The sequence below is a fragment of the Bellilinea caldifistulae genome (assembly GCF_001306055.1).
Classification (GTDB): Bacteria; Chloroflexota; Anaerolineae; order Anaerolineales; family Anaerolineaceae; genus Bellilinea; species Bellilinea caldifistulae.
In genome coordinates, this window is the sequence record NZ_LGHJ01000029.1 from 1 (window position 1) to 57,671 (window position 57,671).

Annotated in this window: 54 protein-coding genes, 1 tRNA gene and 1 riboswitch (1 of these 56 running past the window's edge); of the genes, 24 read left to right on the forward strand and 31 right to left on the reverse strand. The window is 46.8% G+C overall.

The genetic code is table 11. From position 1 onward, the window contains the following. Window positions 1-148 precede the first annotated feature (148 nt). Both AC812_RS16645 and AC812_RS18485 read left to right on the forward strand, forming a co-directional pair. Window positions 149-649, forward strand: coding sequence for a MogA/MoaB family molybdenum cofactor biosynthesis protein (locus AC812_RS16645; protein WP_061916833.1), 501 nt, complete (start codon window positions 149-151; stop codon window positions 647-649). 14 nt (window positions 650-663) lie between these two features. After that, on the forward strand, window positions 664-861 hold the full coding sequence (locus tag AC812_RS18485) for a CDGSH iron-sulfur domain-containing protein (RefSeq protein WP_082149097.1): 198 nt from the start codon (window positions 664-666) through the stop codon (window positions 859-861). 9 nt (window positions 862-870) lie between these two features. Here AC812_RS18485 and AC812_RS18415 read toward each other — a convergent pair whose 3' ends face one another. From AC812_RS18415 to AC812_RS17920, 6 genes are all read right to left on the reverse strand, one after another. Then, window positions 871-2,148, reverse strand: coding sequence for a DUF58 domain-containing protein (locus tag AC812_RS18415; RefSeq protein WP_061916836.1), 1,278 nt, complete (start codon window positions 2,146-2,148; stop codon window positions 871-873). Next, a complete protein-coding gene (locus tag AC812_RS16655) occupies window positions 2,145-3,122 on the reverse strand; it encodes an AAA family ATPase (protein ID WP_201797711.1) in 978 nt (325 codons plus the stop codon). Before AC812_RS16655 ends, AC812_RS18415 begins: the two co-directional genes overlap by 4 nt. A 10-nt stretch (window positions 3,123-3,132) precedes the next feature. Beyond that, the gene (locus AC812_RS16660; protein ID WP_061916839.1) at window positions 3,133-5,460 is read right to left on the reverse strand and encodes a YfhO family protein; all 2,328 of its coding nucleotides are present in this window, start codon (window positions 5,458-5,460) and stop codon (window positions 3,133-3,135) included. Between the two features lie 13 nt (window positions 5,461-5,473). Next, window positions 5,474-7,063 (reverse strand): hypothetical protein, encoded by a 1,590-nt coding sequence (locus tag AC812_RS16665; protein ID WP_169787335.1) that lies wholly within the window; start codon window positions 7,061-7,063, stop codon window positions 5,474-5,476. Further along, window positions 7,050-8,588, reverse strand: a complete 1,539-nt coding sequence (locus tag AC812_RS16670; RefSeq protein ID WP_145962562.1) for a hypothetical protein — start codon at window positions 8,586-8,588, stop codon at window positions 7,050-7,052. Before AC812_RS16670 ends, AC812_RS16665 begins: the two co-directional genes overlap by 14 nt. Window positions 8,589-9,148: 560 nt before the next feature. Continuing rightward, window positions 9,149-10,678 carry a hypothetical protein gene (locus AC812_RS17920; RefSeq protein WP_145962563.1) on the reverse strand — a complete coding sequence of 510 codons (1,530 nt, stop codon included), beginning with the start codon at window positions 10,676-10,678 and terminating at the stop codon, window positions 9,149-9,151. A 92-nt stretch (window positions 10,679-10,770) separates the two neighbouring features. Between AC812_RS17920 and AC812_RS16680 the strand changes: the two genes are divergently transcribed. Together AC812_RS16680 and AC812_RS16685 are read left to right on the forward strand one after the other, a co-directional pair. Beyond that, window positions 10,771-11,472, forward strand: a complete 702-nt coding sequence (locus AC812_RS16680) for a zinc ribbon domain-containing protein (protein WP_061916851.1) — start codon at window positions 10,771-10,773, stop codon at window positions 11,470-11,472. A 6-nt stretch (window positions 11,473-11,478) separates the two neighbouring features. After that, entirely contained in the window at window positions 11,479-13,965 is a 2,487-nt protein-coding gene (locus tag AC812_RS16685; RefSeq protein WP_061916854.1) for a HEAT repeat domain-containing protein, read from the forward strand. Window positions 13,966-13,971: 6 nt separating this feature from the next. Here the strand turns inward: AC812_RS16685 and AC812_RS16690 are convergent, their stop codons facing one another. From AC812_RS16690 to AC812_RS16745, 12 genes are all read right to left on the reverse strand, one after another. Next, window positions 13,972-14,295, reverse strand: a complete 324-nt coding sequence (locus AC812_RS16690; protein ID WP_061916856.1) for an ACR/YggU family protein — start codon at window positions 14,293-14,295, stop codon at window positions 13,972-13,974. A 4-nt stretch (window positions 14,296-14,299) separates the two neighbouring features. Next, entirely contained in the window at window positions 14,300-14,563 is a 264-nt protein-coding gene (locus AC812_RS16695) for a YggT family protein (RefSeq protein WP_061916859.1), read from the reverse strand. 3 nt (window positions 14,564-14,566) lie between these two features. After that, window positions 14,567-15,301, reverse strand: a complete 735-nt coding sequence (locus tag AC812_RS16700; protein WP_061916862.1) for a YggS family pyridoxal phosphate-dependent enzyme — start codon at window positions 15,299-15,301, stop codon at window positions 14,567-14,569. Window positions 15,302-15,317: 16 nt separating this feature from the next. Then, window positions 15,318-16,103 (reverse strand): peptidoglycan editing factor PgeF, encoded by a 786-nt coding sequence (gene pgeF / locus AC812_RS16705; RefSeq protein WP_061916864.1) that lies wholly within the window; start codon window positions 16,101-16,103, stop codon window positions 15,318-15,320. 7 nt (window positions 16,104-16,110) lie between these two features. Further along, window positions 16,111-17,130 carry a DUF2085 domain-containing protein gene (locus AC812_RS16710; protein ID WP_061916867.1) on the reverse strand — a complete coding sequence of 340 codons (1,020 nt, stop codon included), beginning with the start codon at window positions 17,128-17,130 and terminating at the stop codon, window positions 16,111-16,113. Next, window positions 17,127-17,663 carry a TlpA family protein disulfide reductase gene (locus AC812_RS16715; RefSeq protein ID WP_169787336.1) on the reverse strand — a complete coding sequence of 179 codons (537 nt, stop codon included), beginning with the start codon at window positions 17,661-17,663 and terminating at the stop codon, window positions 17,127-17,129. The genes AC812_RS16710 and AC812_RS16715 overlap by 4 nt, the downstream gene beginning before the upstream one ends. 11 nt (window positions 17,664-17,674) lie before the next feature. After that, window positions 17,675-18,403: a cytochrome c biogenesis CcdA family protein gene (locus tag AC812_RS16720; RefSeq protein ID WP_061916873.1), complete on the reverse strand. Its 729-nt coding sequence runs from the start codon at window positions 18,401-18,403 to the stop codon at window positions 17,675-17,677. A gap of 13 nt (window positions 18,404-18,416) precedes the next feature. Next, window positions 18,417-19,529 carry a L,D-transpeptidase gene (locus AC812_RS16725; protein WP_082149099.1) on the reverse strand — a complete coding sequence of 371 codons (1,113 nt, stop codon included), beginning with the start codon at window positions 19,527-19,529 and terminating at the stop codon, window positions 18,417-18,419. A 65-nt stretch (window positions 19,530-19,594) separates the two neighbouring features. Beyond that, on the reverse strand, window positions 19,595-21,124 hold the full coding sequence (hutH, locus tag AC812_RS16730) for a histidine ammonia-lyase (RefSeq protein WP_061916880.1): 1,530 nt from the start codon (window positions 21,122-21,124) through the stop codon (window positions 19,595-19,597). A 16-nt stretch (window positions 21,125-21,140) separates the two neighbouring features. Beyond that, window positions 21,141-21,848 carry a diacylglycerol/polyprenol kinase family protein gene (locus tag AC812_RS16735; RefSeq protein ID WP_061916883.1) on the reverse strand — a complete coding sequence of 236 codons (708 nt, stop codon included), beginning with the start codon at window positions 21,846-21,848 and terminating at the stop codon, window positions 21,141-21,143. A gap of 35 nt (window positions 21,849-21,883) precedes the next feature. Beyond that, window positions 21,884-22,336 (reverse strand): SsrA-binding protein SmpB, encoded by a 453-nt coding sequence (smpB, locus tag AC812_RS16740; protein ID WP_061916887.1) that lies wholly within the window; start codon window positions 22,334-22,336, stop codon window positions 21,884-21,886. Between the two features lie 19 nt (window positions 22,337-22,355). Then, window positions 22,356-23,645: an MFS transporter gene (locus AC812_RS16745; protein WP_061916890.1), complete on the reverse strand. Its 1,290-nt coding sequence runs from the start codon at window positions 23,643-23,645 to the stop codon at window positions 22,356-22,358. A gap of 16 nt (window positions 23,646-23,661) precedes the next feature. On the opposite strand from AC812_RS16745, the gene AC812_RS16750 reads away from it, so the two are divergent. From AC812_RS16750 to AC812_RS16765, 4 genes are read left to right on the forward strand one after another with little or no spacing between them, the layout of a single operon-like run. Next, entirely contained in the window at window positions 23,662-24,840 is a 1,179-nt protein-coding gene (locus AC812_RS16750) for an aminotransferase class V-fold PLP-dependent enzyme (RefSeq protein WP_061916892.1), read from the forward strand. Window positions 24,841-24,867: 27 nt separating this feature from the next. Next, on the forward strand, window positions 24,868-25,791 hold the full coding sequence (locus tag AC812_RS16755; protein WP_061916894.1) for a patatin-like phospholipase family protein: 924 nt from the start codon (window positions 24,868-24,870) through the stop codon (window positions 25,789-25,791). A 5-nt stretch (window positions 25,792-25,796) separates the two neighbouring features. Beyond that, entirely contained in the window at window positions 25,797-26,030 is a 234-nt protein-coding gene (locus AC812_RS16760; protein ID WP_114676106.1) for a hypothetical protein, read from the forward strand. Further along, entirely contained in the window at window positions 26,014-26,679 is a 666-nt protein-coding gene (locus AC812_RS16765) for an alpha/beta hydrolase (RefSeq protein WP_061916899.1), read from the forward strand. Before AC812_RS16760 ends, AC812_RS16765 begins: the two co-directional genes overlap by 17 nt. On the opposite strand, the gene AC812_RS16770 is transcribed toward AC812_RS16765, so the two are convergent. Then, on the reverse strand, window positions 26,667-27,290 hold the full coding sequence (locus AC812_RS16770) for an SH3 domain-containing protein (protein WP_061916902.1): 624 nt from the start codon (window positions 27,288-27,290) through the stop codon (window positions 26,667-26,669). The genes AC812_RS16765 and AC812_RS16770 overlap by 13 nt on opposite strands. A gap of 30 nt (window positions 27,291-27,320) precedes the next feature. On the opposite strand from AC812_RS16770, the gene AC812_RS16775 reads away from it, so the two are divergent. Next, on the forward strand, window positions 27,321-27,938 hold the full coding sequence (locus AC812_RS16775) for a zinc ribbon domain-containing protein (RefSeq protein WP_061916905.1): 618 nt from the start codon (window positions 27,321-27,323) through the stop codon (window positions 27,936-27,938). 1 nt (window position 27,939) lies between these two features. On the opposite strand, the gene zwf is transcribed toward AC812_RS16775, so the two are convergent. Beyond that, window positions 27,940-29,442 (reverse strand): glucose-6-phosphate dehydrogenase, encoded by a 1,503-nt coding sequence (zwf, locus tag AC812_RS16780; protein WP_061916908.1) that lies wholly within the window; start codon window positions 29,440-29,442, stop codon window positions 27,940-27,942. A gap of 109 nt (window positions 29,443-29,551) precedes the next feature. Between zwf and AC812_RS16785 the strand changes: the two genes are divergently transcribed. Then, window positions 29,552-30,187 carry a nitroreductase family protein gene (locus tag AC812_RS16785; RefSeq protein ID WP_061916910.1) on the forward strand — a complete coding sequence of 212 codons (636 nt, stop codon included), beginning with the start codon at window positions 29,552-29,554 and terminating at the stop codon, window positions 30,185-30,187. An 86-nt stretch (window positions 30,188-30,273) separates the two neighbouring features. Beyond that, on the forward strand, window positions 30,274-31,119 hold the full coding sequence (locus AC812_RS16790) for a DegV family protein (RefSeq protein ID WP_061916913.1): 846 nt from the start codon (window positions 30,274-30,276) through the stop codon (window positions 31,117-31,119). Between the two features lie 10 nt (window positions 31,120-31,129). Here the strand turns inward: AC812_RS16790 and AC812_RS16795 are convergent, their stop codons facing one another. Further along, complete coding sequence (locus AC812_RS16795; protein WP_061916915.1) at window positions 31,130-32,299, reverse strand: iron-containing alcohol dehydrogenase; 1,170 nt, start codon at window positions 32,297-32,299, stop codon at window positions 31,130-31,132. After that, window positions 32,293-32,598, reverse strand: a complete 306-nt coding sequence (locus tag AC812_RS16800; protein ID WP_061916918.1) for a putative quinol monooxygenase — start codon at window positions 32,596-32,598, stop codon at window positions 32,293-32,295. The genes AC812_RS16795 and AC812_RS16800 overlap by 7 nt, the downstream gene beginning before the upstream one ends. 97 nt (window positions 32,599-32,695) lie before the next feature. Between AC812_RS16800 and AC812_RS16805 the strand changes: the two genes are divergently transcribed. Further along, the gene (locus tag AC812_RS16805; protein ID WP_061916921.1) at window positions 32,696-33,439 is read left to right on the forward strand and encodes an RluA family pseudouridine synthase; all 744 of its coding nucleotides are present in this window, start codon (window positions 32,696-32,698) and stop codon (window positions 33,437-33,439) included. A 32-nt stretch (window positions 33,440-33,471) separates the two neighbouring features. On the opposite strand, the gene AC812_RS16810 is transcribed toward AC812_RS16805, so the two are convergent. Then, complete coding sequence (locus AC812_RS16810) at window positions 33,472-35,775, reverse strand: sodium-translocating pyrophosphatase (RefSeq protein WP_061916923.1); 2,304 nt, start codon at window positions 35,773-35,775, stop codon at window positions 33,472-33,474. 523 nt (window positions 35,776-36,298) lie between these two features. On the opposite strand from AC812_RS16810, the gene AC812_RS16815 reads away from it, so the two are divergent. The 6 genes from AC812_RS16815 to AC812_RS16840 all read left to right on the forward strand — a co-directional run bounded on the left by AC812_RS16815 (window position 36,299) and on the right by AC812_RS16840 (window position 43,196). Further along, a complete protein-coding gene (locus AC812_RS16815) occupies window positions 36,299-37,519 on the forward strand; it encodes a sigma-70 family RNA polymerase sigma factor (RefSeq protein ID WP_061917008.1) in 1,221 nt (406 codons plus the stop codon). Window positions 37,520-37,647: 128 nt separating this feature from the next. After that, window positions 37,648-40,464: a tetratricopeptide repeat protein gene (locus AC812_RS16820; RefSeq protein WP_061916926.1), complete on the forward strand. Its 2,817-nt coding sequence runs from the start codon at window positions 37,648-37,650 to the stop codon at window positions 40,462-40,464. A 23-nt stretch (window positions 40,465-40,487) separates the two neighbouring features. Further along, on the forward strand, window positions 40,488-40,943 hold the full coding sequence (ndk, locus tag AC812_RS16825) for a nucleoside-diphosphate kinase (protein ID WP_061916929.1): 456 nt from the start codon (window positions 40,488-40,490) through the stop codon (window positions 40,941-40,943). Between the two features lie 358 nt (window positions 40,944-41,301). Continuing rightward, the gene (locus tag AC812_RS16830) at window positions 41,302-41,721 is read left to right on the forward strand and encodes a HEAT repeat domain-containing protein (RefSeq protein ID WP_061916931.1); all 420 of its coding nucleotides are present in this window, start codon (window positions 41,302-41,304) and stop codon (window positions 41,719-41,721) included. Between the two features lie 84 nt (window positions 41,722-41,805). Continuing rightward, window positions 41,806-41,881: transfer RNA gene (locus AC812_RS16835), tRNA-Asp, on the forward strand. Window positions 41,882-41,978: 97 nt separating this feature from the next. Then, entirely contained in the window at window positions 41,979-43,196 is a 1,218-nt protein-coding gene (locus AC812_RS16840) for an MFS transporter (RefSeq protein WP_061916934.1), read from the forward strand. Window positions 43,197-43,272: 76 nt separating this feature from the next. Here AC812_RS16840 and AC812_RS16845 read toward each other — a convergent pair whose 3' ends face one another. Continuing rightward, complete coding sequence (locus tag AC812_RS16845) at window positions 43,273-44,313, reverse strand: NAD-dependent epimerase/dehydratase family protein (RefSeq protein WP_061916937.1); 1,041 nt, start codon at window positions 44,311-44,313, stop codon at window positions 43,273-43,275. Window positions 44,314-44,570: 257 nt separating this feature from the next. On the opposite strand from AC812_RS16845, the gene AC812_RS16850 reads away from it, so the two are divergent. The 3 genes from AC812_RS16850 to AC812_RS16860 are packed head-to-tail and all read left to right on the forward strand — an operon-like array spanning window position 44,571 to window position 46,681. Continuing rightward, window positions 44,571-45,173, forward strand: a complete 603-nt coding sequence (locus tag AC812_RS16850; protein ID WP_169787337.1) for an FmdE family protein — start codon at window positions 44,571-44,573, stop codon at window positions 45,171-45,173. A 4-nt stretch (window positions 45,174-45,177) separates the two neighbouring features. Next, a complete protein-coding gene (locus AC812_RS16855) occupies window positions 45,178-45,930 on the forward strand; it encodes a sulfite exporter TauE/SafE family protein (RefSeq protein WP_061916943.1) in 753 nt (250 codons plus the stop codon). A gap of 10 nt (window positions 45,931-45,940) precedes the next feature. After that, the gene (locus AC812_RS16860; RefSeq protein WP_061916945.1) at window positions 45,941-46,681 is read left to right on the forward strand and encodes a sulfite exporter TauE/SafE family protein; all 741 of its coding nucleotides are present in this window, start codon (window positions 45,941-45,943) and stop codon (window positions 46,679-46,681) included. A gap of 11 nt (window positions 46,682-46,692) precedes the next feature. Here AC812_RS16860 and AC812_RS16865 read toward each other — a convergent pair whose 3' ends face one another. From AC812_RS16865 to AC812_RS16880, 4 genes are all read right to left on the reverse strand, one after another. Further along, window positions 46,693-46,938, reverse strand: coding sequence for a hypothetical protein (locus tag AC812_RS16865; RefSeq protein WP_061916948.1), 246 nt, complete (start codon window positions 46,936-46,938; stop codon window positions 46,693-46,695). A gap of 222 nt (window positions 46,939-47,160) precedes the next feature. Further along, the gene (locus AC812_RS16870; protein WP_061916951.1) at window positions 47,161-47,814 is read right to left on the reverse strand and encodes a CBS domain-containing protein; all 654 of its coding nucleotides are present in this window, start codon (window positions 47,812-47,814) and stop codon (window positions 47,161-47,163) included. Window positions 47,815-47,902: 88 nt separating this feature from the next. Continuing rightward, window positions 47,903-49,486, reverse strand: a complete 1,584-nt coding sequence (locus AC812_RS16875) for an APC family permease (protein ID WP_061916954.1) — start codon at window positions 49,484-49,486, stop codon at window positions 47,903-47,905. 92 nt (window positions 49,487-49,578) lie between these two features. Continuing rightward, the gene (locus AC812_RS16880) at window positions 49,579-50,400 is read right to left on the reverse strand and encodes an ion transporter (protein WP_061916958.1); all 822 of its coding nucleotides are present in this window, start codon (window positions 50,398-50,400) and stop codon (window positions 49,579-49,581) included. An 81-nt stretch (window positions 50,401-50,481) separates the two neighbouring features. On the opposite strand from AC812_RS16880, the gene AC812_RS18200 reads away from it, so the two are divergent. Continuing rightward, window positions 50,482-51,063 (forward strand): thermonuclease family protein, encoded by a 582-nt coding sequence (locus AC812_RS18200; protein WP_236839259.1) that lies wholly within the window; start codon window positions 50,482-50,484, stop codon window positions 51,061-51,063. Next, a complete protein-coding gene (locus tag AC812_RS16885; protein WP_061916961.1) occupies window positions 51,047-52,111 on the forward strand; it encodes an L-threonylcarbamoyladenylate synthase in 1,065 nt (354 codons plus the stop codon). Before AC812_RS18200 ends, AC812_RS16885 begins: the two co-directional genes overlap by 17 nt. A gap of 229 nt (window positions 52,112-52,340) precedes the next feature. On the opposite strand, the gene AC812_RS18330 is transcribed toward AC812_RS16885, so the two are convergent. Then, window positions 52,341-54,929: a S8 family serine peptidase gene (locus AC812_RS18330; RefSeq protein WP_082149103.1), complete on the reverse strand. Its 2,589-nt coding sequence runs from the start codon at window positions 54,927-54,929 to the stop codon at window positions 52,341-52,343. 122 nt (window positions 54,930-55,051) lie between these two features. Next, window positions 55,052-55,130: riboswitch (cyclic di-GMP riboswitch) on the reverse strand. Window positions 55,131-55,280: 150 nt separating this feature from the next. Next, window positions 55,281-56,681, reverse strand: a complete 1,401-nt coding sequence (locus tag AC812_RS16895) for a Gfo/Idh/MocA family protein (RefSeq protein ID WP_061916964.1) — start codon at window positions 56,679-56,681, stop codon at window positions 55,281-55,283. Window positions 56,682-56,816: 135 nt separating this feature from the next. Between AC812_RS16895 and AC812_RS16900 the strand changes: the two genes are divergently transcribed. After that, window positions 56,817-57,137, forward strand: a complete 321-nt coding sequence (locus AC812_RS16900; RefSeq protein WP_061916969.1) for a hypothetical protein — start codon at window positions 56,817-56,819, stop codon at window positions 57,135-57,137. Window positions 57,138-57,142: 5 nt separating this feature from the next. Here the strand turns inward: AC812_RS16900 and AC812_RS16905 are convergent, their stop codons facing one another. Further along, window positions 57,143-57,671, reverse strand: the 3' portion of a protein-coding gene (locus AC812_RS16905) for an aldehyde ferredoxin oxidoreductase family protein (protein ID WP_061916972.1). Its footprint extends 1,322 nt past the window's final position; only the last 529 of its 1,851 coding nucleotides appear in the window; its start codon lies beyond the right edge, outside the window; its stop codon occupies window positions 57,143-57,145.

Consider the following 57,671-nt stretch of genomic DNA (forward strand, 5'->3'; position numbering starts at 1 on the left):
ATGATCCTTTGCCGGTTTCTTCGAAACGCTGCTTTTCCATCCCGCTGATCTCCAAAGTGGTTTGGTTCGATTGTATTAAGGTTTTCCCCTTTTCGTCAATCCCAGTTGTTTGTTTTTCAACAATCTCCGGTATTGATGATGGTGAAAGATGATTCGCGTTGGTATTATTACCATTTCTGACAGAAGTTTTCGAGGTGAGCGGGATGACCTTTCGGGACCAGCCCTGGCGAACCGGGTCAAAAGCGCTGGTTTTTGTGTCGTTTCCACCACTATCCTTGCTGATGAGTTAGATCAGATCAAATCATGCCTGATCGAATGGTGCGACTCGGGTAATTTTGACCTGATCCTGACAACAGGCGGCACGGGTTTTGCGCCGCGGGATATTACCCCCGAAGCCACATTGGCCGTCCTGGAAAAAAGTGCCCCCGGCATTGCTGAAGCAATGCGAGCCCAAAGTTTGAAAATCACCCCTCATGCCATGCTCTCCCGTCAACAAGCCGGCATAAGAAAGAAAACGCTCATTATTAATTTACCTGGCAGCCCCAAAGGAGCAGTTGAAAACCTCGAGGTTGTACTACCGGTGATCCCCCACGCCATTGAATTGCTGCAGGAGAACCCTGCGGCAGAGAAAGGACATCAAAAAACATAAGAGGAAAGTGAACTATGGCAGAACATAATACCGAGTTACGCAATGGTCATAAACGCACTACCGTAAAGTTGGATCCAGGCGAAAGCGTAGCCCTTTGCCGATGCTTCCAATCAAAAGAATTTCCTTTTTGTGATGGTACTCATAAAACATTGGATAGCGATTTAGGTCCAGTAATTGTTCAGGCGCCCAAACCGTCAGAAACAACAAAATAGCCCTTTTAATTAGCGTTCGTTTTCCAGAGCTTTTTGAAGATCATCTCCATTGCGGATGATGCGCAGCGGGATTCCATAGGCTTTCAACCTTTCGAAGACCCCGCATTCCTTAGGGTGTGCACCAAAACTTGCCGGGTCTAAACCGATGACCACTGGTCTCAGGTCCTTGCGCAAAAGGATCTCTATCGCCAGTTCAAGGACTTCGGAGCAAATGGCTGTGATTATCACCACAGTACTGCCTTTGGGAATCTGGCTTGTTTGGCCCTCAATCAAGCCGGTAATGGGTAAACTCCCCTCCGGCTGTAGAAAAGCCAGGGTTTCCAGCAACTTTCCCATTTGCCTCACGCCTTTCTCGGCGGGTAAGACACTCAACGTCTGGGCTGCACAGGCAAAGCCCACCGAGCGGCCGTGCTTTAAGTAATAATCCGCAACTGATGCGGCGCAGGAAACCCCATATTCAAATGAATTTGGTGGTAATGGAATGATCAGCTTTTGGGGAATGATCCAGTAATGATTGGCTCGATCAATTCGTTGAGTGTCGGCCATTGCCGAGTGAGTGCCAGCTTGTGCATCCAGCAAAATCCATACATCCGCCTGCGGGTCTTGTTCGAATTCTTTCACCATCAAGCGGTCTTTCCGTGCCGTCGTCTTCCAATGGATTCTATTCAAGGGATCGCCGGGAGCATATTCCCGGACTCCTGCCGCATAAGGGGTAACTTCAAGGCTTTTCCGCCTTAATGCTCTCCCCCCCGGTAATTCGCCACCCGGTTCTGGAAATTTTTGCAAATTTACCATATAGGGGAAAACTAGCAAGGTTTTATCGGCAGGTATGATTTTATTTACTGCGAAAAATCCAAACGGATCACCCGAAATCAAAACCGTGGGCCCAAGACGAAATGCTCCTCTCTGGATCAATAATGTCCTGGAAAAATAGGAGCGGCTCTGCCTGGGACCGATACCTGAAATGACTCGGGATCCCTGTTTCTCAGGCAATGGAGATAAATCTTTAACTTCAATCCACAACCTACCGTACCATGATTCGTTGTGGACTTCAAATCTTTCTTCAAAAATCTGCCCTACTGGCAACCTGAGCACTCGCGCACTTCGTACAACACTTAATCCGCCCAATGCCAGTACCGCCCACAAAAACGCTATGGTTATCAATGCCAGTAAAAGGTATATTATCCGATAATATACAAACACAGTTGGTTGTTGGGTTAAATAAGCCCCAACAAAGGAGCCGGCGAGCAGAAGGACGAAGATAAAAAAAGGTGAACGGATTTTCATGCGGTTGAAGGCTGAAATGCAAGGTCCCCGCCCGGAACCGGCACCAGCGTAACCAGCTCGTGAACAATCTGATCGGCGCTCAAGTTCCTCAACCTTGCTGACGGTTGAATAACCATTCGATGAGACAGGATATTTTCAGCCAATACCTTGATATCGTCCGGAAGCACATAATCCCTTCCATGAATAGCCGCCCTTGCCTGCCCCGCGCGGAATAAACCAAGGCTTCCTCTTGGACTTGACCCCAGGTAAACATCTTGATTTTCACGGGTTGCCCGGGTCAATTCCACAATATATTGCCGTAAAGAACGGGATACATACACCGTTCGAATAATCTGTTGAACTTCCAGCAATTCGTCCACTTCAACAACAGGTTCCAATTCTTCGATCGGATGGCGCAATTGTTGAAGCTCCAAAATTTTCATTTCATCATAGAGAGAAGGATAACCTATTTTGATACGCATTAAGAAACGGTCTAATTGTGCTTCAGGCAGTGGAAATGTACCTTCATACTCAATCGGATTCTGTGTGGCTAAAACCAAGAATGGAACAGGCAACGGGTAGGTAACACCATCCACAGTAACCTGACGTTCCTCCATTGCCTCCAACAACGCTGACTGTGTTTTTGGAGTGGCGCGGTTAATTTCATCTGCCAGGACAATTTGCGCCATGATCGGTCCCGGTCGAAATTCAAACTCTCGGGTAACCTGATTGAAGATGGAAACTCCAGTGACATCACTCGGTAGCATATCCGGTGTAAATTGGATGCGGCTGAATTTTACCCCAAGGCTCTTTGCCAGGCTTCGGGCTAAAATTGTTTTACCAACTCCCGGCACATCATCAATCAAGAGATGCCCCTGACAAAGCAGGCTAATAATGACCATTTCAAGGGTATGTGTTTTACCCACAATGACTTTTTCCAGATTTTCCATAACCCGTTTTGAAAAGGATTGAACTTTTTCAATGTTCTGATTCATTCAGTGCTCCTCACCGAAATTTGATTGCCATTACAACCGTGATTAGACAAAATATCAAAGTGCCCAAACTGGCCCAAAGAACAAGAGGAAATGCAGTTGGAAGATACCGGAAGGTTATAATGTGATTTCCAGCAGGAACACATACACCTTTAAACAGATAATCAACTCGTTCAACCGAAGCGCTTTGTCCATCAATGGTTGCATCCCATCCCGGATACCAGCTGTCAGCAAAACGAAGCCAGCCGGTGGAATTGGTTCTTACAGCAACTTCAATCAAGTTGACCTCATCACGCAAAACCTCAATAGTGGTATTTGCACCAATCTGATCAGATGCAATTTTACATTGATCTTCCGCCTCAACAATTATACACTCCTCACCATCAGAAAATTCCATTTGTTGTAGAACCATTGACTTAAGAACATTTTCATCCTTTCCGGCAACTCTTTGACATGCCCTCCACATTATTCTTGATTGGGGTTGCAGAGGTATTACATGCCAATCAAGATGATTCCCTAATTGGACAACACTTCCCACCCCGATTTTCTCAAGATAATTTTGACTTTCAACGGGGACAAGATTATTGAGCCAATCCATCCACTGGTTATAACGGTTGGTCACCAACGGATCGAAATTATTGACCATTGGAACACCAAGTAATAAATTCATATTTGGAAGAGGGAGTAATTTAATTTCATCCCAGTTCGAATTTGCATTAAAGTCACTAAACAAAAGGTATTTTTCAAATTTCAACCGATTTTCTACCGTGGACGGGATATAAATCCTTGCATGATTCTCAAGAGGTTTGGAAACAGACGCAGAAGAATTGAAGAAACTTGCTTCCATAAACGGGTTCGAATAAGCCCCTGCTACCCATAAATCCACTACCATAATCCCAACGGCAAAACCTTCCCACAATTTTCTTCTCTTGTGGTTGAATTCACCTTCCCCTGGCGTAAATAAAGCCAGTATAGAGATCAAGAATAACAAAACCCCAAAGGTCAGGAACGAACGTATAAAGGTCTGTTCGATTTGTGGCAATACAATGCCAGCCACCATCGCCCCAATCCCCACAGCCACACTCGCAGCTGCTAACAAACGAAGTCTCTTAATCCCTGCCGCCGTTGGATACCCCCAGGAATGAGCTCCAAGACCGGCGAGTAAAGCCAGAGAAAAAACCGCCAACAACATCCAGCGAGTGGGAGCTTGAAACATATCAAAACCGGGGACATGGCGATATAGCCATGGAAATACCGGCGTGTTTTTCCCCAAACTTAAAACAATCGCAAAGATAATAATCATCCAGAGGAATTTGACCATTCGCCTTTTTTCATAATCAAAATCTGCGACCGGCTTTCGGCTGAAAATTAAATTAAGTGAATGCAAGGATAAAAGAATGGGCAGTAAACCGATGTAGAGAGCGTCCTCCCAGTACGCCCCAAAACCCCAATAATTTCCCCTACCGGGATTACCAAACAAATCCGGCAATAAGAAACCAAGCAAACGCCATGGCCAAAGAGAATAGTTCATGGCATATTCATAATCCACTGCATCGGATCGCTGCGATTGAAGTAAATATTCAAGAGTTGGTATCAGTTGCACACTCGCAATCAAAAAAGCCAACACCATTCCCAAGGCAAAAAGGGTCACAATTTTCAGTTTTGTTTTCCACAAGGATATTTTGGCTACGCGAAATACAATCCACGATCCAGCAAAAACAAACGAGTAAAAGGTTAATTGAGCATGACCCGCCAGCAATTGGTTTGCAGCTATCAACGCCAGCCCAATCATCCACTGCCATTGTTGAGAAAACTTTTCGGATTTGATCAACCGCTCAATCGCCCATATCAACCATGGGAGCCAGACACCAGCCCAGATCATGCTGAAAAAAGATGCACGTGCAACAAAATACCCGCAAAAGCTGAAAGCCAGTGCCGCAATTACCTGGCCACGAGTATTGACGCCCATCTCCCTCAGAAGCAAGGCCGTGCCAATTCCAGCAATCCCCAGATGAACCGCAACCAGCAAGGTATAAGCCCACGCTAAAGCTGGCGCTCCTCCTGCCAAATAAAAGGGGTAAAGGATCCATGATAAGGGGTATAGAAAAGCCGTTTGATAATTGGCAAAAAGCGGCGCCCCCATTCCATTTAAAGGATTCCAGAAGGGAAAGACACCCTCGCTCAATAATGCATAACCATAAGTCCGCCAAGGGATAAACTGAAGCCCGGCAGTCCCCCAAAAAATCACCTTCCCTTCAAGCAGCGGAATCAGGAAAAGTATAAACGGAGCAAGAAAAACAAACCCATAAACCAGATTACCGCTTTTACAAAGAAGTTTCATTCGATAACTTTCCTTAATTTTTAATTATTGGACTAACCTTGTAGATGATATATTTGCTGTTTTCCGTAATTTTATTTAGAAATTCCATTTCTGAACCCGGTTTCATGAACCTCGGAGTTTTCGACTTACTTAAAATCCAGTAGTCCACCTGTTCCTCCTTCAAGAATTTAAAAAATTCAAGCGAATTACCTTTTAAAAATAAAAGATCCACTTGTTCTCTGATCAGTTTAGCTCGAATACTTTCCGGGCCGTGGCCGATAATCACGCGAACTGGAGCATGCGCTGGAAGTAATGTGGATATTTCCCAATCTGCAAGAACCACAGACTGTTCTGGTATTAATTTTCTTACACTTTCAAATAATTGGACTTCTTCCTTATGCAGGTAGAGGGGAAAAGCCTTTGCAGAAATAACGTCCAATGATCCAGCGAGAAGAGTAAATGTGGTAACAAAATTTATCAAATACCAGGACACCCAAAGTTTTCCTAAACGATTTCTAATATGGATTAACCCGTTGATTGCCAGGATACTTAACACAACAAAACTGCCCTCCGCTAAACGTCTTTGGAGAAGATATGGAGCATATATAAGAAATGGAAGAAGGCAAGTCCATGTAATTAATAGACGGAATTTCGGCCGGGTGTTGTTATTGAGGATACCCACAATCGCAAAAGGGATGATTAAACCGTAAGCCAGGAAATACTCAATCACCGGTGGGGAAAGAATGACATTTTGAGACTGCCACGCTTTTAAAAACGGATCGAGACGAAAGGCAACGAAAGTATATATCACCAGAGGGGAAGAAACCAAAACGATCACGATCAACTTCAACATGTGATCATGTAGATACTTCTTTAAATCATTAAAACCTCTCCTACTGGCCAGGACCAACTCAACCAAGTTGTAAGCAGAGAGAATCAACCAGCCAATAGGTACAGTAAGGGGTTGCATAAAAGCCAGCAGATTCCACAAAACCCCAATGATCACACTTTCCTTCAGGGAGTTGTTTGAATTACTTTCCAGGAATTTTGCTAAACCTATAAATAAAAAGCCTCTGGCCCAAACCAAATGAGGAATTGAAAGAAAAGATAAAAAACCAAAGGTTTCAGGCGAATAAAACTCTAATGGCAGGTATGACCATATCTTATTCAATCCCAAAAAATACAAAAATCCAAGCCCTCCTCCAAATGTAGATAAAATCAACGCTAAAAATCGGCCTGGTGTTTCCCGAATAAAAATTGAGGCAAACCGATAAACTGCATAAAGACAAAAACCAATGCCCACGATACGAAACAAATGGAAAAGAAATATTCTTGTGTGATAGTCGCCATCAGAACCCACCAATTTTCCTAAAAGGAGATATGGGAAGAATGCCAAAAAACCTTTTTGCGGAAAGGCAGTATATGGGGTTTTGAAGAGCCAGGCCCCTTTTGCCCCCGCTAACATTTTTGCCAGATAAGAATTTCCATCTTCTACCCCAATTAATAGACCTGTGTAAAAAAAATCATTGCTCGAATTAAGCCAGCCAACTAAATAAGGAAAAGACGTAATCACAGCTATTATTAGCCAAGATAAAGAAAGACCAATCTTTTCACTTTTCTTCATGGGGCCATCGAAAAGAAAAATAAAGTACCAAACAAAGCCATGCAATAATACTTAATCCCAACCCAATAAAGACCAATCTCGGTCTAAACTCTAATTGTACGGTGTGTTCCCCGTTGGGTAAATTTATAACGGGGAAGAGATTTTCCTTCAAAGTGAAAGATACCGGTTGCCCATCCATACTAATCATCCAGCCCGGATAATAAACATGAGAAACGAATAACCGGCCCGGTCCACTGGCAGTTAGATCAAGTTTATTGGGTTGTACTTTAAGATTGTCAACAGGCAACCGTTCACCTTCATAGTCTATCCATGCTAATCCAATAAAATGGGGGTTCTCGTAAACTCGGCTTTCTGAAAACCGAGCAACCTCATTAGTCTTCAGCGCCGGAATGTCAAACTCCGACACGATAAATCGAACCCCAAGCAGGCTCATTAATTCCAGATCCGGTGTGTAGTTTCGATTGTCTGTTTTTGGATCATCGTTCGGGAAAGGTGGGAGAGTCACGCTATAACGGTCAAGAGGTATGCCGCTTGCCCGGATAAAAAATTCCTGAAATGTGTTCAGGATCAAAGGATCCACGCCATTGACCATTTTGATATTTTGGAGCGCCGCAATATGTTGAGGAATGCTGTATGAGGGTGAATAAATTCGGAATTCACCGCTTTGTGATTTCAAGAATTCAACCACTGCCGGATTTTCGGAAAAAACCTCCGCCCGGGTTTTCCATTGAATGCTTTGCTGATTAACCAGCGATAAATCCACAATTAACAACAAGATCAATATTTTTACACCCTGAACGATCAAGTGCCTTTTACGCTCCACTAAAGCAATTAGAAAAATAACGCTCAACAGGTTGAAAAAACCCCAGATTAAGTTTGTCGATATTTTCTGCCCCAATAGAACGAAACCCAATCCAAAGAAACCCGTAAAAGCCGCAAAAGGCGTCATAAAAAAGACCGGATCTGGGCGAAACAGATTTTCTCTTTCGAGCAAGTCATGTAGACCCCACGCCGCAAGGATTGCAAATCCCATTCCCCCTAAAAAGTAAAAACGGGTGGGTACTCGCAATAAATCCATGCCGGGTAAAGTTGACAGGATTGAAAAGAATGGTAACGTATTCCCCAGGGAAAGCAGCAGGCTGAGAAGAACTACCAGCCACCAGAATGCGGTTTTCTTACGAAGGCCCGGGATGGATATTGAATAAATAGCAAGGCAAAAAACGAGAGCACCGGGGTACAGAACCCATTCTGCAAAACCACCAAAATCCGGTATCCACAAACCTAAAATCTCTTCAAAGGGTAAAGAATTCACTGCGATGTCACTTTGATTCATTAGAGATCGCGTCGAAAGGTGGGTATATTCGAGTAATGGCAACAACAAAACCGATGCCAGCAGCAAGGCACCCGCGAAAACCAATGGAATTTCGGTAATTTGGTTGGTGATCTCGACAATGGTATTTGTTTTGCGCCTTCGAATCAGGTCATAAACCAACCATCCGGCCCACAATAAAACCGCATACGCCACCCAGCGCACATCCGCCAGAGCAATCAGCCCTAATATGCCGGCAGAGATCAGCCAGCGAGATTTATTTTGATTAGCCATTTGATTATATACAAGCCAGGGTGTCCAGCAAACGGCATAAATCAGGGTGATATGCCCGGCCGCGAAATGAGCAAACAACTTCGGCATCAATAAGAAAGCAAGCGCCCCTAAAATACTGGCTTCTCTGCGCAAATTTTGATAAACCAGAAACCGTTTAATTCCAACGGCTCCCCAAAACAAATGGAGCATCACAAGAATGTTAAAACCAGTAGGGTATGGGAAAATGTAAGCCAGCCAACCCGGCGGATACCATAAACCTGCCAGCGGATTGGCCGCAAAGGGATAACCGCCCAAAATCAGTGTTGACCAAAAAGGAAATGTCCCATGATTTTTGATACTATCCAGAAGATAAATAGCGTTTGGCAGATGAGTAATGGTTAAGTCTGAAAACCCCGAATATCTCGGATAAAAAAAATATTCCGCGCCGATTAGCCATGGGATTAAGGGAATTACCAGGATTAACCACTCAAATTTTTTTCGGATCATGATCCCTGCCGTGTTTCAAGAATAATGAAACGATCATTTTGATACACAACTGGCAATTTCTCCATCCATTTTGAAAATTTAGAAAGATTACCACGGGGCCAAACGAGGTATTCAATCTGATATGATTCGACAAAGTGGCTAAATTCACCTTGACTGATTTCCCCGTCATAAAATTGCTCAAGCCAATCTTGAGTCATATTGGCATAAACCGTCTCAAAAGGATGACCATAGACCACTCGACAATTTGTATAAGCCGGTACGAGTAAGCCCAAATCAGCCGGTGTAAGTATCACCGCTTTACGAGGGCAGACCTCCCGGTTCATCCATTCTAAAACGGCAAACTCATCCCGGCTGAGATAAAGAGGCGACCGATGTTGTGTATAAGCCTGTAACGCGCCAAACAGCAAAAACAGATTTGTAAGCAAAGAAAGCGGTAAAATCAACCAGAACCATTTTCGGAATCGGGAGATCCGGTTTTTTGTAATCCTGCCCAACCCAATCAAGGCAAAAATCCCCACAGGAATAAACCAACCCAATAAAAACCGCCTTTGAAGCGCAAAGGGAAAGTAAGCCAGACCAACCCCGCTGATCAACCACGCTGCGACAAGATTGAGATTCTTGTCACGATCCTGAACAACCCATAATCCAATACCAATCAAAGCCAACAAAAGTAGCGGTGCAAACGAGAGCAGAAGTACCCAAAGCGAGGGGGTCGGTGTTTGATTTTGAGCATTCCAATCCCTCAAAAGAGGATCGGAAAGGATCGCAAAATATTGATAAACCAGCACAATACCGGCCGGTAACAAATAAAACAAAGGTAATTTCCATTGAATCTTTTCGCTCTGAAACCACCTGAAAAAATTATAGACCACAATTACCGCAGACCCGACCACAACACCAAAAGGTAAAACGATCGCGAGGATTACCCCCAAAAATGGATCAAACCATTTTACCGAACGGTTTTCTTGAATTCCCGAAAAGAACATCAACAATAATCCAACCCCAAAGGGAAAGTGCGGATTGGCTATCATGCTTAAAAAGGGATAGGCCTCAGCCACCCAAAAATCCATTGTAAAAACACCCAGCGGACCGGCTAACCATCCGAATCCGGAACCAAACAAAATCACAAACAAGAGATAGGAAAACACACTTTGAAGCCACCTGACCTGAATCGTCCGAAGAAACATCTCAATACCGAAACATAAAAAAAACCCTGCTGCAATTCGGGCCAGATGAAAAACGAGTGTGGGTTGCAACGAGAAAATTCTGGCAATATGTCCAAGAAAGATATAAAACAAGAAAAGAAACGCACCTGCCCCTTCTTGAGAAGTATACGGCAAATGAAATAACCATTCTCCACGTAAGCCAATTTGCATCTTCGCCAGATAGCTGAATCCATCAATCGGATTCAACAAAAATCCACTGTAAATATAATGTGCATCCTGGAGGAGTAAACCTACCAGGAATGGCAACCCACTAAAAATCACAGTAAGGAGGATAATAAATCGAGATATTTTTTGAGGCATAAGGGAATTCGATTTGAAGTATACTTGAGAAGAAATGTACCTGCAATTGAAAATGGACATCCTAATCCGAAACCAGCATCACGCATAAACTTATGAGTCAATCCTTTCACTTGTTTCAATTACAAAAAGTGGATACACGGCTGGATCAAATTCAGCAGCGTATCAACTCAATCCTGCAGGAAATTGAGAATGACGCCCGCTTAAAAACGGCTCAAGAACAACATCGTCGGGCTTTGGAAAAATTCAACCAAATTCAACGGGAATTAAAAAAAATTGAACACGAAGTTGAAATCCGTCGGTTGAAACTAGAACAAAGCGAAGCCAATCTATATTCCGGGAGGATAAAAGTCCCAAAGGAATTACAAGATTTACAAAACGAAGTCGCGTCCTTAAAACGCAGTATTACCACTCTGGAAGATCAGCAGATTGAGATCATGATTCAGCTGGAAGAGGCAAAAAACGAATTTGACCAACTTCAACAGGCACTCTTGCAGGTTGAAGCTGAAGTCGCTCAAAGCCACGCCGGCTTAATTGGCGAAAAAACCCGACTCGAAAACGACCAGCAAAGGTTATTAACCGAAAAACAGGTAATCCTTTCCCAAATCTCCCCCGCCACACTTGCCGAATACGAAAAACTCCGCGAAAAAAAACAAGGTATTGCTGTAGCATCTGTGGAAGACTCTTCCTGCAGCGCTTGTGGGGCAGGCCTTACCCCTGCGCAATGTCAGGCCGCTCGATCCCCCTCCACCATATTTTACTGCCCTTCTTGCGGCAGAATCATCTACGCAGGATAAACCATTATGTTTGGTTTAGATAACTTCGCACTGGATCGGCTTTCCTTCTGGTTGGGTTTCATTGGCGGTACGCTTTTCTGGTTGTTACTCAACCGGCTGTGGAAAGGATTACCGTTTATTCGCCAGACCGTTCAGCAGATCATCGAAGCCAATCGAAGAAAAACCATGTCTGGCGTAGAAAGTGCACTCAGGCAGGATGCCCTCCGCAGAGCTCAACGAAATCATCTGAGCGCTTCTTTGTTTTCGCTGGACGAGATTGTTGTTGAACCCCACCTACTGGCACCACCTCCTCAAGCCGACCCACAAACTACCCTGTCGGTCGAACGGTATGCCTTTCATGTGATGCCATATTTGCCTGAATTTCCAGAATTTGCCACCCGACTCGGCTGGCCACGTTTGACCATTTTCGAAGCTCTGCAGGGAGGCACTCATCTAGCTCTGCTTGGCGAAGCCGGCTCTGGTAAATCAACCGCGCTGGCATTTATCACCTCCTTGATTGCTCGCCAAGACCAGAAAGCGGCTCATTGGGGAGAGTATTTTCCAGTTTATCTTCACATTCTTGACCTTGAGTTCCAAACTTCAAACCAGAAAGACTTACTTGATCCTATCATCAAATCTCTTTCCGCGTCCGCACCAGTAACTTCTCTACCTCAAATTCCAGGGTTTATTCGCAGCGTGTTCAAGAATGGAAAAGTGATTTGTGTGTTCGATGGTCTTGATGAATTAAACAAAGAGCAATTTCTCAACGTTCAATCTTACCTGAGCGAACTGATCTCTCAGTATCCATCCATCCGCATTATTACAGCAGTAAACCATCAATACCTCGATGGCTTGGGTCGGCTTTCCTTTGAACCTTTTGTTTTAGCCGGGTGGACCAAGGACGAGTTGACCAATTTTATCAATCGCTGGGGGGTATTGTGGAACAATCTAATTGGGATTGCCGCCTCTCAACAACAAAAACTGGAAATTTTAGATAACCTTCTGGTCACCAACTGGCTCGGTTATGATCCGCTTTACTGTACACCTTTGGAATGGACGCTTAAGGTTTGGGGAGCATTCGCCGGTGATTTGCAAGGGGCTGAAGAATTTACCACCCTATCAGCGCATCTCAGCCGGGTGACTCACTATCGAGTTCCCCTCGCAGCGATGAGTGTTCTCGCAAATGCAATGATCCGAGACCAATCTCCCACTATTGAATATTCGGATGCAGAAAAAGCCCTTTCTGAATTCCGTTTGGATAAAGACGAAGAGGCCAGACTGATTGAAGAGGAAAAAACAACCAATCCATCCTCTTTACAGAAAGAAATGGGAGCAAAGTCTGTGACCTCCGGCAACCGAATATTATCGATTCTGCTCGAAGCAGGAATCCTTGCAGAACATCAAGGAGACCGTTTAAGATTTTTCTCACCGGTTTGGACGGGTTACCTTGCAGCTACTCAACCTCCATCCCATCCAATCGTTCCACCCATGCGGCTGTACTCGTCATTGGATGATGCGTACTACCATTACTTGACGATCTTACAACCGGACAACTGGCTGGATGCTTACCTGCAAAGAGATGAATCCCCCTTCTATACCAATCTGATCAACGGTCTGCGTTGGATTAAAGACACGCCATCCAACCATCCCGCTCGATCGCTGGTATTGAGAAAATGTATATCCTTCCTCCAGAATGAGATGATGCCGTACTCCTTGCGAGCCCGTGTTTTAGCCGGTTGTGTTTCCTCAAACGATACGGCTCTAACCCTGCTTTTCAAACAATTTCTCGCCAGTGCTTCCTCGACAATGCGAACCCTGGCTGCCTTAGGATGCGGCGCTCTGCAGGACACCAAAACCATTCCTAATCTAATTTCACTGCTCAATGATGAACATCCTGAAACCCGAATGGCCGCCTGTTTTGCACTGGCGTGTTTTGATAACCCAGATGCAGAGAAAGCAATTCTCAACTGTATTCATTTTGCGGAAGAATCCTTGCGTCTGGCAGCAGCGGAAACATTGACTATGAATGTTCGTAAGGGGCACGCCCGCCTCAAAGAATTAACTGAATCAGAAGATTTGCTGGTAAGAAGATCTGCTGTGTTTGGTTTTTCTCTAATTCAGGAGGAATGGGTAGTGGATTTATTGGAAAAGATGGCCGTGGAAGACAGCCAATGGGTTGTTCGTAACGCCGCTGGTCAGGCTTTGGAAAACCGCCAAAAAGCCAATCCCTTCATTCCGCCGCGTCAAAAAGAACCCGCTGATACTGCCTGGTTGATTGCGTTTGCCGCCAAAAGAGGGGTAGGCATTTCCAAAGGGGATACAGCCATTCCCTTACTTCTGGATGTTTTAGCAAGTGGTACGGATGAAGAAAAAATTGCTGCCTTGTGGTTTTTACGGCATCACCGCCAGAATTCGGTGATTTCTCAACTTTATCCGTTATTATATTCTCCACAAATTGAGTTGAGAGACACCGCCAATTATGCCCTCTGGTTTATGTCCATATGTGATAACTGAGCCGTTTTAAGAAGGAATTTTTACCAATCTCCCAATAATTTGCTGAACCTGATCCACGCTCACACCGATGATGCTGATTAATTTATGGGAGGTATTTTTTCCGCTAATGATTTCAAAACGATTCGAGGGTACGTCGAAAAGATTGGACAAAAACTTTATCAGATCTGCATCAACGGCCGGATCCTCTTTGGGATTTACCAATCCAATTTGCAAAGTTCCATCCGGCAGCACTTTTTCAACCTTATTGACCTTTGCATTTAGATGCAAACTCACCGTGATAGCCGAACCGGATTTTGCATCATGAAAGCGGTTGTTTTTTGAATTCGTCATTGCTCTACCTGAGTGAAGCCAATAGAGAGATTAACAAGGTCTGAACGACTTGAATTAAAATAATCAGAATTAAAGGACTGAAATCAATCATCCCCACTGGAGGCACTACCCTGCGAATCGGGCTGAGGAGTGGTTCGACAATACGATCCAGATTGGCACGAATGGGATGGTAAGGCGACATAAAGTAGGACAGCACCACGCTGACAATCACCACGATAAATAACACACTTCCGATTGCTTGAATTAATGTGATTAATAGATCAATCATCGTTCAATCCTTTGAATAATCTCTTGGCCCCAAAATTGCCTGACCTATTCTTACGATGGTAGCCCCTTCCATGATTGCAGCCGGAAAATCGGCACTGGTTCCCATTGATAATTCAGTCAGTTTTAATTTTGGCAATCTTTCCTGTAAAAAATCACGCATTTGACGCAGTTTACGGAAATAACCCTGCGCCTCTTGTAAGGTAGCAGTTAGGGGGGGCATTGTCATTAAACCGCAAATCTGAAGATGCGGAAATTGCTGAATTTGGTCAATTTCGGGAATCAATTCAGACCAGTAGTCGGGGTCACTGGCCAACCAGCCATATTTGGAAACTTCACCCCCAACATTAAACTCCAATAACACCTTCAGGAATCTGTTTTGTTCTGCAAGAAGTCGTTCCAGTTTTTCCGCAATCCGCAGACTGTCTAAAGAATGCATCCAATCAAAATAAGCCGAAACCAGTTTCGCTTTTCGGCTTTGCAGGTGACCAATCATGTGCCATTCGATCCCCTCCACATCTCGAAAAGCGTGGATCTTCTCCATTGCTTCTTCTGGATAATTTTCACCAAAACTACGGATGCCGGCATTGATGGCAGATTCTACTACTTTCAATGGCTGGCTCTTGGAAACAACCACAATCCGAATTTCTTCCGGTTTTCGGCCGCATTTCAAAGCCGTGTGTTGGATTTCTTCCTGCACACGCAGATAATTACTTCGAATTTCCTCAACACTCAATGGCATCTTGCCAGACAATCCTTCATGATGGTCGTAATTTGATTAATGCAGCAAACCGGCCGGTTTTTCCCTGTTCGGCACGATGAGAAAACCATCGTTTCAAATCACAGGCGGTGCATTGCTGCGCAATTTGAATGGATTTTACCCCAACTTCCCTCAAAAGAATTTCATTTGCTCTCCACAAATCAAAATGAATATCTCCATTGGCAGCCTGAAGAACTTCACCCACTTTATTGCCAAAAGTTTCTGCAACCTCTCTGGCAACATCCTCCTTGATGATGTAATGGTCAACGCCGATGGAAGGCCCGATCCCCGCCAGAATATCGGCCGGTTTGGATTGAAAACTTTCCTGCATAAACTGCACAGTCTTGGATGTGATTTTCTGAACCGTACCCTTCCATCCGGCATGGATCAAACCGATTGCCCGATGAACGGGATCAAACAATAAAATCGGGACACAATCCGCGAACCGCATCAACAAAGTAACGGAAGGATTATTGGTCACGATCGCATCTGCCTTTTCATGAGGGTGATCCAGGGGGCGAGGCTTATCCGAATACAATACCATGTCAGAGTGAATCTGCCATACATCAAAAATTGAAGTAACTTCTATCCCCAATGCTTCAAAGATGCGTCGGCGGTTTTCAATCACATTCTCACGGCTATCACCCACCGTCCCCCCCAAATTGAGAGAATCCCAGGGCATTGGGCTTACCCCTCCCTTTCGGGTAAATACAGCCTGAACAACCTCATCCCCCAGCAAATCAAATTTGAAAAACTCTAAGCCGTTGATCTCAACAAATGGCATAATACCGCTACCCTTGTGATTGAATTTGAGAAACTACAGTTTGTTTTTGGGTCAACAATGCCCTTGTTTCACGCATACTTTCTTCAATCATCGGGAAGAGATACCAGCCAGTCGTACCCCCAAACAGAACCCCCGTAATCGTTCGTAAAATTGGATTGCTCTCCCGCAACACCGGTAATTCAGACAAAAAAGACAGCAGGCTGGGTAATTGCGAAAAGCCGTCAATACCAATTGGCACCAAGCCAAAAATGATCCAGAGATACCAGGGCAACGACTTGATCTTCCTACCGGTGAGAGAAAAAATCAACCCAAAGGCCAGTAAAGAACCATAAATTGCAACATCGCGTTGACAAAGGGCAACTTTATAACCAATCCTTCCAGCCCCATAACCAATTTCCTCCATTCCCGTAAATTGACGGGCAAACGCCAGATCCGCCGGGGATACATTGAACAGTTGCTCATAGGTGGCCATATTCTGCACTTCGGCGAGACTACGCGGATAGTAAGGCTGCATTCCAAAAAGGAACCAGGATCGAAAAGTCAATTGATGACACAAGGGACTGTAAATTGTGTAAAGCACCTTAGCAGGAGCAGTTAGCCCATTCAATGCCAGCACTGGGGCAAAAAACGGCAGCCCAACATACAGGAAAATAAACAAATTAATTAAAAGCATATAACGATGGCTCAACCATAACGATATTCGATCAGCCGAACTGACTTTTCTGCCCCGCTGTATGCGTTTTGAGTAGCTTTCATCACCCACTGCATTCAGATGTCTGGCGCGATCCAGCGCTGCCCCTAAGGTTACACGCAACCGTTGTTCATCAAAGGGAGAACCGAGTCGGTACGGCCCAACCTGGACAACCGGCGCATCTTTTCCATACGCCTCCTTTAACCCCTCATCCTGATCAATGATTACCACCGCCAACTTGTGTGGATAATCATTGCTCAACCGATGAAGCATCTCCACAACTCTTTCTGCGGCTGGGTCGTCTTGCCTTACAAATACGGTCACCACCATCATCATGGGGCAGCTCCAATTTTTTCTAAATAGGATGATAGCAATACCTCATCCAATTGTCCAACATGGACACCTCTCAAGATCCCATCCTCATCCACAAAGTAAGTGGTTGGGAAACCAAAAACCTGAAACTTTTCGGCAATTTTCCCATCGGCATCCAGCAGGATTGGAAAGGTGATCTCTCGCTCTTCGATAAAACGACGAATGACATTCACGGATTCATTGTAATTAACCCCCAACACCACAATTCCGGAGTTTTGGCGGTAAACTTCCTCAAAAAGCGGCATTTCGGCTTTGCAGGGGTCACACCAGGTCGCCCAAAAATTCAATACAACCGGCTTTCCGACAAATTCCGAAAAGGTTAATTTGTTTCCATCCAGGGATTCGAGTGTAAAGTCCGGAAAGCGTTGACCGGATTGGGGAATTTGGCTTTCGCGTTGAGCTGTCAGAGATTGATTGCCACCCCAAAAAATGAGTACTCCGACCAGACCGCCAAACACCAGACCGCCCAAAAGCAATGCTGCTGTCTTCCAGCTCACTCTGCTTTGCCTCAAAGTCCCAAATCAATAAAGGTACCGAACTGAGCTAATTGATTGAAGACACCCAAAAACAACATGATGCCGACAATAATCATCAACACCCCCATGGCTTTTTCTATATAAAACATGGCTTTACCGTGCTTACGAATGAGGTCGGTTACCCAGCCAATTCCCAAAGCTGCCAGCAAAAATGGAACTGCCAGCCCGGCCGAATAAAATCCCAATAAAACCAAACCCTGATTTACTGAACCACTATTGATGGCAAGGGTGAGAATCATTCCCAAAACAGGTCCAATACAAGGCGACCAGCCGGCGGAAAAGGTCACCCCCAACAAAGCAGAAGAAAGCAAACTGCGATTTTGATGAATTTTGCTTTGAGGTCGCAGATCATATTCTAGAAAATTCAGGCGAAGCAGCCCGGTCATATGAAGGCCAAAAATAATCACGATGATTCCGCCCAGTTTCGCTAAAACCGATCGAAAATCATACAGCAAACTCCCCACAGCCGACATCGTCAAGCCAAGGGTCAAGAAAACCGCACTGAAACCCAGGATAAACGCCAGGCCGTGTAGAAGGGTATTGAGGGTGTTTACCCGACTGGGGTTAGTTTGCGCTGCAGCCACCGACCTACCGCTCAAATACCCAATATAGGCAGGAATCAATGCAAAAACACAGGGTGAGAGAAAAGAAGCCAGCCCCGCCAGAAACGCTAAACCTGCCGAAACATTTACGGTAACCATATCCTCTCCAAATTCATTTCTCAATCACATCAACGATAGTCCCACCTGGCATACCTACCTGCACATCTCCCGGGTCAAGGGGGACAATCGGCGTAGTCCATCGAAAGATAAAATGGGCATCTTCGGGTGCGCAATTGATGCAGCCCCGTGAACGAGGCGTTCCAAAATCGTTATGCCAAAAGGTAGAATGAATGGCAACTCCCTCGCCGGTGAAGAGTGTCGTCCAGGCAACCCCCGGTAGGTCATATCCTGTACCGGTCTGCCCGCCGCTCATGTGAATGGAGATAGACTTCCTCCAGATCGGATGAGATCCAAGCGGTGTCCGCCATGCCTCAACAATTTCTCCGGCAGCATTCCAGATTGCCCCGGATGAGATCAGACAGGAAAACACCTCGCTCCGTCCCTCGTAACAGGATAAAATCTGACGGGTGGGGGTCACATCTACCACGATGCGCTTGTTTTCAACTTCAGGATGGATCGGTTCGAGTTCTTCTGGTTTGAGGGGACGGAATGCTTCGGCAGCCGCCCAGAAGACATCCCCATAAGAACCAAAACGCTCATTTACTCGATAGAGAATCTGTCCCTGAGAATTGGTACGAACATCATCTACCCAAAGAATCTGGCTGTAATACAACCGCGGAACCGTGTTGTATTCAATGGTATACTTCAACCACGGCGAAGCCGGTGACCGGTTTTCCAGAAAAATTTGAGTGTGTGGAATCGTCACCTCAACCCACATGCCTCGACCAATACTACTCATGGGCAAGTCGGTGATAGGCTGGTTGGGTTGATTCTTGACCGGCTGAAGACTGGGGGCATAAATATAACCATCCGGCGTTTCAACCCAACGCCGGCTTTGTCTTCCCAACGGAGCTTCACCAATCACCTCGCGCAGCCAGATCACAACCGCATCCTCATACAACTCACCCAGCGAGTCCGCATCAACCGAGGGCTTTTTACGGATGTTAACCTTCCCCACACACACTCTTCCCAGCCGCTCAGCATCTGGCCATTGCTGGAGCAACTCGCCCCACACTCGCCACGGCCGCAACGCCAGACTCCCCAGACTCAAAAAACCTGCCTTGAGAAAGTCCCTTCTAGATAGACGAGTTTCTGCCCATTTCATAGTCAAAAAGATAACCAGAAAAATCTAATTTGTCAATCAATCTTCAATTAAAAGCACATAAGAGTTCAGGAAACCAGCTCTCCGCTTGTGATCAATTTTTCAACCCGTTCGATTTCAGGCGCCCACCAGGCATCTCCCTCCCGGTAAGGCACTTTTTCTCTTATAGAAGTCCACAACTGCTGAGTTCCATGCCCCAATCGAAATTGAGGCATTTGCCTCATGCGTAAATCCACTGCACGTGCAGCCGTGAACAGCTCAATGGCCAAAACTCTTTGGGTATTGCGTAAAATTTGCCAGCAGTGACGGGCTGCGGTCATCGCATTGGCATTGTGGTCTTCCTGCCCGCCAGAAGTCGGTAGAGAATGAACGCTATCGGGATGAGCCAGCGTTTGGTTTTCCAAAACCAGTGATGCGGCAGTGTAGTGGGGCATCATCAGACCAGAATTTAAACCGGCAGCCTCAGGAGAATCGACCAGCATCGGTGGAAGTCCCCCATTCAACTTGGCATCCAATAACCGAAAAATTCTTCGTTCAGAGATGGCAGCCAGCTCTGCCAGGGCAATTCCCACATAATCCATCGCCAGACCAATGGGTTCGCCATGAAAATTTCCACCGGAAAGTGCTACACCCGGTTCAAACAACAGGGGATTATCCGTGGCTGCATTTAATTCAATTTGAATGATGCGCTCCGCAAATTCGATTGTTTCTAAAATCGTCCCATGTACCTGTGGAGTGCACCTTAAAGAATATGCATCCTGTACACGACAGGCTGCGTCGAGAAAGGTGCTACCACCGATGTCCTTGCGGATCTCTTTGGCTATGCGCATTTGACCGTCATGGCCGCGCGCTTGATGAATCCGTTCATCAAAGGCAGCCGAACAGCCCAATAAAGCCTCCAAACTCAGGGCAGTGGCTTTATTTGCAATACGGATGGATTGATAAGCATCATAAATAATCAAAGCCGCCATTGCAGCACTGAAGGTCGCACCATTGTTGATAGCCAGTCCTTCTTTGGGGCCTAAAATCAGGCGCGGAATTCCAGCCCGATTCATTGCCTCTTTTCCGGTCAAAATCTCTCCTTCGTATTCCGCCCAACCCGATTCTTCATCAAGGTCGGCTTCATCTGTTGTAAAAACCAGTGCCAGATGAGACAACGGGCTAAGATCACCGGATGAACCCAATGAGCCCTGTTGAGGAACCAGCGGGGTAACCTTCTTGTTGAGCATTTTTATCAGGGTTTGAGCCACCTCTTCCCGGACACCCGAATACCCTTTAACCAATGTGTTCGCCCGCACCAGCATCGCGGCCCGCACAACATCGGCTGGCAGTGGCTCTCCTACCGCTACCGCATGACTTAAGATCAAATTCCGGCTTAGCCGGTTGCTGTCCTCAAGCGGGATCCGTTTTTCGGAAAAGATTCCAAAACCGGTATTGATCCCATAAACGGCTTGATCGGATTTCAAAATCGTCTCTAAAATTCGTCGGGACCGCCTTAAGTTTTCGATCCCTTGAGGGGCAATCTCTACTTCTTCACCATATCGGGCAACCGAAACGACGCTGTTGATGTCAAGATGATTCCCGTCAATTAGTATCATCAAAAAACCTCTTCGGTCAGAAAAGAAAATGTCCTAAGACCACACACCCCAATGGGACGGTGAGGTTGTCAATATCCTTCATCGGCAAGGACTCAATGGCTGTGGCGATAAGAGCCAATCCGGTTACCGGCAACAACAAAGAAGATAAAGAATGAGAAAGTTTACCAGAAATCACAAACACAGACAGAATCACAATTGAAAATAACCAACCGGCAAAAAACATGGCGGCGGTTCCAAACCATGTCTTTCTGGGTGACCAGGGAAGTGGTTTTCCCGGTATTCTTTTACCAATTACATCCGCCAGGCCATCACCACCACACATCATCATCAAAGCCGTAATGCCAATCGGAGAATCATACCAGTAGACTATCGTTAAAATCACAAAGACTATTCCGTAAAGAAGTGGTCCTCTCAAAATTTCACGCGGATCCCCGCTGCGTGACATTCCATCCACGGCTGCCTGATCGCGTATAACCCCAATTCCAATCAAAAAAAATTGAATGGTAATCGCAAAAGGCACCAGCGCAGCCAGCCAGCGAGAGGATGACTGATCGGTAAACAACAACCAGCATAAAACAAATATCGGGCCTGTACCGGCATGGATGATTTTTCTGCTCAGTTGAGAACTGATCCAACCACGGTGCGCAAGAAAATCGTTAAAGCGCAGCCATAGCAAGGCCAAAGCAAAGGTAACTACCAGTGCCAGCAAATTATTTCCAAGCATCCTCACCCCTTGCCATGAATGGGAAAAGGATCGCCCTAAAAATCACGCCCTCTTTCCCTTTCCATTTCTCGCGTCTGGTCGCGTTTGGCAATCTCATGGCGTTTATCATAAAGTTTTTTTCCCTTTGCCACGGCAATTTCTATCTTAGCTTTACCATCTTTCAAGTATACCTGAACGGGCACAATCGTTACCCCCTTTTGACGCACCGCATTCCACAGTTCGCGAATTTCGCGCTTGTGCAGAAGAAGTTTTCTCGGACGGCGAGGATCATGATTGAACCGATTCGCCTGTTCATAGGGGGCAATATGGGCGTTGATCAGCCAGGCTTCCTTCCCATCGGTTTGAACATAAGCCTCTGCTAAACTGATTTGCCCGGCTCGAATGGACTTGATTTCACTTCCCTGAAGCGCAATTCCGGCTTCGTAGGTTTCGAGTAAAAAATACTCAAAACGTGCCTTTCGGTTTGTGGCGACCACTTTCATTGACATACCAGCGATTTTAACACATCTACTTCCAGCGGACTATGTTCAACCCCGACCAGAAACGGAATATAGCAAAAAACAACAAAGCCCATCGAATTCCAATGATCGAACTTACCGACGGGCCAATTAACGACCCCAGTAAAATTCCTGCATTGGCAAATAGATTAAACCACGCAAGATGGGCAGAACGAGTTTCCGAAGGGGCTTTTTCCAGCACAAAGTTGAACATCGTGCTGCTTGCCAGCCCCCATCCAGTGCCGCCCAATAAATGGGCTGCCAGATACGGAACTGGCGTATATGACAGGCTTAAAATAAACGGATATCCCGAAAGGAAAATCAAACCAAGTCCGGTAACTTTCTGATTTCCAAAAATTCCCACCAACCGTGAAACCTGACTGGATATGATCAGCATTGCCAGAAAAAATATGGCATTGGCTATACTGATGGTTTGATCAGACACTGCCAACACCTTTACCGCAAATACAGGAAATAAAGGGAGCGGAAGAAATTGCGCCAAATGAAAAGAAAACATCATCCACAAGACCGATCGAAAGGGGCTCTTGAGGATTTCCAAATGCAGGGAATTGTTGGCAAGACTTTGGATGTTTTTTGAGGGATATTTTACCCCTCTGGTTTTCTCTTCTTGATCGTGATTCATATCAAATTGATTATTGGAGAATGGTCTTTCATCGGTCGCAGGTCGAATCAAGCCCAAATGCAAAGTGGACAGAGCTGCACTGAAAAAACCAATTGCAAAGACAATCTGATATCCCAATGGAAACCGGAAATGATCCAGGATATAGCCGCAGGTAAGAGAAGTGAGAATCGAGATGATTGCAAAAAATACATTACGAATTCCCGCAATTTGAGCGCGATCCTGAATGGGTATTGCTTCCGCAAACAACGCGTTAAAAGCCACGCCTAAGCCGGTGGCTGGTATGTACATCAGGAAAACCATTACAAGGATTATTGGGATTTGGAAATCAACTGACAATCGAGCGGGAATCAGGAAGAGTGGAAGATAAAAGAGGCGCATTAAAAGCGCAGTAATCAAGGTTGCCCGGCGTTTGGATTGAGGCTCTATCCACACCCCAAATGGTAACGAGAAAAGAATAGCCATGATTGCTGGAGCAGCATTGATCAAACCGATTTGTTGAGCATTGGCCCCAATCCGGGTTGCATAAACTGCCAAAAACGAAAGCGCACTGCCGTTCAAAACCCCAAACCAGATCACATCGGCATAAAAATGATAATAATTGCGTTTTACTTGTGGAGATGCTTGTGGTGGTAAGATTGAAAACACGTGAAATGCCATAGCGGAGCTCAGGCCAATGAATATTCAAACTCAGTCACATCAATCAACTTATCGCTCATTATTCTTGCTTAGACCGGATATCGTCTTTCTCAACCATGGTTCTTTTGGGGCTACGCCCATACCTGTTTTTGAACGCTATCAGTACTGGCAAAGAGAACTTGAACGCCAGCCGGTTGAATTTTTAGGACGCAGGGCAAGAGACCTTTTGTCACAATCACGGGCAGCCTTGGCCGAGTACCTCCACACCCAGCCCGCTAATCTGGTTTACGTCACCAATGCCACGACCGGTTTAAATATCATCGCCAGAAGCTTAAATCTCACCCGTCAAGATGAGGTTCTGAGTACGGATCACGAATACGGGGCTTTGGATCGAACATGGCGATTCCTTGCTCAAAAACGCGGTTTCAAGTATATCAACCAGCCGTTAAACCTGCCAGTAAAAAATCCAGACCAAATTATCGCAAACTTTTGGGCAGGGGTTTCTCCCAATACCAGAGTAATTTTCATCAGTCACATCACTTCACCCACTGCTCTAATTCTTCCAGTTCAAACCATTTGCAAACTGGCTCGCCGGCAGGGTATCCTCACGATTGTTGACGGAGCACATGCCCCCGGTCAAATCGAGCTCAACCTGGAAGACCTTGGTGCTGATTTCTATGTAGGCAACCTCCACAAATGGCTGTGCGCCCCAAAAGGTTCTGCCTTCATTTATGCTCACCCCAATGTTCAGCACTTGATTGAACCTTTAATCGTCTCGTGGGGGTGGGAGAGTGAAACTCCCGGTGAGTCCCGCTTTGTAGATTACCTTGAATGGAGCGGCACACGTGATATTTCCGCATTTCTAACAGTGCCAGATGCCATTCACTTTCAACAGCAGATGGGTTGGAAAGAATTGCGGCAGAGTTGCCATCAGATGGCTGCTCAGACCCGGCAAATGATTGAAGAGGTGACAGGCCAATCGGCTTTGTATCCGGATAGCCCTGAGTGGTATATGCAGATGGGCACTGTGCCGCTGCCCGAGAAATTGGACTCGGCTGCTCTTCAGGATCGGTTGTATCGGGAATTTAATATCGAAATACCTGTTACAAGGTGGCGAAATCGCCATTTGATTCGTTTTTCCCTTCAGATTTACAATGATGAATCGGATATTCTTGCTTTAAAGAAGGCTCTCTCTGTTATACTTTGCAAAGTTTGATTCAAAAATTCATAGAGGAGGACATGGATGACTGAGATTGCACTGGCTTTGGGTGGCGGCGGTGTGAAGGGAATTGCTCACATTGGCGTTATAAAACAATTGGAGAAGGAAGGCTTCAAAATTCGCGCCATTGCGGGTACCAGCGCAGGTGGAATCGTCGGTGCTGTTTATGCCGCCGGCATTAGCCTTGACTTGATTATCTCTGAACTGGGGATGGTTAATCAAAAAGATTTCTTCTCCCGGAAACCCCATGATCCGCCCTCGTTACTTGGTCTGGCAGGTCTGGTCAATTTCCTCAACAACTACCTGGAAGGTAAAAACTTCTCAGATTTATCCATTCCTCTGGCATTAACTGCTGTGGATATCCGCTCCAAGCAGGAAATCATTCTGAACAAAGGCAGTGTGGTGCAGGCTGTGCTCGCAACTGTTGCCATTCCCGGTGTCTTTCCGCCAGTCTTCTTGAACAACATGGAGCTGGTGGATGGGGGGGTACTGGACCCGGTACCCGTTGCCGTTGCCCGCTGGCTGGCGCCTCATTTGCCTGTCGTTGCGGTTTGTCTCTCGCCCTCCCCCGAAGAATGGCGCGAAATACCAGAGTTGAGTGTGCCAATTGACCCCCCGCTTCCGCGTCCCATTCTTCAGCAAATAACCCAATCCAGAATTGCTCAGTCCTTGAGAATTTTTGTCAACTCCATGGACATTACCAGCCGAATGGTCACTGAATTGCGCTTACAGGTTGAAAAGCCGGATGTAATTATTCGCCCCGAAGTCCATCACATTGCCCCATTGGATCGGGTAAATCCGCAGGAATTGCTGGAAGCGGGTGAAAAAAGTGTGCTGGATATTCTGCCCCGTTTGCACGAATCGCTTGCCTGGTATTATCAGATTGTCCGCCGTTTCCGCGGTGCTCATCCTCCCGGAAAAGTTTTAGAAGAAGACCTCAACGATTAAATTTTTTGCCGATGATTCGCGACCTGCGCCGTTATGCCCGCCAAACGACCGTCCGCTTAATTGTCGGCGGTATTTTGCTGATATTATTGGTTGGCGGGGGTTTAATCCTTTATTTTTATGGAAGTGGCGCACTTGTTTTAGGAATTCTCTGCTTTATTGCTGGACTTACCCCAATTGTCTTAATCGTGTTTATTCTGAGTTTGTTGGAGTGGATCGTCAAACGTGAACGAGGTAACTGAATCTGAAATCATCCTTTATCAACAATGGGTTCTTAGAATTCGCCCGGCTGCCGATCAACAATCCGCAAGAATTCTACTCATGATTCATGGCTGGACGGGAGACGAAAACTCGATGCAGATTTTTCAGCGAGCCGTATCCTCCGAATACTGGATTATTGCCCCACGCGGATGGATTTCTACACCCGAAGGCGGTTATGGGTGGATTGGTCACCGGCCTGGGCGGGAAGCAACTTTACAAGCCTTTATCGAACCTGCTCAGGCTTTAAATCAACTCCTCAGGCTTATTCGGCGCGACTATTCTCTTCCTGATCAGCCAATTGATCTGATGGGTTTCAGTCAGGGAGCAGCGCTTGCCCTCGCTTATTGTTTACAATATCCTGCTCAGGTTCACAAAGCGGCGGTGCTCTCTGGCTTTTTACCCTTCCTGCCGGATGATTACCAGCCTCCGGAGGATTTTGCCAAAATCGCCTTCTTTGTTGCCCATGGAAGTCAGGATGACATTGTGCCGGTCCAGCGTGCTTATGAGGTTGTTCAATTTCTGAAAAAAGCCAACGCCACGGTGCAATTTTGCCACTCGCCGGTTGGTCATCGCATCAGTTCAGCCTGTTTTCGAGAGCTCAACCACTTTTTTGCTCCTCAGCGACGCTGAACAAAGGAAAAAATTCCCAGTAAAACACCAATCGTGAATAAAACAACGATGATCAGCCCCATCGGTACACCCGGCACAACCCCCGTTGAGGGATTCTGAAAAGTGGGTATCACCAGTGGAGGCGGCGGAGTAAAGGTTGGCAAACGAGTTGGGGCAACGGTCACAATAAATTGTGCCGCAAGGGTCGGATCTATCGTCGCGGTCATATCCCGGGTTGGGGTTGGTGGTGGCTCCACAATGGGTAATTCGCCGGGGGTAATATTCACAAAAGCGCTGTAAACCCACCCAACATTGCCCGGCGCACCAGGGTACTCGATTAAAATCCAATCACCGCCCGGCGAGCGGCCCTTTGCCACCGCCGTCTGGCCGATCAACAAAATGCCAACGCGAGGATACAACGCATTTGGCCCACTGCGGACGTTGATCGAGGGTTCATTGCTGCCTGCTCTGACCGAGACAATCGGCCCGCTGGGAGTACTTGTGACCGTCGCAATATCTACGGTTGGAATTTGAGCCAGAACCCGGGTCTGTTCCAATCCCGGCAACCCAAATGACATGATTATCGTTATAATAAACAGCAGAAAAAACCCGACTTGTTTCTTCAAACGCATTCTTTCACCTGATTTTTGAAAGCCCGAGCGATGAGTACATCTGCAGATTATAACCGATCTGATCAATTGCACAGAATTTATCACGGTGCTGTTACGCCAACGGATATTTCCCGCAGTTTGTTTGCAGCCTTCAACCGCGGTAACTATCGCGCTCAGCAAATCGGTAGCGGCGATAAAATTGTAGTTCAAATCGGCACTCGTCCTAACGCTACCTCCGGTGGTCAAACCGCCATCACGGTCTCTATCCAATCTCACCAAGATGGAATTATTGTCCAGATGGGACAGCAAAACTGGCTGGGAGTGGCTGCCAGCCTGGGAAAGACCGCTTTGTTTGCCTTGCGCAACCCCCTGAATTTACTCCATCGGATAGATGATCTTGCTCAGGATATTGAATCAATTCAGTTGATTGACCAAATCTGGCAAGTGGTTGATCAAACCGCCAGATCGCTGAACAGCACTCAGGAACTGTCCGAGAGATTCAGACGCCTGGTATGCGATTATTGCAACACACCCAATCCCCTTGGTGAACCACACTGCATTGCTTGCGGTGCACCATTAGGTAATCTTCAACCAAAAACCTGCCGGTTTTGCGGTTTTATTCTCAAACCCAACGAGCGTAAATGCCCAAATTGCGGTAAATCCACATAAATTAATCGCCTGAAGGATTACGCCATTGCCGTCCGTCCTGCTGGATGAAATCATCTATTCCCGGCGGCCCCCACGTACCGGCTTCATAAACCGGCAGATTGCGCACGGGAAATTGCTGCCAGGCCTCTAAAATGTTGGAGGTGAAGGCCCACTGACTCAGCACCTCGTCGGAACGGGTGAACAGGGTTGCATCTCCCTGAATGCAATCCAGCAGTAATCGCTCGTAGGCTTCAGGTGGCTCCGTACCGAAAGTCTCTTGATAGTTGAACTCCATGTTGACCGGGGCAATTTGGTTGATCGGCCCCGGCGCCTTTGCGCCAAATTCCAACCGAATTCCTTCATCCGGTTGAAGGCTGAGTACCAGGGTATTGGGTGCATCACCCGCCAGATTATGCCAGTCAAACAGGGACAATGGAGCTTGACGAAAACGGATAACGATCTCGGTCAGACGAGTTGGCAGTCTTTTTCCAGAGCGGACATAGAAAGGTACCCCCGCCCAGCGCCAGTTATCAATGTACAAACGAGCAGCCAACAGGGTTTCGGTAACAGAGTCGGGTGGAACGCCCGCTTCATCCTTATAACCCGGTACACGCTTACCATCAACGGTACCGGAAACATATTGAGCCCGGTAGGTATTCTGGATAGCATCCTTCCCCCTCAGGGGGCGCAGGGCTTTCAATACTTTTACTTTTTCATCCCTTACCGCATCGGCATTAAAACCCACCGGTGCTTCCATGGCAGTCAGGGTAACCAGCTGCAACAAGTGATTTTGAAACATATCACGAATGACACCGGCATTATCATAATAACCCGCACGCGTTCCTACACCGACTGTTTCAGACACGGTGATCTGGACATGATCTACATACCGGCGATCCCACAAAGGTTCAAAAATCGCATTGGCAAACCGAAATACGAGGATATTTTGGACGGTTTCCTTTCCAAGATAATGGTCAATGCGGTAAACCTGTTTTTCGGAAAAAACGCGGTGTACAGCCTGTTCCAGTATGGTTGCGGATTCGATGTCCCGACCATATGGCTTTTCAATGACAATTCTGGTCCAGCCGTTTTCTCGTTTGTTCAGGCCGCTCTTTCCTAACAACTCAACAATGACCAGATATTCTTCTGGTGGAGTCGCCAGATACAAAAGTACATTTTGAATCCGGTTGCCTTTAATTAATTCGCTTAATTTCTGGTATCCTTGAAAATCCTCAAATGTTGATTGAACATAGTGGGTTCTCGCCAATAAGCGTTCTAAAATCTGCGGATCAATGGGTTTACTGCGGGAATGTTCTTCAATGCCGGCCTGTAATTTTTCACGGAGAAACTCATCGCTCCAATCTCTGCGAGCAAAGCCAATCAGATGCAATTTTTCGGGTAGCTTTTCAGCTTTCATCAACTCATACAAGGCAGGCAGTAGTTTTCTTCGGGTCAAATCACCAGTAACGCCGAAAATCACAATAGCAAGTGAGGTGCTCTTGATCTCAGAATTATTCGGAGTCATTTCCAAAGTCCTTTAAGGGGTTTTGCCTGGGCATCATACAATTGCTATCAATTTTACAACCTGCCGGTTAAAATAAACAGAGAAAATTATATACAACATGGAAACTGTTATGAAAATTCAAAATGACCCCTCCGTACCCAAAATTTACTCCATGAGTGAATTTCCCCACCCCGGAATTCACCCATTGATTCAATCCCGGCGGTCGTCCAGGATATATGATCCAGAGCGGTTGCTAACCTGGGAACAAATTCACCTCTTGCTGGAAGCCGCTCGCTCAGCTCCTTCCAGTGGAAATCGCCAGCCGTGGGTTTACCTTGTTTTCGAGCCTACGAATGCTGAACAATTGGAAAAAGCCCGATCATGTCTTAACCCAGATAATCAGGTATGGGCAAATCGTGCACCGCTCCTTATCCTCGCCATCAGTCAAGACATTCGTCCCGACGGCAAGGAAAACACAAAAGCGCTGCACGATTTAGGCATGGCCAATCAGAACCTGTTACTCCAGGCTACTGCCATGGGCTTGAGTTGCCGGCCTATGGCTGGTTTTGACGCAGAAAAAGCCCGAATGCTTTTCAACATTCCCTCAGGCTACACCCCTCGGCTAATGATCGCCGTAGGTTATGCTGGCGATTTGGAAGATTTGCCAGGTGAAGTACAGGAAAAAGAACAAAGAGAACGAACCAGAAAACCGGTTTCCGAATTTGCCTTTCGAGGAAGTTGGCAGCAACCTCTGTTTGAGGATTAATCTGAACGCTTTATCCATGTATAATAGCATCACAGGAATGTGATGCTATTTTTTTATCCTTCGGAAACCCCAGGAAAGGAATCATCATGGTTACGATAGTTGCAGATACAACATCCAGCATTCCGGTTGATCAAGCCGATGCATTGGGGATACCCTATATACCCCAAATCATTGTCTTTGGTAATGAAACCTACCGCGATGACACCGAAATGGACAGCAAAACTTTTCTAAAAAGGCTGCGTGAGTCAACGACACTGCCAAAAACTGCTGCCCCGCCCCCAGCCCTATATCATCCCATCTATGAAAAATACACGCAGAACGGTAATACCATCATTGTGTTAACTCCCTCTGCTGATGTTTCTGGAACCTTCCGCAGTGCCGAAGTGGCTGCAGCAGATTTTCCCGGACGCGATATTCGCATTGTGGATACACGCACAATTGGCTCCGGATTGGCCTCCATTGTGCTGGAAGCTCACCGCTGGGCAAAAGAGGGGTTAGACGCCGACACAATTATTGAGCGGGTCAAAGACATGAGCCGGAGGGAACGGGTTTATTTTGTGGTTGACACACTCGAATACCTTTATAAAGGCGGCCGTATTGGAGGGGCGAAAATGCTGGTTGGCAGTCTTTTGCAGGTCAAGCCCATTCTCCAATTCAAAGATGGCCGCACCGAACCTGTGGAAAGTCAACGCACGAAACGGCGCGCAATGGCCCGTCTTAAAGAACTGGTTTATTCTGACTGTCCCCGCCATGACGGCGCCTTACTCACTATCATGCACGGGGATGCCGAGGAAGAAGCCCTGAACCTTGCGGAAGAATTTAAGAACCAACTAGGAATCTCTTCGGTTCGGATATATGACCTGCCGCCTGCAATTCTCGTCCATGCCGGTCCGGGTGTCATCGCAGTGAGCTACTTTACAGAGGCAGGATAATCCGTCTCCTTCAGAAAGATTCCTCTAAAATCCGCAAAAGTTCTTCATCGGTCAACTCAATTGGGTTGGCTTTCATGCTGCTTGCTTTTCGGGCGGCTTCAATCACCTTAGAAAAATCTTTTTTCCGAATGCCATACGCTCGTAAGCGGGGGATTTTGAATTCCTCACATATATTTTCTAACCACTCAACACCCTGCCAAATGCTTGCACCAGAATCTCCCACCAGCCAGCCAGCCAGTCTTTGATATCGTTCAAGGACCGGATGATTTGGGCTGCGCTGTTGCACAGCCAGAATATTAACCCGACTGACCACCGGCAGCAAACGCGCACAAATGGCTCCGTGGGGCGCTTCAAACATGCCGCCCAGTGGCGCGGCAAAACCATGAACCGCTCCGAGCCCAGCGTTGGCCAAAGCTAAACCGCCCATCAAACTGCCAAAAGCCATCTCCTCCCGTGCCCAAAGGGTATTCCCCTCGTGGTATGCCGTGCGCAATGAATGGGCAATTTTTCGGATGCCGCCCTCACAAAATAAATCGGTAAAAACATTTGCCCGGTTTGAAACATACGGTTCAATCACCTGAGTCAGGGCATCCATGCCAGTACTGGCAGTCACAATAGGGGGGAGATCCAGTGTCAGGGACGGATCAATTAAAGCCACAGCGGGGAGCATTTTGGGGCTGCGTAAACTGACCTTGACTTTATGCTCCGGCAATGAAATGACCGCATTTCGGGTTACTTCACTGCCGGTACCCGCCGTTGTCGGAACAGCAATCACCGGCAAGGGATGTACTGGCAAAGGTTTCCCCTTGCCGACAACTTCGAGATACTCTAAGGGATCACCCGGATTAACCGCAAGAGCAGCCACCGCCTTGGCACAATCCATCACACTGCCTCCACCGGTGGCAATGACTACCTCAGGTTGATCCGCTTTGACCTGCTCAACCAGTTCAAGAATCTGACCAAGTTTTGGCTCACCTTGTACAACGGCCATCCGGAAAGAAATCCCGGCAGTGATTAAAGATTGTTCCAAAGTTTGGTGATAGGAACGGGGATTGATAGAAATCCACAAAGCCCGATGCCCATATTCCGCCGCCAGCGAGCCAAGACGATCCGCCAAACCGCTTCCAAACAAAATCCGCTGGGCGGTTTGAAAATCAAAAGCAAATGATTCACTTACCACGCTCCCTCCTCAGGAAAGATGTTGGAGTATCGCACTCCCTGGCGTGGTTCTGCCATCATGTCCGCTACAACTTCTCGCCATTTTTGATAGTGAGCTGTCTGACGGTGCTTTTCTTGATCGGATTCTGCGTAATAAACCTCAACCAACGTGAATCGGTTTGGGTCCTCCTTTTGTTGTAAAAAATCAAAGCGGGCAATGCCTTCTTCTTGAAGGCTGTTACGCGCGTTTTCTAAAGTTTCCCGGATAAATGCCTCTCGAAATTCTGGCTTTACATGAATATGAACCAGCACAATGTGCATCTTCAACCTCCGGTAGATGGTATGATTGGGTTAAACAAATTATACCCACCTCGATAATGTTTCTCATCTCTTTTTGTTTCCAATTCCAACCGATTAGATGTTACCGAAAAACGAAATCATCCTCCTTTATGCAGACGAATACCTGCTAGTTGTAAACAAACCCGCTGGCTTGCGAGTCATCCCCGATGGGTATCACCGAGATTTGCCCAATCTGTACCATCTTCTCATGGATAAATTTGGAAAATTGTGGGTTGTTCACCGTTTGGATCGCGAAACCAGCGGGGCGATCCTTATTGCCCGTAATGCAGATACTCATCGGCATCTCAATCAACAATTCCAAAATCGCCTGATTAAGAAAACATATCATTTACTGGCAATGGGCCATCAAATTACCGAACCATTGAAAATAACCTACCCTTTACGGGTCAACGGAGACCGCGCTCATCGAACGGTGATAGACTTTCAAAAAGGAAAACCCGCAAGTACATTTGTCAATCAGGTTGAATCATTGCAAAAGGATATTTTACTCCTGGAAGCAGAACCTAAAACCGGCTATACGCATCAAATTCGCGCTCACCTGGCCGCCGCCGGTTACTGGCTGTTGAATGATCCGCTTTACTTCCCATACAATCATCCCCCTGGTCATGCCGATTCGCACCCCCATTTACCGCCGAATTATCGGCATATTGGACAATCTCTGCCGATTCGGAGAATCGCCCTGCACAGCTGGAAAATTGAGTTTTTTCATTCAGTACTGCAGCGCACTCTTCAAATCATCGCCCCCTATCCCGACGATTTTGAATGCACCATCACCCAATTACAAAACGAGGGCGGAAGTTAACACCGCCCTCGTTTTGATTTTTATCATTGTGCTTAGATCGGTTTATCCACATCCGGTACTGGTCGCTTACTCTGCCAGATAGCCCAGATAAATCCAGCGAACAGGATTAACACAACCACAATCCCCACAAAGGAATTCAATTGGAAATTAACAATGATTGGTGCGGCTAGCAACGACACCAGATTGACCACTTTAATCATCGGGTTCAATGCCGGGCCAGCCGTATCTTTCAACGGGTCACCAACCGTATCCCCGACCACACCGGCCTTATGACGTTCGGAACCCTTACCGGTGTTCTGCTCTAAACTACGCGGCTCATCTTCAATTGCTTTTTTAGCATTGTCCCAGGCACCGCCCGCGTTTGCCATAAACACAGCCAGCAGTTGGCCGCTCAAAATAACGCCGGCCAGATAACCACCCAATGCTTCCACTTGCAGAACCAGCCCAACCAGTAAAGGCATGGTGATCGAAATCACAGCCAGCGGTATCAGCTCCTTTTGAGCGGAACGGGTAGAAATGGAAACAACCCGGGCGTAATCCGGCTTAACCGTCCCTTCCATGATACCCGGCACACGGAACTGTTTTCGCACCTCTTCCACAATCTCACTGGCAGCCCGCGACACTGCCCGAATCGAAAGCGAGCTGAACAACCATGGCAACGCACCGCCCAGCAAAAAGCCGATGAAAACAGTCGTATCCGAAATGCGAATGGCTTCCATAACGCCGCTTTTGGCGCGGTTGACATCTGTTATGTAAGATGCGAACAAACTGACTGCCGCGATTACGGCTGACGCAATGGCAATCCCCTTCGTAATCGCTTTGGTTGTATTGCCAACTGCATCCAGATCGGCCATAATCTGCCGTGCTTTCAGAGTCTCGGGGTCATCCATATCATGCCAGGCCATCTCAGCAATACCATTCGCATTGTCAGAAATCGGCCCATAGGAGTCCATTGCCACGTTGTTTCCCGTGTGGCTAAGCATTCCAATGCCAATCATGGCGACGGCATACAAAACGAAGTTCGCTCCATCCGCCTGATAAATCAATTTAGCCAATGTAAAGGAAATTGCAATCACCACCAGTGCCCACACACTCGATTCCATTCCAACCGAAAGTCCAGAAAGAATGGTAGTCGCCGGACCAGTGCGGGTGGATTTAACGATCTCCTGCACAGGCGCTTTGCGGGTTGCGGTAAAGTATGAGGTCAGTGGATTGAAAGCAACAGCCAGCCCCACACCAATGGTCGTCAGTAATCCCAAGCGCCAATCACCGGCGTATAAAATTGCCAACAGGAAGGAGAAGATCACGGTGTTAACACTGGAGACCTCATAAGAGCGGAACATGGCCTCCTCGGCATCATGCGCTCGTAAAAACTTGATCGGAAAACGTTCCCAAATTGGAACCGTGAATGTCCCGATAATCGAGCTGATTACCCCAATCGCACGAATGACCAGTGGATAAACGATGTAGTGAATCTGTCCAGTAGCCTGATACAGTACCAACCCCAGAATCAGGGCTGAAACAATGGTGACCTCATAGCTTTCAAAAATATCCGCAGCCATGCCGGCGCAGTCACCGACATTATCGCCCACCAGATCCGCGACAACAGCGGCATTTCGGGGATCATCCTCGGGGATGTCTTTTTCAACTTTACCGACCAGGTCTGCTCCAACATCCGCAGCTTTGGTGTAAATTCCGCCGCCAACTCGCATGAACAGAGCCAGCAAGGTACCTCCAAAACCAAACCCCAGCAGAGCATCGGGTGCTGCCCGGCCAAAAACAATAAAGATCAAGGTCCCCCCCATCAGTCCCAAACCATCGGTAAGCATGCCGGTGATTGTGCCGGCATAATATGCAATTGAAAGCGACTCATTGAAAGATCTTCGCGCAGCGGAAGCCGCCCGTACACTGGCTTGAATGGCCATGCGCATCCCCAATTGACCGACAATCAAAGAGAAGGAGGCCCCCATAATAAACGCAATAGTTCTTCCAAATGCCACAATTAATGTGACATTTGTCGCTCCAAGATGACCGAACTCCTCTTGCGCCTCAAGACTCGGTTCCACCACCGCAACACTCAGGAACAACGCAATGGTGAGGAGCGCAATCGCTGGCAAAATGGTTTTTAATTGCCGCTGAAGGTAGCCATCCGCTCCTTGACGAATGGCTTCCCAAACTTCCTGCATTTTTTCGGTGCCTTTGTCCTTGGTTAAAACATTGTTGCGCAGAAGCCAGGCATACAAAAGGCTGAGCAGCGCAACCACAAGCACACTGAGCACGGCTATCTGCTCGAACGGCGTTTGCAGACCGTGCCTGGAAAGACCGAGAATATCCATATTGCCTCCAGGTTGGTAAAGGGATTTTGGGGAGATTAACCCATGAATGCGTCTGAATTCCATCAAGACGCACTAAATCATTGTATAACAACCAAACCAAATGTCAATCAAAATTTATCACCCATTTTCAGGACAAATATTAGGTTTATGGGAATTGGGGATGCCTTTTTTCCTCAAATTTGGATTAAAGTTTGATTAGAATTTCAAAAACCTATTGAAATTCTTATCGGTTTGTTATATAGTGTTATGCGGCTATTTATTGGCCCAATTGCTGAAACCACCAACTGCGGCGGGCGGGATAGGTTATCCGCTCGTTTATTTGTCAGGGTGATAGATGGGAATGGATCCAGCAAGGTGATCTGCACCGGAAATCACCGCCTCGTACAAGGTATTGATTTTCCTTAAAAAAAAGTGTATTCTGAATAAATAGAATACACGAGCAGATAAAACCATGCTGGATAAACAGAAAAAATTAGAAAGAATACTGAGATACTTTTCTCAAAAAAGGAAGTTTGTGAAACGTATGGACAACCCACTGATTAATGTTATCGACGAGGAAGAAGACGAATATCCAGCCATTGCTCGTTTGATTGAGCTGGGCCGGCAAAAGTCCTACGTCACAATTGATGACATTCTTCACTTCTTCCCGGAAGCCGAGCAGGATGTCGAGCAGTTAGAAGAGGCTTTTGCAGCCCTGATGAGTGCTGGCATCCCTTATGTTGAGGATGAATCCCTCATCCCTGAACCAGCTGAGGATGAACTGGCACTGGACGAGGAGATCGAAGAAACGGAAGAAACCACCAGCGAAATCGTCTTTGATGATCTTCAAAACATTGATACCGATGATACCATCGGGTTATACCTCAAAGAGGTCAGTCGCGTTCCTCTTCTAACTGCGGAAGAAGAAGTCGAACTGGCTCAGCGCATCGAGCGCGGCCGATTGGCACGCGAGGAACTGGCGCGTGGTAATGTTGGCAGCCGGCGCCGTCACGAGTTACGCAAGCTAATTGAAGACGGCTGGGCGGCTCGCGAGCACTTAATAACCGCAAATTCCCGTCTGGTCATCAGCGTCGCCAAGAAATACATGGGGCGGGGTGTTCCATTCCTGGATTTAATTCAGGAAGGCAACATCGGTTTGATTCGCGCAACCAAAAAATTTGACTACCGCCGCGGCCACAAATTCAGTACCTATGCCACGTGGTGGATTCGTCAGGCAGTTACTCGCGCCATTGCCGATCAGGGACGAACCATTCGGGTACCCGTCCACATGGGCGATCAAATCAACAAATTGCTGCGAATTCAACACCAGTTGACCCAGCGGCTTGGCAGAGAACCTTCGGTGGATGAATTGGCTATTGCCCTTGACGTTCCACCCAAAAAAGTGGAAAACATGATTCAGGTGGCTCGCCGGCCGCTTTCACTGGAAACACCTACCGACGACGAGGAGGACTCCGTTCTGGGCGATTTCATCGAAGATGACGAAGCACCACCACCGGATGATACAGCCACTTACAATTTACTCCGCGAGCATCTGGAAGAGGTGTTGAACACCCTGCCGCCGCGTGAAGTCCGCATCCTCCAGCTGCGCTATGGCTTGCTGGATGGGCAGGCCTATACACTTGAAGAAGTCGGCAGAAAAATGGGTGTCACCCGTGAGCGGGTCAGACAAATCGAAGCTCAAGCACTCAGCCGATTGCGCCACCCAACTATTCGGCGTAAATTACGCGATTATCTGGGTGAGTGAAAAATTACCATCAACTAGCTTGAGAAACCGCAGCGGAGAGACCGCGCGGTTTCTTTTTTTCACCTCGTCTTTCAAATGACTTGCATAATCCTCAAACTTGGGGCATACTAACCATTGGGAGGTGGCTTATGGCTAAAATTCCACTACGTGCCTATAACCGTGAAATTGAGGCGATGATTGATCGCGGTGAATCAACTGCCGCTATTGCTCACTGTCGTCACATTCTCAAGTATTACCCCAAGCACATAGACACCTACCGCCTCTTAGGAAAAGCTTACCTTGAATCTCAGCGTTATGCCGAAGCTGCCGACGTACTCCAGCGTATCCTTTCAGCCGTCCCGGATGACTTCATCTCACAAATCGGCATGAGTATCATCCGAGAGGATGAAGGTAATCTGGACGCTGCCATCTGGCATATGGAAAGAGCTTTTGAAGCCCAGCCTTCAAACACTGCGGTTCAAGACGAGCTCCGCCGTTTATTCGGTAGACGAGATGGCGTCGAACCTCCCAAAATCCGGCTGACACGCGGGGCGCTCGTTCGCATGTACGCACGTGGAGAATTGTACCAGCAAGCCATTGCAGAAATCCGCGCTGCACTTGCAGAAGATCCCTTGCGGGTTGATCTGGAAGTCATTTTGGCCCGCATGTACTTCCTTTCCGGCCAGACAGTGGCTGCTATCGAGGTGTGTAGTCGGCTGATCTCCAAGCTCCCCTACTGTTTTGAAGCCAATCGAATCTTAGCCGAAACTCTCCCTCAAACCTCCCGAGCCGAAGATGCAAAAATTTATCAACAACGCGTCTTTGCAATGGATCCTTACCTGGCTTACCTGCCTCCCAATGCCATCAGCAGCCTGGAAGTGCCCGACAACGCCGTTACCCTCGACCGGCTGGAAATCGAAACCATCGAGGAAGAAGCCGCCTTCCCTGAATGGGCGCAAACCGCTGGTGTGGAATTTAAGAGCGAGGAGGAGCAACCATTGCCGGATTGGTTTTCTGAAATTAAGCCAACCGACTTACCCCAGGAACCCCCGCCGGTAACCACTATCGCCCCGGAAATGCCTCCACCACTCCAGGAAGTAACACCCGCACCTATTGAAACTCCCATTCCCGAAATCTCTGAGGAAGAGACTATTCCCGAATGGATGAGAGAAGCCGGCTGGACTCCTGCCGAAAAAGTGGATGAAACCGTAGAGGCTGGATTTAACCTCCCGGATGAAGATCTGGAAATTGGAGAAATACCCGAATGGCTGCAAGAAATTGCTCCAGAAGAGACATTGCTTGAAGAAACGACATCAGAAGAAAACGTCGCATGGCTGGAGCAAATTCTCCCGACTGAGGAGGAAACCCCTACCGAGAAAACCCCGGAAATCCAATTGACGGAGAAATCCCAACCGACAGAAGAAATGCCGACGCTGGCGGCAGAACCCCTCGAAAGCTCTGAGCTTGAAATGCCCTTCTCTTCCCCATTCGCCACGGAGGAAGAAACCGCTGCAGCAGAATCCGAAACTGAGGGCGGGTTAGAAACAGAACCTGACTGGCTGAAAGACCTCGGTTCGCTTGGGGAAGAGACCCCCCAAACCCAAGCCGAAACTTCACTGGCTGAGGCACCTTCTCCCGATGAAAATGAATTGGAATCACTCCAGGAATTACCTTCCATTGGTACATCGGACGAAACCGCTTCTCAAGATGTTCCAGATTTGGAAGACCTGGATGCTACCATGGCCTGGTTGGAAAGTCTGGCAGCCCGACAGGGAGCTGATGAAGCCACCCTTTTAACTCCACCCGAAGAGCGACTCGAAACCCCGCCGGATTGGATTCAATCCCTCGTGGAAGAAACACCGGAATTTCCCGAAACAGAATCGGGAGGTGAAGAAATGCCCCGTGTTGATCAAAGCCAACAGGAGACCATTCCATCGTTCCTTTCCGAGGAAAATTTAGTAAAACAGGGGATTGAAACTGGTGAGTCATTCCTTCAAATGGAAAATTTCGAAGAAATTGAAGAAGGCGCAACGGAGCAGCCTGCCACAGGTTCAGCCCCAGAACCATTACCGGATTGGCTGATGGAATCATTGCAAGAGGAAGAAACCTCCTTCGAAACATCATCTGAAACCACCGAGAAACCCCCGCTCGAGGAAGATACAGAAATAGGTTTCGCCCCCAGTGTTGCATCGGACGCAGAGGAACCGGCAGATGAAGATGCTGCCTTTGCATGGTTGGAAAGTCTAGCAGCGAAACAAGGTGCTGCTGAAGAAACCCTTTTGACAAAACCCGAAGAGCGTCAGGAAGATCTGCCAGAATGGGTTCGAGAAGAATTACATCCCGATGAAAGTTTTGAGGCCGTCAGCAAAACGGAAGCCACGATTGAATCCGAAAGCACCTCAATACCTGCCGAATCACCAGAAGAAGCCGAACCCATTGAAGACACCCAACCAATTCACCTGAAAGCAGCTGCACCTTCAACACCTGAAACGGAAAGGGCACCGTTGGGTGAATCCAGTGATGAATCACATTCTTTGACTGGCGAGGAAGATGTACCACCCTGGTTGAAAGATCTTGAAGAAGGGGAAACCGAAACGGAACAGCCGTCAATACCCTCGGATTGGGTGCCAGAATATGAAACACCGCCCGTCGAAACACCCCCCATCGAAATTGAGGAACCCCAACCAGAATCTTCGGTAATGGAAACCGGTAGCCACGCAGAACTCTTAGCCATGGCGCAGTCGGCACTCCAATCTCACAACCTCGAAAAAGCCCTGCAAGCCTATAATCAGCTGATCAAGGACGGGCAGTACCTGGAAGAAACAATTCATGACTTGAGAGATGCCCTTTACCGATACCCGATTGATATCTCCATCTGGCAAACACTGGGTGATGCATACTTACGCAGCAACCGCTTACAGGAAGCACTCGAAGCCTATACCAAAGCAGAAGAATTGCTGCGATAAAATTTTATACTTTGGAGGACATTGTGGAACGCACTTTTGTACTTGCAAAACCCGATGCGGTGCAACGAGGTTTAATTGGGGAGATCATCAAACGTCTTGAGCAGCGCGGGTTAAAATTAGTGGCTGCAAAATTCTTACAGGTATCCACCGACCTTGCAGAACAGCATTATGCCATTCACAAAGGAAAACCTTTTTATGAGGGGTTGATTCGCTACATTTGTTCCGCGCCGGTCATGGCCATGGTTTGGGAAGGGCCACAAGCAGTTACTGCCGTTCGTCAAACCATGGGAGCCACACGCCCCACCGAAGCCGCACCCGGTACTATTCGCCACGATTTTGGTTTGGAAGTGGGAAGAAACCTTACCCACGCTTCTGATAGTCCCGAAAATGCTCAGGCGGAAATTTCCCTTTGGTTCAAACCGGAAGAAATGGTGGACTGGAAACAAAGCAATGAAACGTGGATAAGCGGCAACAACTAATGGTATAATTTATCCCATCAAGCGATGAGGCTCGCTGGGTCTTAACCATACCGCCACAAAAGGCTGATAGCCTCTGATGATAAAGTGTTATCGTCAGAGGCTGTTTATTTTTACGAGGTGAGAAATGGACAATTCAGGTCAATCAATTGCTGAAACCAACCCGTTAAACGAAGCTCAAAAGCGCTATCTGAGTGCTTCTCTGGTCACTATGGAGAAAATCTCTGGGCGAGTATTATTTCTTATAAGCAATAATACTCACAATGAATTTTTTCCAAACGGATGACGACATTATAGAGAAAACCTCAGCAATCCTGAAACAACAAGCAAACGCCATTTTGAATAACTTCCAGGAATAAACATGCTTACCTTCTACTGCCCCAAGTGCTGGCAAGTTGTTAATGAGAAGGAAAAGACCTGCCCGCATTGCGGTTTTTCGTTGGAAAAATTATCAAATCAAGAATACGATCAAAAACTTTTAGATGCGCTTCATCACACAATTCCTGAACGCCGGATGATTGCAGCTCAAATTTTGGGGAATCTCGAGATTCAGCAGGCAGTCCCGATATTTAAACAAATTCTTGCGAGCGAAGTAGAAGACTACTACTTTTTGCGCACAATTTTAATTTCCTTAGCCAAAATTGATCACCCGGAACGAATGGAAATTATCGAAAACGCTACCCACCACACATCCAATCTGGTATGCTCCTTTGCCCGGAAAATTTTAAAAAAATTAAACGAAAACCAACCGATTGAGACATGGGATGAATTTTCAGGGTAACCTCAACTCACCGTTTAGTTCACCGGTAAATACAAAGTTTTTCTTGACGGAAAAGGGACTTTGTGATAATATTGGCGCGTTCGTGGGGGCGTGGTGTAGTGGTTAACATGCGGCCCTGTCAAGGCCGAGACCGCGGGTTCGAATCCCGTCGCTCCCGCCACGAATACTTCAAAAAGGCCGCTCTGCGGCTTTTTTTGTTCTCTCTTCCTGATCAGGCTGGATCAGGAAGCATCTTTTCCAAAAGGAGAATCATCCTCATGGCAACCACTTCACCCTCAAAAAATCCGGCATCCCGCACTCGTGCCATCCATTTTATTCTACTCTTTGGTCTGGTCAGCGCGCTGGGCGATATAACCTATGAGACCGGCCGAGGCGTAAGCGGGGCCTTTCTGGCTTTCCTTGGGGCAAGTGCAACTTCCATTGGATTGGTTTCAGGCTTAGGGGAATTCCTCGGGTACGGATTAAGACTGGTCTCCGGTTATCTTGCTTCACGCACACGCGCATATTGGGTTGCAACTTTTTTAGGTTACGGGCTATTGATCAGCATTCCTCTCCTTGCTTATACCAATCGGTGGGAAATTGCCGCAATTTTTCTCATTCTGGAACGAATTGGTAAAGCCGTCCGCTCACCAGCAAAGGACACCATGCTCTCTCACGCCAGCTATCAAGTTGGACGCGGTTGGGGATTTGGAATACACGAAGCCCTGGATCAGGTTGGGGCTTTTTTAGGTCCGCTAATTTTTGCAGCAGTTTTTGCTCAACGCCAAAGTTATCGGGATGGTTTCACAATCCTTTGGATTCCTGCCTTGCTCACCCTGTTTGCATTGCTTCTGGCAAGACTGCGCGTGCCCAACCCGGAGGAATTGGAGAATACACCAACCACAGAGGTGGAAGTCAATTCCCAAAAGAATTCTGCCCTGCCTCGCGTTTTCTTGTTTTATTCCGCATTTACATTTTTTAGTGTAGCGGGGTTTGCCAATTTCCAGATTATTTCTTATCACTGGGTCACCCGGAGTATTGTACCCGCTGCCCAAATTGCCATATTTTATGCCGTGGCAATGGGAGTTGATGCTATTGCAGCATTGATTATTGGTAAAACTTACGATAAATTTGGGTTGTCATCCTTAATGGTTGTACCTCTGATTTCTCTACCCCTGCCTTTTCTGGCTTTTTCCAGTCGTTATCCGCTGGCCATTCTTGCAGCTGTCGTTTGGGGTATCATTATGGCGGTCCACGAAACGATTATGCGGGCGGCCATTGCTGATATTGTTCCGGGCGAAAAACGAGCATTTGCATATGGAATTTTCAACACTCTTTATGGCGCCGCCTGGTTTGTCAGCGGAGCATTGTTGGGCATCTTGTATGACCAGAGCCGAATCGGTCTTTTTGTCGCCATTGTAAGTCTCGAAATTCTTGCCCTGCTCACTTTTCCTTTTATTGTAAAAAGTCGCTCTCGACAACCAGAAAGCCGATGAGGGTAGCCAAAAAATAAAATAAAACGCCTTCGGTCACTTCGAGTCGAAGGCGTTTTACCGACCAAGGATAAAATTTTTAGAAGAAAACCTTGGCAACTTTCAAAGCTTTTTGCTTCCAGGGCACGCGATGGGTAACTCCTGCTTCACCTTCTTTGAAGGTGTCTTTGTTGGCCAGGTACCAGCGATAATTACGTAACAAGGCTTCTTTATTAGAATACTTGGGTTGAAACCCCAGTATTTTTTGAGCTTTTTCAATCGAAACAAATGAATCCTTTGAGGCTGTCTCGTAAATCCAAGGGTACAAAGGAGATAATTTCAGCACTTCTAGCACCTTCAGCGCCAGCACCACCGGACCTGCCGGAAAGGGAATGATTCGTTTGCCAAAACCGGCTTCGTCCAGAACGGCCTGATAATCTTCCCTCATGGTGGTAAATTCTGCGGCGCCGATATTAAAGGTGTCATTCACCCGTTCCTTTTCTAGGGTCATACAGGCGTAAATTGCGTCACACAGGTCTTCCACATCGAGCAGCTGATAACGATTATTTCCAGACCCAATCATTGGAAAATTTTTACCTTCGCTGGCCCACTCATAGAAAATAGCAAAAACCCCCAAACGCTCCGGCCCAATAAAAGACTTTGGGCGTAATATCGGCACACACATTCCCTTTTGGCGGTATTCGAGACAAATTTCCTCAGCCTGAATTTTGGCTTTCCCATAAGGCCCAACCCCAATGAGCGGATCAGTTTCAAATAATGGGTGATGATCCGGTACACCATAAACCGCCGTACTGGAAATATGGATAAACCGCTTAACACCGTATTCCAGAGCCTGCTGCAGGACAATACGCGTTCCCTCCACATCCGTGGAGTAAATCTCTTCAGGGGTGTAGAGAGGTAGTGCAGCAGCAGTATGAATAACCACGTCTGCACCTGCCATACTCTTTCGTACATCCTCTGGATTGCGAATATCCCCTTGTAAAAAAGTTATTTTATCTCTTTCGGGATATGTAAAATCTACCAGATCAATCCCCGCAATATTGGTATAACCGCGTTCAAGTAAATAACGCACCAGGTTAATGCTCAAAAACCCGCTGATTCCCGTGATGTAAACCTTCATGCATAACTCCTCAAGAGCAGATTTTCATTTTCCTCAAAACATTTTACCAGAAATCGGCCTGACCCTTTTTGATAAACATTTTCAGAATAGGATTACATTTGTAATCGAATTATGTTGCCATTAATCACTTGAACATCTCAGGTTGCATGCTAACATTATATTCAATATTTTGAATGTATTTTAGAGTGCATAATCTGGATTTGGAACACTGGCATAAAGCCCAAACTCAAAATTCTTGGAAAGTGAGGATGAACAAAATGGATGAAAAAGATATTCTTCAAAAAGCACTTGAATTTCATGGACACCGCTGTTGGGCTAGCGTTGCTGGAGTGCGGGTTGGTTTAGCAGCCTTGAAAAAGCTGGGGGTTGGTCGTTCTGGTGGAACTGAATTATTCGGTATCGTTGAAATTGGTGAAGAACATGGTGGAATGTGCTTTGGAGACGGGATTCAGTACACTACCGGCTGCACTTTCGGAAAAGGAAATATTCAAAAACAACCTGTGGGAAAACTGGCTTTTACCCTGATCGAAAAAGATACCAACCGTGCGGTTCGAGTAGTTTTTACCAGTGCATTGCAAAAACAAATTGCTGCCTCAGCTTTTATGCAAAAACGAGCAGCTGGTATCCCGCCAAATGAGATTCCTCTTGAAGAACAAATGGAATTGGTTAATCTGGTTTGGGACGCCCCCGAAGAACAAATCCTGAAAATCGGTGAGATTTATGAGTATCCAGGTAATTGGCTGCCCGAAGTAATGGGGTTTCGCCCGTGTGATTCTTGTGGTGAATTGACTGCGCTTGCATACTTAAGAGTTGATGGCAACCATCATGTGTGCATTCCCTGCTCTGGCTACGGCAGATAACTCCATGTCATTTCAAATCTACTTGATCAGCGCAATTCTGGTATTTGTATTTTCAGGATTGCTTGCAATGGCGGGACTTGGAGCAGCCTTTCTCTTTGTTCCTCTTTTCTATTACCTGGGAGTACCTCTGGAACAGGCAACTTCAACCGCTTTATTTTTGAATGTAATCAGCCTTCTGTTTGCAACAATCAACTACTGGCGCAGCGGGCTGGTTAATCTCAAGGTCGGTTTACCAATTCTAATCACCGCCGTTTTATTCGCTCCTCTAGGTGCGCGACTGACTTCCATAACCAACAAAACCGTGTTACTTGGTTTGTTTGCCGGATTCTTGATTTTTGCTGGCAGTATGATGCTTTTTTACCGCCCGGCTCATTCCACAAACCCCATATCCAATAATAACCTCCTGTTTTTTAGCACCCTGACCGGGGGATTCGCTGGTTTTTTGGGTGGACTGTTAGGGGTGGGTGGGGGTAATTTTGTACTGCCCTTTTTGAATTGGATTGGGTTAGAAGCAAAAATTGCCTCTGCCACAACCGCACTCGTGGTTGTGGCCTCTTCATTCTCAGGGTTTTTGGGCCATGCCACAATGCAAAATATCAATCCGGTTTTTATCAGCCTTACAGCCATCACTGCCGCCGGCGGCTCAATCCTTGGTTCCTATCTGATGAAAAACCGGCTCACGAATACACAACTCAAAAAAATAATTGGGATCATCCTTTGGATAGTAGCCATCAAAATCATCGTAGATCTGTTTTAAGGAGGAAAACATGGAAACAACTATTTGGATCGTCATCGGCCTTGGAATACTGTCCCTGATCAGTGGGATGCTCGGATTGGGGGTAGCGTTTGCTGCCTCGCCGTTTTTATCCTTTTTTATGACCGATTTCGTTCATCAAGTGCAACCCCTCACCCTCTTATTGAACGGTTTAACCGCCTTATTTGCAACTTTTGGGTTTGCAAGAAGTGGTTTCGTGGATTGGAAAAAAGCCATTACACTGGCTGTTGTGACCACCTTGTCCGCACCCATCGGCTCTTTGTTGGCACAAATCATCCCACAGACCATCATTTTGGTGATTTATTTCGCCGCAGTAATATTTTTAGCCTATTCTCTCTTTCGGCCGGTTAAAAAAGAACAGCGAACTGGTGAAAATTTTAGACTCGCACTGATATTAGCCATTCCAATTTCGATTTTAGCAGGCTTTCTAGGGGTGGGTCCAGGTTTTTTATTGATGCCCACTTTGATCATTGTAGGATTTGAGCCTAAAAAAGCAGCCGGTATCAATGCTTTTGCCGTAACCCCACCCTCTTTTTCTGCCTTGATTCCTCATCTCGCGAACGCGAGTTGGGATTTGAATTTAACCCTCATTTTGCTGGTAGTTGGAACCGCGTTTGCCTTCACAGGCGCACGCATCACCAGCCGTTTTGTGCCTCCGGCGCGACTCAAACAAATATTTGGCATCGTCATCGTAATTATGACAGCCTATAAATTATTTACTCTGCTGGCTTGAAGCCATCGCCTTCAAAGGGATCGCTGATTTCGATAGGTCAGCAGCGTAGAAAGCAAAATCACAAAAAAGTACACACTTACCAACAGGGCAGCAATCGCAATCCCTTTGGCATGCAAGTTCATCAGAATCAGGGAAACTACAACTCCAACCAGCGGGACCGCTACACAGGTTGCAGTCAGTACTTTCCTCTGAACCCGGCGCAGCAGCCAGCAAGCTACACAGCCAATTGCCCACAAAGCAACAATTACGTAAAACATGGCGACCTCCGCCGGCACTGGTTTGATAGATTATCTTTGTGAAATCTTAATTGTCAATTATTATTGAAATCCAGTACCATATTTATTATACAAAAGTTATGCGATCATGGATAGTATCCAAATTCACAAATCTTCATGATGACTACACCTAGTTAAGATAAAATTGGGTGCCTCAAATAGTTTGAGACACCCAATTATGCTGTTTGACTTTATCCAAAACCCTTAAGCCAAGCCGGTCTCGCGGATATCTACGATCCTTTCAACGATTGGAGAAACCGCTTTCTTCAGATCCTCCAATTTAACCCCATTGACCTTGATGGTTACAATTTGAGTTTCAACTCTTTCGCCAAGCATGGTACCTAAACCGACCACATTGCCGCCCAAATTATAAATCACACCAGAAAGCTGATGGAGCTTGCCGGGTTGATCCAACAATTCCACCGTCAACCGTACTCCAGATTTTCTTGCCCCAAGCATTTCTAAAAGGATATTGAACAGGTCTGTTTCGGTGATGATACCTACCAGACTCTCGCCACGCATGACCGGGAGCCCGCCAATCTTGTTGTCCGCCATGATTCGAGCAGCCTCTTCAATCGGGCAGTCTTCCTGCGTCACAATCACATTTTTGGTCATCACCCGTTCAACAGTGATCTTACTCAGCAAATAATTGATTTCCCAGACACTCAGAGTGGTTGCCTCGGAAGGTTGAGCATTCATCAAATCGGTGTTGGTAACAATTCCAATCAATTTTCCGCGTTTATCAACAACCGGGTAACGGCGGACTTTGTCTTTGCGCATCCTTGCCAGGGCGTCCTGAACCGGCACATCTGGCTCAATCGTCAATACAGGGGTTGACATTCGCTCACCGACTAACATAGGGCTTTTCTCCTTAGTACTCAAAATTCAACATCTTTATTCTATCAAATACTGAGCATTGTGCGGGTCTCTTTATTCTCGTAATTTTTTAAGCATCTTCAGGTTCAAGCCGGAACGGATCAACATCCGGAATACCCGGCTTAACAAAATTTCGAATTGGTACATAGAGTAAGGCCCCAAGGGCAATAAATGCCAATGCTAACCAGAGTGAATTAAGCCCCTCTTCAACCAGCTGACTGTAAATAGCCAGAAAAATCACCATTGAAGGACCCAGAGTTGCCAGGAACAACCCGGCATATCCACCCGGTATTTTTTTGCGGGGCACTTCTGGTTTCGAAAACCGCAATTTCCATAACGCCAGAAACTGCACGAACAACACCATCATGTTTAAGAACACATCCACAACCACAAGAAAGGCAAATGGCTGCAACGAAAAGATTGAATAAATGACACCGCAAAGAAGGATGGAAACATACGGTGTACCGAATTTTGGGTGAACTTTTGTTAGAAAAGTTGGCATCATCCCATCTTCAGCCATTGCAAATGGAACTCTTGTTCCACCCAAACCATTCCCAATAAATAAGCCAATCATGCTTAGGATTGCCGAAATCGTGACCAGTAACCCTAAAACACTGGCAAGCGGGCTGTTCTTCACACCGGTCATTTTATCTGCAATCGCGTGGGCAATATCTGGGAACTCCCATCCCACTGAAGCCCGTGGATCAACCCCCCATTCAACCAGCGTATCTTCGCTAATGCCGTATTCCGCCATCAGTGCACCAATACCAGCCCCGACTTCGGGTTCTTCCTGCCCCCATAAATGGTATTTTCCATCCTCACCAGCCCCACCAAACAATCCGGCTGTGACCGGTAATGAATATGTGGCAATAGCCGCAATCAAAACCAGCACCATTGCAATCGGATAAGTCCGTTTTGGATTAACAATTTCATCACCCGCCGCGGTAGGAAGTTCCCATCCCATAAAATTCCACATGACCACAAATAACCCCACACTGAGGGCACCGGTAATGGTTTCTCCTTCGGGTAAAAGCGGGATCGAGAGCGTGGTTCCTCCCTTAATCCATTGGTAGATTCCCAGCCCGGACATCAGGATTAAAGGGATAATCATGATTACTCCGAGACCATTTGCGGTCATGCCGGCAAGTCTTGCTCCCCGAATATTCAAACCGGTAATGATCCAGATCAAGACCAATGCGACCAGCCATGATAAAACCCACGCCGGTATTTCAATGCCATTGATTACCGTCCCGGTACGGAGGATTGGTATAAAATAGCCCAGATAATAAGCCGCTAAAACAGGGTAAATGGCCACGTCCACCCATGAAACTACCCAATTCATCCACCCTGCCATAAAACCGGCAAAAGGGCCAAATGCTTGCTTCACCCAATGATAATACCCTCCCTCGACCGGCATCATTGAGGTCATTTCGCGTACCATCAACATGTTGGGAATACTGAAAATCAGGGGTGTCAAAACAATCAAAATCAAAGCCATACCGGGTCCAGATAAGCCAACCAACGGTTCTATCCCAAAGGCGCCTCCACAAACCGTAAAATAAATCAAACCAAATAAAGGCAAGAGAGTTAATTCACGTTTTAGTTTGCGGGCTTCCTGTTGAATATTTTCTCCTTTGCTGTGAACAATCGCCATTTCGACCTCCCGAAGAGTGAGTAAATAAGATAAATTCTATAAGAAATTATTTATGGCGGTTGTCTTTTTCCTGCATTTGAAAAATCACTTCTTCAGGCAGATTCCAGTTCAGCTCCGCATAATTTACAAAAACGGGCATCTTGATCGTGACCATGCTGATTGCAATTAGGGCAAACCCGATTCAAGCGTCGGCGGCGCTGTTTTTCTTTCCCTAATTCAATGGTTACAATCCCCGATGGCACTGCTATCAGACCATAACCCAAAATCATCAAAAAAGCCGCCAGGGCTTGACCCAAGGGTGTTAAGGGAGTTATATCACCATAGCCAACGGTGGTAACGGTTACAATCGCCCAATAAACGCTCCGCGGAATACTGGTATAACCGGCTTGCGGCCCTTCAATGAGATACATTAACGAACCCACAATTAACACAACGGTTAAAACGATTGTGAGGAATACCAGAATCCGCCTCCAGCTGGATTGAATTGCACTTCGTAAGACTTCTATTTCTTCAACGTATTCCATCAGTTTCAAAATTCTGAAGATGCGCAGCACCCGCAGAACTCGAATCACAATCAAGAAACGGCTTTCAGGAAAAATAAGGCTGACATAGGTGGGCAATATTGCCATTAAATCAATCAACCCATAAAAACTGCGCGCATAATATCCGGCATTTGGTGAACTGTAAAGCCGAAGAATGTATTCGATCGTGAACAAAATGGTGAATAACCATTCCAGAACATACAGGTGATAGCCAAAACGGGCCGAAATATCCGCCATGCTGTCGGCCATTACAGCAGCCACACTGGCTAAAATCAGAAGGATCAGAATAACATCAAATGCCCGTCCCTCCCAGGTATCATGCTCAAATATGATTTGATACAACCTTTTTTGTAGCGAATTTCTCTTACTCATTTTTCCCGGATCGCATTTCGGTTAATAATGGCTTATAATACCACTTCATTTGTCCTAGGATAAGTCTTTCAAGGTAATTGAATGACCAACCAGAAGAATTTATATTTTTGTATTTCGATCCTCTGGTACTTAACCGCCCTCGTTCTTATCCTCAGTTCACTGGGCTGCAGCCAGAGCAGTACGGATTCCATTCAACCTACCGGTTTGGTCGTCAAATTCGATTGTATTCCCCTACCGCAAGAACCTCAAAATGCAAAAGTCGTATCCATTATTGATGGCGACACGATTAAAATTGAAATTGACCGTCAAAAAGTAAATGTTCGTTACATCGGCATCAATTCGCCCGAATTGGATTCAAATGAAAGAGAGCTCGCCGAGGAAGCACTGCAATTCAACGCCGGTCTTGTGGAAAACCAAATTGTAACGCTTTTATCGGGACACTTCCGATACCGACCGCTTCGGCCGATTGCTGCGATATGTATTCATGGACGATGTGTTTGTAAATTACGAACTAATCCGAATGGGATATGCCCGACAGAGAGATTATCCACCGGACAGTGCTTGCAAAGACCTTTTCATCAAAGCCCAACAGGAAGCTATCGCCATGCGACGTGGAATTTGGAAAACTCAATAGCAACTATTGGTCATGACCGAGATTTTTAGATTAGACCCCTTCAACCCGGATCCAAATATCATCCATAAAGCTGCGCAAATCATTCAAGCAGGAGGTTTAGTAGCATTCCCAACCGAAACCGTTTACGGTCTGGGGGCAAATGCATTCAATAGCCACGCCGTTCAGCGGATATTCCTCGCAAAAGGGCGGCCGGCTAATGATCCGTTGATTGTCCACATTCAAAACAAAGACTGGCTGGATAAAATAGTCAATAACCGCCCCCCAAAAACCGATTTATTGGTCAACCGGTTCTGGCCGGGTCCACTGACATTAATTTTTCCCCGAAAGTCGGAGATTCCTTTGAATGTCACCGCCGGTGGAAACAATGTCGCAGTGAGAGCACCTTCTCACCCGGTGGCTCAAGCGCTCCTCGCCGCCAGTGGACTGCCCATCGCGGCCCCATCGGCCAATCGTTTCGGTCACACCAGCCCTACTCAGGCCAGCCACGTTTTGGATGACCTCAGCGGACGTATTGACCTGGTGTTGGATGGAGGGGAATGCCCCATCGGCCTGGAGTCCACGGTTCTCGACCTCACTCAAGACCCCCCGGTGATCCTGAGACCGGGAGGCGTTCCTCGCGAAGAAATTGAGCAATTAATTGGAAAAGTTCGCCTCGCCACAAAAGACAAGAGTAAAGAAACCGAGGAAGCCCTACCTTCACCGGGCTTAATGGAGCGGCATTACTCGCCCCATTCCACCCTGATCCTCGTCGAAAACATAACCGGCAATCGCGAAATTGCCATAAAAAAAATTCTTGATCATGTCTCTCAGGTTCAACAAATTACCCGAAAATCCATTGGTATTTTGACGGTCAGTGAAGAAACCCACTATTACGAATCGGTACAAGATTTGGAGGTAATATCGCTGGGATCCTTGAATAACCTTCAAGAAATTGGGCGCAATTTGTTCGCTGGTATGCGTACCCTTGAGCAGGCAGGAGTTGAGATTATCCTCACCACCGACTTTGGAGAGCAAGGATTGGGTCTTGCCATCCGAGATCGCTTGCGAAGGGCTGCCAGCCAGATCATACGCGTCTAGTTTTCCCCTTAAAACACAAAACAAGGCCGGTTGTCCAGGCCGGTCTTGCTTTGCTGAAGGAGGAAAAATTTTTCTCTGGAGGATTACTTACTCAAAGGATAATCCTCCAAACTCAATTCAGGATCGGCCATCATTCCAATATTGACCTCCCCGAAGGAATGGTTCTTAAAATAGACAATCGGCCAGTTAGAGTAACTGGCCGATTGTCTATTTTTACTGTGCTTATGGGTTAAGGCCGGTCAATTTCAAAGAGGGGCGAAGTCCATGTTTCCCAATGAGCAGGGTTATTTGGATCTCCCAGTGCTTTGAGGACGGAAATTTTTACATAGTAAATGCCATCCGGCACTTCAAACACACTGGAACCCGCGTAAGTAAATCCATCAAATGGCATGGCGAAGAAACCGGTAGCAGAGCTGTTCCGTGGCAGGTATGAGTCGTCATACGCATTATACCAGTAGCGGTCCGGCCCCTTTTCCATCTTCTGATAGACTTCCATCTTGAATCTGCGAGATTGATGGTCGAAATGAACCAGGAAGTAAGGAATGTCATCATCCTCCATAGAAAACCACCAATCAAAATCACCAAGTTTGTAAAAGCTGCCTTCAAAGAGCACTGACAGCCATGGGAAGCCATAAACCGTCGGTTCCAATACTCGAATGGACTGGTAATCACCAATAAAACCAGCATAAGGTACCCGATTTACTTTCCCATCTTCCGAGGTCAAGACGATATAACCGCCATATTGGCCGTTGAGTGGAGCAACCGGCGGTGTGATGGTTACATTTACCCGTGCTTTGCTCTTCGGGGCAACTTTTATTTCATTGGTGCTGAAAGCCACTGATGCAAAATTTGCATTGAATGAGGGGGTGAATGTGTTTCCATGAGTACCCAATGCAGGTTGATGCGATAGGCTGAATGTAACCGTCGTATTTCCCTCGTTGGCAACTGTAATCGTCCTGACCGCCGGGCCGGTTTCACTCTCACCCAACGCCAGTTTGGAAGGTTCAACCCTCACCGTAGAAAGGATGGCTTGTGGAATATCCAGCATGCCTGCCCCTTGGCGATGGACATTATCCAGAAAGCCCAACCCTGGATTTCCCCACCACACTGCTGGATCAGCTGTATTTTGGAAAATCGTTCTTACCACCCCAGCGGGCAAATTGGGACGTGCCTGCAAAAGAAGAGCAGCTGCCCCAGCCACATGAGGGGAAGCCATCGAAGTTCCACTCAGGGTTGCATAACCACCTTGCTCAAGCGGGTAGGTGGAGTAAATCAACCCGCCCGGAGCCCCAATATCTGGTTTTACGTTAAGATCAGGGGATAAGCCGTACGAGCTAAAAGAAGAGATCAAACCTCCGGTTGGATTAGGGAATGAGTCTTGTTGTGCTGTCCAGGTCAGGAATACCTCACCGCTTGCGAGCCGCGAATCGATAAGAGCACCTTCGGTATTGGAAATCGTAACCACCGGAATGGTAATTGCGGGCGTACCTGCCACGGTTGCGCTGAATCTGCCGGCAGTGTTGTTATAAATGACCACTCCGATCGCACCGGCATTCATGGCATTCAACGATTTTACATGGAAAGTACAACCACCCCGGCGAATGAGGGCAATTTTTCCATCCAGACTATTCGCAGGAAGGGCAGAACAGGCATCTGCATTGGAAGCCACTGTTCCCGTCCGTGCCATGGGGAAGGTGCCCGAAGTGGGGGGTTCTGGAGCAGAAGAAGCAACTCCGAAGCCAATCGGAGTATCATCCGGGCTGATCAAGAACAACCTCAGAAAGATTTCGGTGTTGTCGAAGGAAGCCACCCCAATCACCTGATTGCCTAACCCCGGCGCACCAGCGGAATACACCCCATTAGCGCCGCTATTACCAATCGAAGCCACCACAACCATGCCACGTTTGACCAACCGATCGGCTGCCTGGGCAGTAGGGTATTGCGGCCACTGGAATGCAGACCCAATGCTCATATTCAGAACCTGCATACCGTCATCCAAAGCCCGTTCCATTGCCATCAGCATTATATCGGCAGTCGTGGATCCCTCGCAACCAAACACTCGATATGCCCCAAACATCACATCCGGCGCAACGCCCTTAATCGCACCGTTTGCCCCAATGATACCGGCTACATGAGTACCATGTCCATTGCAATCATCGGGAATAGGATCCGGTTGAGGCACGGGATTGTAAGTGGGGCTGGTTGAATCGGCATTGAAAGCATCACCCACGAAGTCATATCCGGTAAAGACCCGGCAACCTGGCCCAAAACAGCCGCCCAGGTCAGGATGATCAAAGTCAACACCTGTATCCATTACCGCAACTTTGACCCCTTTGCCGGTAAAGCCCAGCTCGCTCTGAGCAATATCTGCGCCGGTCATAGCCAAAGCGCTGACCAGTTCCGGGCTGGGATTTTCAACCGGTTCTGGTAAGGTGTAGGTTTCAACCGGGTAAATTGCTTTCACGCCCGGAATGCGGAATAATTTTGGCAGCTCAGCAGGGCTGATTTCAATAGCGATGCCATTCCACAGTTTATCGTAGGCAAATCTTTCGCTAAACTCCAACCCGGCTCGTTCTGCCTTCACCCGAAAGGATTGTTTTTCGGCCTGGATTGTGGTTAGACGTCCACCATCAGCCGTGGGTAAACCATTGAATTCAACAAACCACAGATGCGGGGTTTCATCAACCATTGCACCGGTTTCGGTGGAATATACCGGAAACAATGGCTCTACCGTTCCATCGTCTGCGATTGCAGGTGAAATCATGGTAAATAACATGACCACAATCAACAACCCTGGAAAGAAAAATTTTCTGAACATTGTTCCTCCTGCAGCAAAAATTATTTTTTAAGAAGGGATTTCTTGGGGAAATCTGAATTTGTCGGGTTGAATCACCTCCCTTTCTTCTTCACAAAACAAGACTGCCTGAGTATGGGTATACTTTCGGCAGTCTGGCGATCTGATTATCTCAGACCCATAACTTTGCGCCCTCATCTCGCGATGAGTTTGCCATTTTCGGGTATTTAATTGGTGGATATTTATTTATTATCTTTATTCATTTTACATTAATTATCAATAAATACAAGTCTTAATTGTCGAAATCTTAAATCAACAATTCCAAACCAGTATAATCCTGTCTTCAACTCCCCCTTGTTGATTGCTTGTTTATTCTTACCTAATGAATTCAGCTGGCATAATAGGTATCACCTTTCGTTCAATTCTGGCCTCCTCGGCCGCAAAAGCCAGCATGTGGCTGAATAAAGCCTCACGGGCAGCTCGCTTCGCCGTATCCGGGTAGCCCCCCTCCCTTATGTGGGCAACAAACTCTCTCATCAACTGATTGTCTCCCCCCCCATGTCCCTCCCCCGCTGGCGGACTGGTATCCAGGTAAAGTTTCTTTCGGGTGCGGTGTTCCTCGACAGTTAACCATCCGCCACCATTCCCCAATACGCCCATCAACCTTCCCCTCGTTCCTTCAATTCTGGTTGATCGGTGTTCCACATGAGAATGACCGTGCATGGTCAATGTCACTGTTGTGCCTTTCTCAAATTGCATGCTGACCACTTGATGATCTACCACATCGTTATCACAATGGTAAACACATCTTCCGTAAGGACCGTTTCGGATGGCTTCCTCGATTTTTTGGGGTGTCGGGTCTTGAGCGAGAACCGTCAAAGGCCAGCCCTTATATTCGGTAATCTGTTTAAGAAATGGAAAAAGGGTAGAGAAAGTCTGCACCACCCCGGGATTTTTTATCCACGTTCCAATAATTGCTTTATGAAAAGAGTTCGTACAGGTTTCACGGTATGAGTACCAGAAAGGCAGCATTTCGAGGTAAATATGAATTGCAGAGTAAGGACACTCCTTCTCAATTGGACAACCATCCACACAGCGTTCGGGAGTGTTGACTGGGGCTTTATCTGGGCGAAAATGAGTCAATTCCCCTTTGCTGCTCAGCATGATCGGCCATTGGCCCAGTACCCAAGGTAAAATATCCAGATCATGGCAGCATTTCGCCAGAATCATCGGGCTGGATTGGCGACTGCTCCTCCAATTTCCCCTCACGTAAGAATGAGCCATGTGCCAGAAGGAAACATTCTCGCGGTGATCTACATCAATAATTTCACCCAACACACCCGATTGAACAATCTCGCGCATTTTCCGGGCATATTGGGTATAACGCAGAACATGACAGATATGCAATTGCCGTTGAGTCCTTTCACTCACCTCAACCAGTTGCTTACATTCCTCCAAGGTGGTTGCCATCGGTTTTTCAAGCAAGACATGATAGCCTTTATTCATTGCGGCAATTGCCGGTTGGGTGTGCAACCAATCCTGAGTCGCGATAATTGCGGCATCCGCCAGTTGTGGCTGTTCCATCAACCCTTCCCAGCTTTCATAACACCTTTCTTCAGGGATGGCATGAACGGTAGAAAATTTTCGTCGGCGCTCTTCATTTGGCTCGGCAACGGCTACAAACTTTAGTTGATCGGGATACCTTAAAGCATAGGGAGCATAGGCTTCTGCCCCGCGCTGACCCGCCCCAATTAAAATGGCTCGTACTGGCTTCATAGCGGCTTCTCCTTGAATGATTGAAGAAATTCTAGCACAACCTTTTACCAAAAAAGTTTCATCCCGACGAAGTATGTAATCGGATTCGAGAATAAAATAGGTGTATATCGTTTACAAAAAAAGGAGCAACCATCCATGTCTGAAATTTCTGCACCCACCGAAGTTGAATTTAATGATTTATACCACCGTCCTCAGCGCATGATTCGTGTTGCCAATTGGGCTAACACGCTCTCTTGGGTGGTATTGGTTGTAGTCGGTTTGTTTTTGGTGTTTTTTGTCAGCGCAATTTATGTAACCATCACTCAATCATCCAATCTGTTTATCGAATTAATTCCCACCCTTGTTCAGGCATTCTTGATTTTGATACCAGGTTTGTTTTTATTCGTGACACTTCAAGCCGTCTCCGAAGGCATTTATATCCTGATGGATATCGAGGAAAACACCAGAGGTAAATGAATTCATCACAGCACAGCATCACCATATTTTTGTTCAACCAGATCCTTCAATCCCAACTCTTCTAACTTCCAGAGGAAAGGATAACCGCTCATTCTATCCCATCCGCTGTACCGATAATATTCTTCCAGCATGGTTGAGAGATCCGGAATGTTGCCTTCCTGGCCGCCGTCCAGAAGAGGTTGGAGGAGCAATCTGGGTAATCTTTCGTTTTCCGGTTTCCAGCCCAATTTCAGGTTATAAAGCCGCTTCATGTTCCACGCCCGCTCCCCGGCTTTGAGCATGGTTGTCATGTCCCAATCCCAACCCATTGCTGCATTAAGCAACTCTAAAATTTCGCCCGGTGAAACAACCGCAAAATAGCAGGTCGTCAGGCTGTTGCACACCGTCCGCCAGTGTTGATGACGAGCAACCTGTTCTCCTTTACCCACAGGACTGAATCGGTCGGTAAAACCGATTCCGATCTCATCCACCGTACCGCCCAAACCAACATTGAAGTAATCACTCTGGTTATGGCATGCTCCGCGCGGTGAGGTC

Coding starts and splice junctions, on each gene's coding strand:
- AC812_RS16645 (WP_061916833.1), top strand. CDS start 149: ATGATTCGCGTTGGTATTATTACCATTTCTGACAGAAGTTTTCGAGGT.
- AC812_RS18485 (WP_082149097.1), top strand. CDS start 664: ATGGCAGAACATAATACCGAGTTACGCAATGGTCATAAACGCACTACC.
- AC812_RS18415 (WP_061916836.1), bottom strand. CDS start 2,148: ATGAAAATCCGTTCACCTTTTTTTATCTTCGTCCTTCTGCTCGCCGGC.
- AC812_RS16655 (WP_201797711.1), bottom strand. CDS start 3,122: ATGAATCAGAACATTGAAAAAGTTCAATCCTTTTCAAAACGGGTTATG.
- AC812_RS16660 (WP_061916839.1), bottom strand. CDS start 5,460: ATGAAACTTCTTTGTAAAAGCGGTAATCTGGTTTATGGGTTTGTTTTT.
- AC812_RS16665 (WP_169787335.1), bottom strand. CDS start 7,063: ATGAAGAAAAGTGAAAAGATTGGTCTTTCTTTATCTTGGCTAATAATA.
- AC812_RS17920 (WP_145962563.1), bottom strand. CDS start 10,678: ATGCCTCAAAAAATATCTCGATTTATTATCCTCCTTACTGTGATTTTT.
- AC812_RS16680 (WP_061916851.1), top strand. CDS start 10,771: ATGAGTCAATCCTTTCACTTGTTTCAATTACAAAAAGTGGATACACGG.
- AC812_RS16685 (WP_061916854.1), top strand. CDS start 11,479: ATGTTTGGTTTAGATAACTTCGCACTGGATCGGCTTTCCTTCTGGTTG.
- AC812_RS16690 (WP_061916856.1), bottom strand. CDS start 14,295: ATGACGAATTCAAAAAACAACCGCTTTCATGATGCAAAATCCGGTTCG.
- AC812_RS16695 (WP_061916859.1), bottom strand. CDS start 14,563: ATGATTGATCTATTAATCACATTAATTCAAGCAATCGGAAGTGTGTTA.
- AC812_RS16700 (WP_061916862.1), bottom strand. CDS start 15,301: ATGCCATTGAGTGTTGAGGAAATTCGAAGTAATTATCTGCGTGTGCAG.
- pgeF (WP_061916864.1), bottom strand. CDS start 16,103: ATGCCATTTGTTGAGATCAACGGCTTAGAGTTTTTCAAATTTGATTTG.
- AC812_RS16710 (WP_061916867.1), bottom strand. CDS start 17,130: ATGATGATGGTGGTGACCGTATTTGTAAGGCAAGACGACCCAGCCGCA.
- AC812_RS16720 (WP_061916873.1), bottom strand. CDS start 18,403: ATGGTTACCGTAAATGTTTCGGCAGGTTTAGCGTTTCTGGCGGGGCTG.
- AC812_RS16725 (WP_082149099.1), bottom strand. CDS start 19,529: ATGAAATGGGCAGAAACTCGTCTATCTAGAAGGGACTTTCTCAAGGCA.
- hutH (WP_061916880.1), bottom strand. CDS start 21,124: ATGATACTAATTGACGGGAATCATCTTGACATCAACAGCGTCGTTTCG.
- AC812_RS16735 (WP_061916883.1), bottom strand. CDS start 21,848: ATGCTTGGAAATAATTTGCTGGCACTGGTAGTTACCTTTGCTTTGGCC.
- smpB (WP_061916887.1), bottom strand. CDS start 22,336: ATGTCAATGAAAGTGGTCGCCACAAACCGAAAGGCACGTTTTGAGTAT.
- AC812_RS16745 (WP_061916890.1), bottom strand. CDS start 23,645: ATGGCATTTCACGTGTTTTCAATCTTACCACCACAAGCATCTCCACAA.
- AC812_RS16750 (WP_061916892.1), top strand. CDS start 23,662: ATGAATATTCAAACTCAGTCACATCAATCAACTTATCGCTCATTATTC.
- AC812_RS16755 (WP_061916894.1), top strand. CDS start 24,868: ATGACTGAGATTGCACTGGCTTTGGGTGGCGGCGGTGTGAAGGGAATT.
- AC812_RS16770 (WP_061916902.1), bottom strand. CDS start 27,290: ATGCGTTTGAAGAAACAAGTCGGGTTTTTTCTGCTGTTTATTATAACG.
- AC812_RS16775 (WP_061916905.1), top strand. CDS start 27,321: ATGAGTACATCTGCAGATTATAACCGATCTGATCAATTGCACAGAATT.
- zwf (WP_061916908.1), bottom strand. CDS start 29,442: ATGACTCCGAATAATTCTGAGATCAAGAGCACCTCACTTGCTATTGTG.
- AC812_RS16785 (WP_061916910.1), top strand. CDS start 29,552: ATGAAAATTCAAAATGACCCCTCCGTACCCAAAATTTACTCCATGAGT.
- AC812_RS16790 (WP_061916913.1), top strand. CDS start 30,274: ATGGTTACGATAGTTGCAGATACAACATCCAGCATTCCGGTTGATCAA.
- AC812_RS16800 (WP_061916918.1), bottom strand. CDS start 32,598: ATGCACATTGTGCTGGTTCATATTCATGTAAAGCCAGAATTTCGAGAG.
- AC812_RS16805 (WP_061916921.1), top strand. CDS start 32,696: ATGTTACCGAAAAACGAAATCATCCTCCTTTATGCAGACGAATACCTG.
- AC812_RS16810 (WP_061916923.1), bottom strand. CDS start 35,775: ATGGATATTCTCGGTCTTTCCAGGCACGGTCTGCAAACGCCGTTCGAG.
- AC812_RS16815 (WP_061917008.1), top strand. CDS start 36,299: ATGGACAACCCACTGATTAATGTTATCGACGAGGAAGAAGACGAATAT.
- AC812_RS16820 (WP_061916926.1), top strand. CDS start 37,648: ATGGCTAAAATTCCACTACGTGCCTATAACCGTGAAATTGAGGCGATG.
- AC812_RS16830 (WP_061916931.1), top strand. CDS start 41,302: ATGCTTACCTTCTACTGCCCCAAGTGCTGGCAAGTTGTTAATGAGAAG.
- AC812_RS16840 (WP_061916934.1), top strand. CDS start 41,979: ATGGCAACCACTTCACCCTCAAAAAATCCGGCATCCCGCACTCGTGCC.
- AC812_RS16845 (WP_061916937.1), bottom strand. CDS start 44,313: ATGAAGGTTTACATCACGGGAATCAGCGGGTTTTTGAGCATTAACCTG.
- AC812_RS16850 (WP_169787337.1), top strand. CDS start 44,571: ATGGATGAAAAAGATATTCTTCAAAAAGCACTTGAATTTCATGGACAC.
- AC812_RS16855 (WP_061916943.1), top strand. CDS start 45,178: ATGTCATTTCAAATCTACTTGATCAGCGCAATTCTGGTATTTGTATTT.
- AC812_RS16860 (WP_061916945.1), top strand. CDS start 45,941: ATGGAAACAACTATTTGGATCGTCATCGGCCTTGGAATACTGTCCCTG.
- AC812_RS16865 (WP_061916948.1), bottom strand. CDS start 46,938: ATGTTTTACGTAATTGTTGCTTTGTGGGCAATTGGCTGTGTAGCTTGC.
- AC812_RS16870 (WP_061916951.1), bottom strand. CDS start 47,814: ATGTTAGTCGGTGAGCGAATGTCAACCCCTGTATTGACGATTGAGCCA.
- AC812_RS16875 (WP_061916954.1), bottom strand. CDS start 49,486: ATGGCGATTGTTCACAGCAAAGGAGAAAATATTCAACAGGAAGCCCGC.
- AC812_RS16880 (WP_061916958.1), bottom strand. CDS start 50,400: ATGAGTAAGAGAAATTCGCTACAAAAAAGGTTGTATCAAATCATATTT.
- AC812_RS18200 (WP_236839259.1), top strand. CDS start 50,482: ATGACCAACCAGAAGAATTTATATTTTTGTATTTCGATCCTCTGGTAC.
- AC812_RS16885 (WP_061916961.1), top strand. CDS start 51,047: ATGACCGAGATTTTTAGATTAGACCCCTTCAACCCGGATCCAAATATC.
- AC812_RS18330 (WP_082149103.1), bottom strand. CDS start 54,929: ATGTTCAGAAAATTTTTCTTTCCAGGGTTGTTGATTGTGGTCATGTTA.
- AC812_RS16895 (WP_061916964.1), bottom strand. CDS start 56,681: ATGAAGCCAGTACGAGCCATTTTAATTGGGGCGGGTCAGCGCGGGGCA.
- AC812_RS16900 (WP_061916969.1), top strand. CDS start 56,817: ATGTCTGAAATTTCTGCACCCACCGAAGTTGAATTTAATGATTTATAC.